The organism is Glutamicibacter uratoxydans (assembly GCF_050753455.1).
GTDB lineage: Bacteria > Actinomycetota > Actinomycetes > Actinomycetales > Micrococcaceae > Glutamicibacter > Glutamicibacter uratoxydans_A.
In genome coordinates, this window is record NZ_CP192736.1 from 455096 (window position 1) to 510796 (window position 55701).

A 55701-nucleotide genomic window follows, 5' to 3' on the forward strand; every position below is an offset into this window, starting at 1 on the left:
GGGGGCAACCTACCACGCCGAAACGAACTCCTACGCACTAGGTCTCTGGCTGTTGGTTCTTGTGGGAACCTTTGCGCTGGTAGTAGGCGGTATGCTGCGCAATACCAAGTCAAAGGCATAGTTCAAAGGTGGCAGTGTTCTCAGACCGTGGCGCTTGCGCGTCCTTGGCCGCCGTGGGTAGGGCATACTAGCCATAGCGGACGGAAGGTAGGCGATGGCATTAACACCCGAGGAACATCTTGCTTGGATCCTCACCCAAGTTCCCACCCTGCCGGCGCAACCCTTAGACCTCGTCACCGATTTCGCGCGGCTACACACCGCGGTATTGGCCGAAGATGTGCTGGCGGCCCACCCCCTGCCCTTGTGGGATAACTCGGCTATGGACGGTTACGCCGTACGCTGCGCAGATCTGACATCAACCAGTAAGCAGCAACCGGTGATACTTGATGTGCTGGGAGAAGTTGCCGCGGGAAGCTCGTGGGATCCAGTCCTCGCTCCCGGGCAGTGTGTGCGGATCATGACCGGTGCACCACTACCGACCGACGCTGATGCGGTGGTGCGAGTAGAAGATATCCGGGCCGTGGATACCCAAGAACCATGGAGCGCCCAACGCGTAGAATTTTTGACACCCGTGGCACCGGGGAAGGATATTCGCCGACGTGGAGAAGATAAAGAGGCCGCAGACCCAGTAGCTCGTGCCGGTCAGCGGCTCAGTGCGGCCGGGATTTCGAGCCTCGCCGCAGCAGGTGTAACACGGGTGCAGGCACGCCCCACCCCGAGCGTTGCGGTATTGATCACCGGCTCGGAATTACAACCCATCGGCACGAAACTGGAGCGCGGACAAATCCCCGAATCTAACTCCCTGCTGATTCGAGGACTGCTCGGCGAAGCAGGTATTTCACAGATCACCATGCACCGCTGCGGTGATGACCCCGACTCCGTGAGACAACAGCTCAGGACACTGGGGTCCACCCACGACGTGGTGATCTCTACCGGGGGAGTCGGGCCGGGGAACCATGATGTCATGCGGATGGTCTTGGCCGAGGAACCAGCTGTTCGTGCGGTGCGTGTTGCGGTACGCCCGGGGCAGCCACAATGTGCCGGACGCTTGGAATCCGGGGCGATGATGTTCGCGCTGCCCGGAAATCCGGTCAGCGCAGCGGTAAGTTTTGAACTCTTTGTGCGGCCGGCTTTGCGAGCGATGCAGGGTAGCTCCACAGTTCAACGCCCACGTTTCAAAGCCACAGCGGTCACTGGGTGGCGAGGTGCGAAAAATCGGCTTCAGGTGCTACCGATAACCTTCGATCCGGCGGACGGCACGCGATGTCTCCCGGCGGTTCAGGCAGCCAATATCTCGCATTCGGTAGGCGGATTCGGTGCGGCCGAAGGATACGCCCTAGTGGGTGCCGATCGTGGCGATGTGGCGGCCGGAGAACAAGTTGAGGTAATCCGTGTTATTGGGTGAGCAACTGAGTCAAGAATTTGAGGCGATCATCCTCGCTGGGGGTCGCGGCAGCCGCTTGGGCGGCCTCGACAAGGCTGCCCTTCAGCTACAGGGTCAGACGCTGGCGGAACGAGCCGTCGAAGCGGTCAGGGAAGCTGGCGCTCGCCGAATTACGGTGGTTGGCCCTGATTCTGCTCAAGGGTCGGCAGACCGGGTGCTGCGCGAAGAACCACCCTATGCGGGTCCGTTGGCCGGGATCGCGGCGGCAATCGAGCACATTGAGCAACCATGGGTGCTGGTCTTGGCCTGCGACCTGCAATCCCCGGGGGCAGTGGTACGAGCACTGGTTCAGTCCTGGCCGACAGCAGCGCAAGGCGACGGGGTGATCTTGGTGGACCAGACTGATCGCGATCAGTGGCTGGCCGGAATTTACCGGACGCAGGCCTTGGCTGAAAGCTGCCGAGTATTGGGTGAGAATGTGCTCAATGCCCCGGTGCGTAGAGTATTGGGCCAACTCAACCTGTCCCGGACCCCGATCAGCAACGACGACAGTCGAGATATTGATACCCCCGAAGCTTTGGCCCAAGCGCGTAAGATGCTTGGCAATACGAAGCATGAAAGCAGGAACTAAACATGGCAACTCATCTGCCGCCCGAAGCACTGGATAAGTGGCTGAGCGCCGCCGCAACGGAACTAGGCCTGGATGAAAACGAAGTCGACATCGCAGCGTTACTCGATGTGGCTAAAGACGTTGCACATAATGTGGCCCGTCCCGCGGCACCGTTGAGTACATTCTTGTTGGGACTGGCTCTAGGACGTGCCGGGGATAGTGCCACTCTGCATGGGCTGGCCGAGCAATTACGTGCGCTGGCGCTGTCTTGGGACGCAACTCCTTCAACCGAGTAGCTCCCGTGCCAGTACGGCCCCGCACCACTAACGTCAAAGGTTTCGACTAGTCACGGTAAACTCCTATCTCATGGCTATTGGCGCAACAATCCAAACTTTTGAAGTTCAGCTCTCTGATATGGATCGCGGGGTGTATGAGGAGCTTTCCCTACGGGTGGCGCAGCACCCTTCGGAAACGGACGCGTATCTTGTGACCCGTGTTTTGGCCTACTGCCTGGAATATGAGGAAGGCATTGCCTTTTCCGCCGGTGGTGTTTCCAGTGGTGAGGAACCGGCAGTTTTAGTTCGTGATCTGACCGGGCAGGTGACAGCCTGGATCGAAGTTGGTGCACCGGATGCTCAACGCTTGCACACTGGCAGCAAGCTTGCCGATCGTGCTGCGGTGTATACCCATCGTGACCCGATCCGGTTGATGTCTTCGTGGAAAGGCAAAACGATCCACCGGGCTCAGCAGCTGGTGGTTCGCTCCTTCGATCCACGGTTTATTGACGCTGCGGTGGAACAGCTGGGCCGGCGCAATACCTTGTCCGTCTCGGTCACTGAAGGTCAGCTGTATCTAGAAATTAATGGTGTAAATCTGGAGACCCAAATTCAATCGCACCAGATTGAGTAACTTGGCTTGATCCCGGTGGCTCCGGGCCGGGTTCTTATCCTCGGCAACTCTGGCCCGCAGACGTGGTTTCATATGATTCAAGAAATTGTTCAGCTCGCCAGCGATCGACTCAGCCAATATTGCCATCTAGGCGTCGCTCACAACGGGCTGCTCGCGGTCTCCGCAGAACCTAGCGTCGGTGGTGCCAACATGTGGGCCGCCGAGATCGATGTCTGAGCTGTGACACCAGCACGAGTTCAGTTATGGGGCGGGAAGAGTCCCCTCGTCTGGCCGTTGGCCGGTGAGAATGATGAAGGGCTCTGGTTCTGCGTAAACGCAGAACCAGAGCCCTTCATATCTGGCGGTGACGGTGGGATTTGAAACCTTTAGTTTGCCCCTAGGTTACGTGACTTCCCCGGATTCTAGGGACTTATGGCCACATGGGATGACGGCAAATCACCTTCTTTCACTGGAAGGTGTGCCCCTTTTGTGCCCCTAAAACAGAGATCCCCCAGGCTGACGATTGTTGCCAGCTGGGGGACCTAACGTTTCTTGCTACTGAGTGCGCTTCCGGTATCGGTGTAGCACCGCGAGTTCTGGGAGGGTGAACCCGTCCAGCACTGCCGGGGTGACTGAGAACGCGCCAGCAGACTGTCGCTTGGCCTGCGACGGGTTATCCACCAGACGGGCCGTGGCTGAGATGATGACCTTCTCCAGCGGCTTGTTAGGCTCACCATCGGTAAAGCCTCGGCCACGTGTGTATGCCTCTACGAACGCAGAAACCAGCTCCACATGCTCGATGATCAGGTTCAACGTGTTCTCATCTTCACCTCGGCCCATAAACCGGGCTACATGGAAGGCCAGTTCACCACTCATTAAACGATCCCGGTCACCTTGATCACGGCCTCGGCGTTAAGTGGCTGAGCGTCGTAGCGTGCCACCACGCGCAGGGCCTGCTGATCGTAGTCGGCGTAGCGTTCGGTGAGTACCTTCACGGTTGGGTTCATGTCGCGGGCAACAGCGATCTGGGACATGTCAGCCAGAGCGAGGTTCCCTGCTGGGACTCGGCTGGTGATGTTGACCTTCGATCCCCAAAGGCGGAACACACCGTCAGCGGTTGGGTCCGGCTGGAGTAGGTACTGTCCAGCGGTGTCCTTGACCTTGCGCAGCCCGGTGAACTGTTCAGGACGTAGGAACCACTGGAGGGAGCCGATATTCACGTTCGCGGCCAGCGCGAGACCCCAAGCGTCCAGCAGAACATCGAGATCCAGCGCCGCGTCATGTTCGATTTCTTGGGTGTCAGCCCATCCGAACATGCCTTGCGGGGTGGTTACCCCGTCGCCGCCAATGCCTAGGAAAGTCGTGTCAAACTTCGCGGCAACGTCGGTGACCAGTCGGTCACGTAGAGCGGCATCGAGGGAGACGATGGACTGACGCGCCAGCTCGTTAGAGTACCGGGTGATGGTCTTGATCGACTTAATGGTGTCTGGCAGTAGTAGCACCTCGTCGAAGTCGGCTTCTACCTCGGTGATGAGTTCGTTCTGGCCGTGCCATGCCGGGTCGGTTTCGCCGCCCATTTTGGGGACACGGACCGGGGAGCCGTTGGTATCAAAAATGCGGGGTCCAGCTGCGAGGAAGATGGACTTCTCGGCGAGTGGCTGGACAAGGATTTTCTGGACCTGTTCTGCGGTTAGTTCAGGTGCGGTGGAAGTTGAAAGTGCCATTGTTTTGGCTCCTAACGTGAAAGTGTTTACTGTTCGCGTTGCTGGGAGCCGGTCCCACATACAACAAGTGGTACAAAACCGCCGGGGCTTTGTACCACTTATCGTACCATTTATACCCTATGGGGGTATTTACTCAAGTTCGTTTCGGATATAGAAATCAATGTTTCCGTTGAGCTTTTCCAGCTCGGCCAGAATTGCTTCAAGTAGTCGCTTCTCGCTCATTTTTCCGCTTCCTCCTACATTGCTCCGGCGCGGAGGATTCCGGCCAGGCTCGCATCATTGCCCACGGTTCCGACACCTTGACCAATGCTCCCCGAAGGCCGCCGGGTTGCTAGGTGTGGCTTGTCCTCCAGAAGCCCGTCAATCGCCGCTGTGAGCGCCGCAGGGTCATCTAGGTGGGATTCCTCGAATGGTAGGTCACGGGAGTCTGCCAGCCGCCCTGTAGCCTCTACAAGGGCCGTGTGCAGACGTTGCGCGAGGTCATCGGCACGCTTAGCCCGGTCACGGTGACCAGCGGCCTCTTTGCGAAGCTTCTCCACGTACTCACGCGGGAAAGTGTCCTGTTCTTCCTCGGTCGATTCATCTGTGGAAATATCCTCGGATACTGCCTCGGTTTCCTGCTCGGTGACCTCAGCAGTGCTTAGGTCATCCTGAGTCTCAACGATTTCTTCTGACATGATTTGCCCTCCTAAAGGACTGGTTGGTTCTTCTGTTTACGGGGCTGAGTCTCTCCACTCATAGCCCTACTTTTTGCGGTGGACGCAATATCCTGAGCCAAAACCGGTTTCGGTGAACATGTGCAACCGGTATGAGTCGGCATCGGATGCTCTTTCGGCCAAATACGCCCTTCACGCCACCACCAGACACACATCTGACACGCGTCAGGCTCCAAATCACGGACCCAACCAGACACCAGCCGGGAACGGCTCACACCATCGCTGTACGCGTCAGCAGCAGCCTTATACGTGATCCCACGAACCGCCCGTTCTATCCGCTGGGTCAGATCCCCATCGAACGCCAGCGTCGTCTCCATGGCCCGGCGCACCGCCTCCGGTTGCGCCTGAAACCCCGTAGGGACAATCGGGACCGGGGACCGGGAAAGAACGGTCAGTTCCGCAGCCAGTGAAGCCTCAGCCAGCACAATCGCCTTCGCCTGAGACTTACCCACAATCGTGGTCAGCACTGCCACGGTTTCCGTGTGAGACAGCATCCCCTCGCGAAGCAACCCCAGCACGTCCAGCACCTTCTCCACCGTGGTGTCGCCAAGGTTCACCAGTAGATCCCGGTAACTCATTGGACCAACTCGGTCAGGTTAACCCCGGCAGTATCCAGCGCCTCAGCACGTAGCGCGGTACGTACCCGCTCCAACTGGGCCGGTGAGTAGCCCAGCGAGTCCTCCAAGACGATCGACAGCGGGACACCCATCGTCTTAAGTTTCACCGCAGCATCAGCAGCTTGGGCCGGGGTGCGAGTTTCTGGGCCTGCCCACACGGTCCCCAGTTCCACGTCCAACGGGTCCACGCCATCCTTGACTGCCAGTACCAGCGCGGCCACCTGTTCCCACGCGTTACCGAAGATCCTCTGTAACGTGTAAACCCGTGATACTAGTGAAGCCTCAGCGGACCGGATCGAGTCAGCCGATGGGGGTTGATCCCCATACAATCCGAGGTAGTGAGGTGGTAGCCCTGAGAGCGCCCCAATTTGCTGGGTGACGGTCTGCATTAGATCTGAGTACCCATCCAGCCGGGAGCCGTCGAACTGCCCGAACTTGGTTTCGGTGTCCTCCGAGATCCACAGTTTCCCGGCCTCATCCGAGAATGGTTGGATCACGTTCCCATCGTCATCCTCGGCCAGCTCCAGCCCGGTCGCCCATCTGCGGGGACGTGCATAAAATTCGCTGGACACCATCGCGTCAGCAGACAACTTATTCAGCGCATCAGACAACCCCATAATGTCGGTCATCTCTGATACCCCATCCAAGTCCATTAGCCGGCCCCGGTTCACGATAGGAACCACCGGGACAACACCGAACGGGTTCGCGATAGTTTCCACCAGATCCCAGTTCGTTGCCGGGAAAGCCCCATCAACAACATTCGAGGATGAACGGTAAGTGTGGATCTGATCAGCCAGATAAAGCACACCGTGAGCCTGCCCATTAACTGCCCACCGTTTGAACGCAGCAGTCACTTGGTGAGATACCGGGTCATGATGGACCGCGATCTGGTGCGGGGACTCCACGGTGATCTGAGGGCCGCGAGGTCCAGCCCAAACCATCACGAACGAACGCCCATACACCAGCGCATCAATATGAGCCTGAGCCGAACCGTCATCCATCCGGTTGCGGTTCCAAATTTTCCACAGATCAGGTGACGGCTCGGCGCCATCACCCTGCGCACGGAAACCGGTAATGTTCAGCCTCTCAGCAAGCGCGGTGACCGCCAGCTTGGGGAAGTTCACCGCCAACCCTGTCAGGGAGGTTCCTAGCGCCTCACGTGCGCCCTTGGACAAGTACGCCGCAGGCTGTTGACCACACCAGTAAGAATCCAGTTTCCGTAGCACCGGCTGAGACTGGTCCAACTTCTCAGACAAACTCTTGATCATCATCTCGTTCATAATTTGCTCCTTAAGCATCAAAACGCGGCCACTCGGCCACGTCGTTTTTTCTTCCCGTGATGCGCTGCCCGGTCAAACGCCACAATCGCGCAAACCGCCGCATCAATCTTGCGAGGGCTGTTCTTCCGGTCCTTCGCCACCAGATCCCCCAACGCGGTGGACTTCGCCACACAATGCGAGATATGCGAAGCGAGATCCTTGTTCCCGTCATGGGAGACAGCACCCTCTTTCACCGCTTGGAATAGCCGGTCAGTTGCCGGGGCCATACGCTGAGCGTGAGCGGTGTTCCACTCAATAACCCGACGTTCCCCATGCTTCTGCTGCCAAGACTCAATCTCGCTGCGCCAACCCCACGGGTCCGCGGCAAGTTCGGCCACATCGTATTTCTCGAACGCCTCGTCAACGGCACGGGACACCTCAGCGCGAGGGACACGCCACCGAGGATCCCCAGGGTTCTCCCACAGTCCAACGATGAACAAATGCGGGTCATGGATAGTGCAGCCAAGTAACACCGTCGAGTCACCAGAAGCGGAACCATCAAAAGCTAGTTGGATACGTTCGCCCGGTGGAACGTCCCGCCCGGTTTCCTTGATCGAGTCCCATAAGCCCCACGGCATCCAGCCCTCGACACCGGTCACCCATTGGCCAAGGCGTAGCTGCCGGAACACTGGTTCACGGATCGTCTTAAGAACCGATTCCAGTGCATCCTCGGCCAAGAATGGTTGTTCACACGATAAAGCCGGGTTCGCTATCTTCCAGGCTTCCCGGTCATCCACCGCGCAACCATCAGGGGCCGCAAATTCCTTGAAATAGAACTGCGGGTCCTCACCAGAACGCGCGTGCTCAACGAGTCTCCACATCACCGTGTCAGGACTATTCGCCGGGGTCGAGATAGCCAACGTCAACGACTCAGGCCGTTTACCAGCAGCAGACGTGACCGCCTCCCACACCTTCTCAGTCACCACGTGCAGCTCATCAATCAGCATCAGCGTTGGGTCCAAGCCCTGCAACGCGTCATAGTCCGCAGGGAGCGGGGTCATCGTCGCATCACCATGAGGCATATAAAGCCGGTCCTGAAAGATCTGGACCCGCTCATCCAATTCAGGATTCAGCTGGACCATACGCTTAGCCAGATTGAAAATGATCTTCGCCTGCCGCAGATCAGAAGCCACGATATAAACCTCGGGACTCATCGGACCGAGGAACATCTCAGCCAAACCGATCATCGCCGCCAAACCAGACTTACCGTTACCGCGAGGCATCGACACCAAACCAGAACGAATCCCCGGCGCATAAGCATCACGGATAATATCCTTCTGAAACTCCCGAAGTTTCACCTTTTTACCAGCGCCGTGTCCCTTGGAAACAACCAGAAATTCCTCGATGAACTTGATACGACGCTTCGCCGGATCACGCGGCCAACCCTTGAAACTCAACGGTTCAGCCGTGATAGCAGCCTTTGGACCTGCCATTCCATAAACCCCCTTTCAACGGGATTGTTGAAGCTTGAAGTAATTGTCATTGGGACTTGCCGGGAGGGTCGAGACGGTTTCCGTTTGACCCCAACCCCCCAGGTCTTTGTTGCCCGCGTCGTCTGTTGCATGGGCCGCAGACAACAGCTACGTGTTCTAGACGGATTTCGAGGCCTCTTTCGTGGCGTTCCCATGCTTCTGCACTGTGGTCTGTCTGGAGGTCGTCAGTGGCTCCGCAGTCGGTGCAGAACGGTTGTAGTCGTCGTGCACGCTCACTGAGTTTGCGCCACTGCCAGTCATACCCGCGCAGGTGTGCTGAGGTCTTAGGCTTCGGCATTGGTCTGTGCAGTTCACACTTGGCACGCTCTGAGAGTTCTCCACACTCAATGCACGGACGAAGCAGGCTCATGTTCAGCCTCCAATTCATCAGCCAGATCGTGAAGCTTGTCAGCGATAGCACGGGCCTGAGCCGGGGTCAGGTGACCAACAACCCGTCCATCGCCGCGCCGCAGTAGCCCGATACCATCGACACGCTCCTGAGTGGCCTTGTTGATCCACTCGTACCTGCGGACCTGAAATTTTGGTTTCATGGTGCCCCTTTCTCGTTCATCTCGATTACCCACGCTTCCCAATTAGCTGCCCTTGCAGACCAGCAGGCCGGGCAAGGACAGCCGCCCCGGTGAGGTTGAGGAAGTTCCATCTGAGTGATCGCCGCCGCCAAAATGTGTTCGCCATGTTTACCTGCCAGCAGTTCATCCGTGTACTTACATGCGCAGGGGTCGAAGGTGCATTGAGGGCAAGTCATGACGCGTTCCTCCGAGCAGCCTCAGCCCGGAATCGTTCCATCGGTGAAAGTTCCGACGACGATTGATTGTTTGATTGATCTGCCATTGGAATGTTCGCCCATGGGTTGTTAGAAGGAATCTTTGGAGGTGAGAACACTTCCCCGGTTTCCGTATCAACTTCATTTTCAGAATGAGGGGGTTCTATTGTCCTTGCCTCTGCCTCTGCCTCTGCCTTTCCTCTGCCTTCGGATGTCACGTGACCATCACGTGATGTCTGGATATCTGAGGGGGATTCCTCTTGTTCAGACTTCTTCCTAGCTCTGGCTTTGGCTTGTCGCTCACGGTCAGCTTTTCGGCGGTTCTCTAGAGCGGTCTCCATTTGTGCTGCGGAGGTCTGGGTCTTCATGAAGTCGATGACCTGCCACCCATCGGCGGCCTTGGCCCATAGGCCCAGCTTCACTAGCTCGGCGGCATCGTGAGGCTGGGCCAGTGGGATCAGGGGGAAGTCATCTTCTGGGATAACTCCGTCTGTCATGTTGGAGACTGACCACGCTGTTCCCACCACGTAGAGCCTGAACGCGGTTGGTGTGGCTTTCAGTACGCGCCGGTCTTGGAGGTAGTAGGTCGGAAAGCGTGAGTCCAATTTGCTACCTCCTTATGGGTAGATTGGTGCGCCGATTGCTGCGCAGAATGCTTGGATGGTTGCGCCTACGGTCACGAATGTTGCGGTGATCGCGAGGAATAGGATCGTGTCGTACACGAAGCGGGTGAGGTTACGCATTGGTGCCGCCCTTTGCGTAGTATTCTGCGGCGCAGGATTTGCAATGGTTTTGGAGTCCGTCGCGGTTGCTGATGTGCTTGGAGAACTCACTGAGCGCCTTTCCCTCGTTGCAGGTGGCGCAGATCTTGATACCGGCATTTTCTGCGGTGCTCACTTTGGTGGCGGCGACAACTTCTCGGAGCAACCGCCCCAGCTCGATCACTTCGTTGTCATTGAAGATGCCGTTGTCTGCGTGGCGGTCGTTAGTGATGTGGTACTCGATCCCGCCGGGGATGGACCAGAACGTTTCGACAGTGACTGTGCCGGATGATGCTTTCGGTCCGGTGCAGTACGAGAATTCCTCGCCGTCGTAGTTTTCTGCCCAGCCGGTGGTGAATCCTGCTGGGATTTTGATTCCTCGGCGGTCCAGTTCGGCAGCGAGTTCTTTGTCGGTGAAGTGGGTAAGATTGGTCATGACTGATTCCTCTTCCTGGAGGTTTTCGGTTGGGTGGGCCGCAGCGGATTCTTTGGCGAGAGTGCTGCGGTCCTTTTCTGTGCCCTCGGTGGTGTGGGCAAGTTCTAGCGGGTGGACCGGGGTTTCAAATCCGTCATCCCATTGCACGCGGATCACGTTCTTGGTGACCTTGGAGACGGTTCCGGCTCCGCCCCATCCGTCGCGGGTTTCCACGCGGTCACCTCTTCGGAAGTTGTTCATTATGTGCGGTCCCTAGTGTTTTCGTTGACCCACGCTTGAAGGCTGGATTCGGTGTATCGAATTGACTTGCCGAGCTTGAGAAACTTTGGGCCATTGCCCAGGTAGCGTTCCTGTGCGGCAGCCCCCTTGGAGATTCCGCGCCATGCACAGTACTCATCGACGGTGAGCAGTCTCCCTAAGCCTGATCCGGCTGTTTCGGTCATCTGATTTACTCCTAGTGGTTCAGTCTTGACAATAAAGACTCTATCTTGAGTGATCCAAGCTTGTCAACACTGAACCAGAGAGATTCAAGATTGTCACCGTTGAGCCAAGGTGCCAGACTGGGGATATGGAAGAAAAAGAAGTTATTTCCACGTATCGCACGGACGCAGCAGCCGACTCCCATTTCATGGGCTCAGTGTCTATCAAGTTGCCGGGAACACTGACAGTTGAAAACCAGCCTGCGCCGGGTCAATCTGTGTCTTTTCGCGTTGATTGGATACAAGGCGTTGGCGTTCGCCCTGTGGCAATCACGGTTGCATCCCTTAAGGGCGAAGAGATAACTTCAACCGACTTGCGAGCAGTAAAGGCCAAGAATCTATGGCGCGCTGCAATCGTCAATCACGCCACCTATCACCGGTTAGTGTTTTTCGAGAAAGAAGACGGGGATCTGGAACTTCCTGCCATGGGTCCAGTTCAGTTCCGTGACGAGTTGCTCGAAAAGCTGCGGCTCAAGGGGCCAGTCAAAGAAACCCTTGAGTACGTGACCGACCTGTACATGTTTGCAGACACCTTGGGGCTTGCTCCCGCGCTATATGTTCAGGAAGTGTTCGCTGGTGAAAACCTTGAACCCCTGCCAAGGACCACCGCCACAAAATGGATTAAGCGAGCTAGAGACATGGGCCTATTTGAAGGTTATTTCGATGGCGACGATTGAGTCTTACGAGACTAACGCCGGTGTCCGGTACATGGTTAGATACCGGAAGCCTGATCGGGTCCAAGCCAAGAAAAAGGGCTTCAAGACTAAGCGTGACGCGAACCTGTTCATGGCAACTGTCGAGGTCGATAAAGCCAATGGAACATATATTGATCCGTCTAAGTCGAACATCACTATTGGGGGACTCGGGCCAAGCTGGCTTGAGCGAAAGCAAGGGTTGAAACCTTCGTCTTATAGACCGTTAGAAATAGCTTGGCGGGTACACGTTGAACCTGCTTGGGGCAAGTATCCGATCACTAAGATCATGTTTTCGGACGTGCAAACCTGGGTGACTAAAATGTCGGTCGGTGATGCTAAGGTCAAGCCACCCGTGAAGCCCAAATCAGCGACAACAGTCATTCGTGCATACGGTGTGCTGGCCGCTATTTTGGATGACGCGGTGAAAGATCGACGGCTCCAAGCTAATCCGGTGCGAGGTGTTGACCTTCCGCGTAAGTCCAGGAAGGAACACGTGTTTCTGTCGCATGAGCAAATACGGGATTTGGCTGATACCTCCAAATACCCGGCGCTAATCCGTGTGCTGGCGTACTGCGGTCTGCGGTGGGGTGAAGCTACCGCGCTTCGAGTCCAAGACGTAGACATGATCCGTAGAAGGCTCAACGTCAATCAGAATGCTGTTGATGTTGGCGGGAAAATTGTGGTGGGCACGCCAAAAAGCCATGAGCGGCGTTCGGTTCCGTTCCCTGAGTTCCTAGCCCCTGCCATTGGTGAAGCGTGCAAAGACAAGCATCGCGAAGATTTGGTTTTCCCGAACGAGGAAGGAACTTACTTGCGGGCCATTAGCGGGGGCAGTGGTCGCGGTAGCTGGTTCCTGAAAGCTGTTCAACGCGCTGGGGTTCCACGGATCACACCACACGACTTACGCCACACGGCTGCAAGCTTCGCGGTCAGTGCCCGGGCCAACGTCAAAGCGGTTCAACGAATGCTAGGTCATAGCTCGGCGTCGATGACTTTGGACGTGTACGCGGAACTATTTGATGACGATTTGGACGGTGTAGCGGTGGCATTGAATGAGGCAGTATCTCGGATGAATGTGCCCTAAATGTGCCCTTTTGTCGGTTCGGAGAAAAGATAAAGGCCCCTACTTCCCTTTGTTTATAAGGGTGTAGGGGCCTTTCTTGTTGGCGGTGACGGTGGGATTTGAACCCACGGTACGGGGTTACCGTACACAACATTTCGAGTGTTGCACCTTCGGCCGCTCGGACACGTCACCAGACCTGATAACTCTACATCGAACAAAAGCCGAAACCAAAACGGAAGCCTGTACTGGGCGCAGAAGTGGTTAGAACCACATCTCTGCCTGCTTCTAGTCCCGTTTGGCGCGGAAAAAGTCCTTGAGTAGCTGCCCGCATTCCTTTTCAAGGACTTCCGGGTAAACCTCCACCCAATGATTCAGCCGAGGCTCGCGGACGATATCAAAGACTGAACCGCAGGCGCCGGCTTTTACATCCCAAGCACCAAAGACCAGACGAGGGATACGCGCCAGAACTATCGCCCCGGCACACATGGCGCACGGTTCAAGGGTGACCACTAGGGTGCAGTCTTCTAAACGCCAATTGTCATCGGTACCACGAGCCTGTAGTTCGGTCACGGCGTTGCGGATTGCGATCACTTCGGCATGACCGGTGGGGTCCGCGTGGGCTTCGCGTACATTGCGCCCGGTGGCGAGCACTTGACCGTCAGGGGCGATCACTAACGCACCAATCGGCACATCATCAGTTTCCAGCGCCGCACGAGCTTCGTCCAGCGCTAAGCGCATCCACTGAGTATGTTCTTCTAACATGGTGCTTCCACTTTACGGGGTGAAGATGAGCTGAATGAACGCTCAACGGCAAGACATTTGAACACCGAAGCGTGTCGAGCATGTTTCATTGCGCACATTGCGGACAGAAAGCCCACGAAATTGCGGGGGAGGGCTCGTCGTGGAATGTTTCTGGCTGGTAGATTCTTGCCTATGCGCGTACAGGTAGTCGACCACCCGCTGGTGGCACACAAGGTTTCCGTTCTTCGAGACAAGAACACTGCTTCTCCGACCTTCCGCCAGCTGACCGATGAACTGGTCACCTTGCTGGCCTACGAAGCGACTCGTGAAGTGAAGACCGAAGAGGTTGAGGTAATCACCCCGGTGGCTACCACCACTGGAATCGCCTTCGCTAAGCCAACCCCATTGGTCGTGCCTATTCTGCGCGCCGGACTGGGCATGCTCGAAGGGATGACCCGTCTGGTACCCACCGCTGAGGTGGGCTTCTTGGGGATGGCTCGAAATGACGAGACCCTGGACATCATCACCTACGCAGATCGCGTACCCAACGATCTAACCGACCGCCAGGTATTCGTACTTGATCCCATGCTTGCTACCGGCGGGACTTTGGCCGAAGCCATCAAATTCATTTTCGAACGCGGTGCCGCCTCGGTCACCTGCATCTGCCTGATCGCCGCCCCAGAGGGGATTGCGCGACTGCGCGAAATCCACGGTGAGGATCCGCGTGTTCATTTGGTGTTGGCATCGCTGGACGAGAAGCTTGATGAGAAGGCCTACATCATCCCGGGTCTGGGCGATGCCGGTGACCGCCTCTACGGTGTCACTCCACCCATTCACTAAACCTCATCATGGGGTTGCTGCCGCTGGTCAGAGTCGTTGGCCAGCGGCAAACGCACCTCAAAGATCGTATTCCCTGGCTCGGAACTGACCGTGATGGTGCCTTGATGCGCCTCAACGATGCTCTTGGCAATCGGTAGCCCTAAGCCTGTAGTCCCATCCGAACCGGAACGAGCCGCATCGGCGCGCGTAAAACGTTCAAAAACATGCGGTAAGAATTCTGGAGCGATTCCTTCGCCGCTATCTCGCACTTGTAGTACGGCTTGCCTATTGGCGGCATCGCTACTCACGCTGACCGACACGGAGTTCCCGACGCTAGTGTGCTTGCGTGCATTACCCAGCAGGTTGGTGATTACCCGGCGTAACGATGGTGAATCTCCATTGATCTTGACTTCTGGCTCCGGAGCATTAAAAGACCAGCTATGTTCGGTTGAGGTTAGCTCGAAGTCTTCGGTGATCTCCTGAGCCAAGGACACCAAATTGGCCGGTTTCATCCGGTAAGAATTGGATTCTTCCAAGCGCGCCAAAAGCAGGAGCTGTTCTACCAAGGTGCTCATGCGCGAGCTTTGTTCGAGTACCCGGTTAACACTGCGACGTCCATCATCCGAAAAGTGTTCGGTGGCAGCCAAGAGCTCGGTGTATCCGCGGATCGCTGAGAGCGGGGTGCGTAGCTCGTGGGAGGCATCGGCGACGAACTGGCGCATTTGCGCTTGCGAGCGGTCGCGAACCTTCAACGCGCTGTCAACGTTGTCAATCAGGGCGTTTAGCGCTCGGCCAACATTGCCTACTTCGGTTCCCGGAATTGCATCGTGCGGGGCGACCCGTTGATTCAATTCAACCTGATCGGTTTCCAGATCGGTGCGTGCCACCGAGGAAGCCACCGCCGCAACACGTTTCAGCGGGGCGAAAGAACGACCAATTGCCCAGGTTCCGGCCAGACCGGTACTGATGACCGTTAAGACTCCGATCATGAGAGTCAGCCACGCCATTTCCCGCAACGCGTTTTCGGTGGGCTCCGTTGGTAGGCCGGTGATCAGAATTCCGCCGGAACCCTGATCGGGGCGAGCGACCAAGAGATAACTCCCTACCGAGAGGGTGCGGGTCGTTGGTCTGACATTCATGTCCAAAGACAACAGGGGTTGGACGTCGGCTTCGGTGATGGTAGTGATTTCACCGGTGCGCTCATCGAGCCAGGCACCAGCGGTTAATTTCCCGTCCACAAAGCGGGCATTCAGGGTGCCGGAAGCCTGCCCGGGAGCGAAGAGCTCGTGTGAAGCATTTTGCGGTGTTGAATAGGTGGCGGCGCGATTCGCTGCTTGGTTGAGTTGTTCATTGAGCTGGGACATGAGGGTTTGACGCATCCCGGCGTTGTACAGTAACCCGAGCAAAATACAGACTAAGGTCAGTGACCCCAGCAAGATAACCAACAGCCGACGTTGCAGGCTGTATTGATTCGCCGGACGTGTTGGGCGCGGGGACAAACTCATGCAGCTGGCTTTAGCACATATCCCACACCGCGTACCGTGTGAATCATCGGTTCGGCATCCACGTCGATCTTTTTGCGTAGGTAGGAGATGTACAGCTCGACGATATTGGCCTGACCATCAAAGTCGTAGTGCCACACGTTGTCCAGAATCTGAGATTTGGAGACCACCCGACGCGCGTTATTCATCAGGTAGGACAGCAGATCGAATTCCGTGGCGGTGAGCGAAATTTGACGCCCGGCACGCGAAACATCGTGCGAGTCCAGATTCAGCACCAGGTCTCCCACCACCAGTTCCGCGCTGTCCGCGCTGGTGGCACCGGAGCGTTCCACCAGACGGTGTAGTCGAATTAGGACTTCTTCCAAGCTGAAAGGCTTGGCTACATAATCGTCGGCTCCCGCACCGAGACCTTCGATACGGTCTTCAACCGCATCTTTCGCGGTGAGGAAGAGGACAGGAACGTCGGGGAAATAGCTACGAACCTTGCGCAGTACTTCTGGACCGTCAAAGCCTGGCAACATCCAGTCCAGCACGAGCACATCGGGGGAGAAGTTGCGGGCTGTGGCTACTGCCTCGGGGCCGTCGTGAGCAATTGCCGATTCCCAACCCAGCATGCGTGTGCCCATCGAGACCAATTCGGCTAGCGATGGCTCATCATCGACGACCAACACTTTGATGGGAGTTCCATCCGGATGGGTCAGGCGTGGCAACTGTGAGGGTGAGAAACGGGAATCATTCATGTAATTTACTTTCCCCTATTGCATTGGGCTGACTTTGTGTTTTAGCTGTGCATTGTCTGTGTCGCCAAGCAAGAGTTTATTTCAGCCTAGGCCTTTACAGATAGCGGAATATTTGGTCAAGGGCGGTGAACGGCGAATGTTTGCGCGGTGAACATTGTGGAACAATGTATAAATATTCGAAACTATGAATGGGGTAGTCATATTGACTACTTTGGGGCGAAAGAGTGAGCAATGCGTAGTTAGTCAAGCGTTTAACGGTTCTATATGCCCAAAGTGTTTAGCGTCACAAATAGACACTTTTGTCTCAGATAGTGGACTGGGGTCATCTTTGTTACTTGCAAGTTCCGAATGTTACGGGGAAACTGTAAGTGTGAGTCAGGCGCAGAGCAGCGAAATCGAACGGGATCAGTACCACTGGTCGCACCGATGGAACTGCAGTCGAATGCTCGGAGTTAGTGGGAAGAACCTAGGAAAGCACCAACCGGTGTTCGCTGAGGCGCAACCCTGCTAACCGGAAACCAACTGTTGCAGATGTAGAGAAGGACGTCTGCAGCGCAAGCAACCGAGGCACGAGCGCCAAGTCACTTGGCCTTCGCAAAGTTAGAGGAAAAACATGACGGCTGGATCCGGATACGTACACGTCTCTATTCGCAATGCGCAGAACCGCGCCGCAGCAGCGCAGCGTTCGGCTGCCGGGGCCTATGCCCCAGCTGGTTATCGTCCGCTTCGAGCCGTGTCCACCAACCATGAGCCGCGCGAAGCCATGAAGCAGCAGGCCAATGGCCCGGTTCAGGATACTGGCAGTTCCGCAGCTGCTAGCGACACCGCCGCCCGCGGATTTGTGCTGTACGTCGGTCTGGATGAGAGTACCGCACAGGCCAATGGCACTTCGCTAGGTAAGCTGGCCACTCAGGTCCGCGCCTTCTTGGCCACCCTTTCGCCGCAGGCACAGACTCACGCCGCCGTCGCGCTTGCTCCGGCCAGCGCTCAGGGCGAAGCCATTGACGTGGTTCGTCAGGCGTTGGGAGATCCGACGGTCAACCGCCGTGCACGTTCCGAGGCTCGTCCGTCGACCCCGCGTCCCTCCGGTGTGCTGATCGACCTGTCCCGCCGCGAAGTGTACCTGGACGGTGAGACCCTGAATCTGACCTTCAAGGAGTTCGAATTGCTGAACTTCCTGGTCGAAAACGGTACCCGCACCGTGGGCCGCGAAGAACTGCTGGAAAACCTCTGGCGCAACGCCGAAGAAGTGCCTAACGAGCGAACCATCGACGTACATATCCGACGCTTGCGTTCCAAGCTGGGCCGTCTGGCCAACACCGTACGCACGGTGCGCGGTCAAGGCTACCGCTTCTACGAGCATCCAGAAGTGGTCGTCTGGGCCGCTCCGGAATACTCCATCTAAACGTTGACACCACACTGACGGGTGGTCGGATCCCTTCATCGGGGTTCGGCCACCCGTGAGTTCGTTAAGCTGGACTCATGAATACTTCGCATCTTCGCCGGTTGATCCTGCTGCGCCACGCTAAGTCGGACTACCCGTTGGTGGTGAGCGATCACCAACGCCCCTTGGCCGGACGTGGAAACCGTGAAGCCCCGGCCGCTGGCCGCTGGTTGGTGGATCATGAGCTGATTCCGGATTACATCCTGTGCTCCGACGCGATGCGAGCCAAGGCCACCTGCGCGTGGGTGATTTCGGAATTGGGTGAGAAGGCTCCGACCCCGTACCTGGATTCAAGAATCTACTCCGCAGGGGTGTCACAACTGTGTTCGATTATCAACGAAACCCCGGACACAGTGTCCAATTTGCTGGTTATCGGACATCAGCCGGTGTTACAGGAGCTGGCACTACGCCTCGCTTCGGCTCAGTCCGATCAGGAAGCTGTTTACGAGCTGGCGATGAACTACCCCACGCTCGGATTGACTGTGCTGGAAACTGAACACTCTTACTCGCACTTGGATGCGCGCGATGCGAAGGTAACGCACTTTGCCGTACCCCGTGACTGACTTGGAATGTTACCTTCATTCTCAAGGCGGGAAAGCATTCACGAACTGCTCCTGCCCGCTCAGCGCGCTCGACACATTCGGCGTACTTCGCGGCGATTGACTCTAAGTGGTCGAGCTGACGACTAATGCTCCGGGGGTCGAACTTTCGGCCAAGAGGGAATCGGGATCTTCCTACCCCTGAGCAACGCATCGCCCACTAGGGGTGGCAGCGATTCTCTTGATCGCACTAATCGGCGCTCTGGGTAAGTTCTTACGCTGGGCGGAATGGTTCTCAGTACCGGCTTCGCGGTGATTTTCCGGGCAGGTGAGCTCGTTGATCGAATCCTTGTTGGGCAATTGGCGAGTCCTTATGCCGGGGGCGCCGAGCCGCAGCCTGAGCTTTGGAACGGGGCCAGTTACCGCAACTGGGAATATACGGTGCTCATGCGTGGCAAGAATCTGGGGGTGTAACGCACTAAGTTGGGGCATCCTCGCGCTGAACCGATCGCCGCACCCTTATCGATATGAGATGTCTGTAATGCGTAGTTTGCTCGCGGATCAGTGGAAGTGAACAACAGCTGGATATAGCGAACCGGGGCAGCAGCGGCCATCCTTGAGGTTGCTGTTTCGTTTTCCGGGGGTTGACAAATGACGTGAGCGGGGGAGAATTGACCACACAACATTCGTGAGAGCGCTCACATTTTGCAAAAGTGGAGACCTTTCGGATGTTGACCGACAAAAATGCCGGATGGGGCGGTTCTTCTTTTTGATATGAGAGCGCTCTCATAGGGTTCATGGGGATTCGAACCGGCCAGCGAAAACTGCGCATCACATCTGAGGAGACCGACGTGTTAAGAACAAAAGGAGCAAGGATTTCGGCCGCAGTAGCCTCTGCGGCCGCCCTCGCATTGACAGTTACCAGTTGCTCCGGGGGCACTACTGCTAGCGATGAACCAGCATCGACGGACAATCCGGTGACCCTGACGGTCACCACTTTCGGCTCTATGGGTCTGGACGCCCTCTATGAACAGTACGAGGATGAAAACCCCGGTGTCACCATTGATGCCACCAACATTGACACCGGTGGAAATGCCTTGACTGACTGGAAGACCAAGCAAGCTGCCGGCTCTGGGCTGCCCGATGTGCAGGCCGTTGAGGAAGGCTGGCTAGGTCAAGTGATGTCGGTTTCCGACACCTTCGTTGACCTGCGGGATCATGGAGCCAGCGATATCCAAGATGATTGGGTGCCATGGAAGAGCGCACAAGCTACCGACCCTGACGGACGGATCATCGGTTACGGTACCGACATTGGGCCGCAGGGAATTTGCTATAACGGAGTACTCTTGGAAGAAGCAGGACTCCCTAGCGACCGTGCCGAGGTGGCCGAATTGCTTGGTGGGGCCGATGCCACGTGGGAAGACTTTTTCAGTGCGGGTAAGGACTACGAATCCGCAACTGGTAAAGCTTGGTACGACCAGTCGGGCTTCGTCTGGAACGCGATGGTCAATCAGCTTCCGGAAGGCTACTACAAGGCTGATGGCAGCCTCAATATTGAGGGCAACACCGAATTACGTCAACGCTGGGATCTGCTCGCTGACGCCGCGGCTTCGGGATTGTCCGCCGCGCAAACGCAATGGGACTGGGGTAAGGGACAGGCCTTTGTGGATGGTTCCTTCGCCACCTTCATTTGCCCCGGCTGGATGCTGGGTGTTGTCAAAGGACAGGTTGAGGCCGCCGGTGGGGTTGCCGAATCTGGGTGGGACTTCGCCGACGTCTTCCCAGGGGGACCAGCAAACTGGGGCGGAACCTTCCTGACTGTTCCTGAACAATCCGAACATCCTGCCGAGGCTGCTAAGTTGGCGCAATGGCTAACTAACGCGCAGTCACAGGCCGCCGCATTTGAAGCCGCCGGTACCTTCCCGAGCAATATTGAGGCTCAGTCGGATCCGATGGTGACCGGACAGAACGAACTGACCGCGTTCTTCAATGATGCTCCGATCGGCGAAATTCTGGGCAACCGTGCCCAGGGTGTCGAAGCACAGTTCAAGGGTGCTGATGACTCGGTGATTCAGGAGCAAGTTTTCGGCCCGGCGACCATTGCACTTGATCGGGGAACCGATGGGGCCAGCGCCTGGGATTCTGCGCTGGAAACCCTGACGAACCTAGACATTAAGTAGCATCTAGCCACCTACAGGTCCGCGCAAGATCGCGGCGCGGACCTGTGTGGTGCACCGAGGAAGAGCCAACATTATGAGTACACTTGCCAACCGGGCCGAAAGCGCCACCGGGCAGCAACCGAAGGGCGCTGCCCCTGCTGGCAGCGAGCCGCCGGCTCAGCGCGACCGCGAAGCTCGGAAGCTGCAGCGACGCCACGCCCGCAGTCGCTTCGACACCAAGGCCTCACCCTATCTCTATGTGGCTCCCTTCTTTCTGCTTTTTGGGCTGGTGGGGCTATTTCCGCTGATCTACACCTTTGTCGTTTCGCTCAACGATTGGGATTTGCTTTCCGGAGCCGGTGAATGGGTAGGTTTAGAGAACTATCGGGTTGAACTGGCTGATCCATACTTTTGGAACTCGCTGTTCAACACCTTCAGTATCTTCTTGCTCTCGGCTATCCCTCAGCTAGTTGTTGCCACCTTCATTGCGGCGATGCTGGATCGGAACATCCGCGCCAAGACTTTCTGGCGGATGAGCGTGCTCTTGCCATATGTGGTCACACCGGTGGCCGTGACCTTGATCTTTTCCGGTGCTTTTGATGAGAAGTACGGGCTGATCAACAACTTCCTAGGCTTGCTAAATATCCAGGAAGTGGGGTGGAAGTCCGAGGTTTTTCCTTCGCACCTGGCAATTGCGACCATGGTGAACTGGCGGTGGACGGGATATAACGCGTTGATCTTGTTGGCGGCCATGCAAGCGGTGCCACGTGAAATCCATGAGTCCGCGGCCATCGATGGAGCCGGCGCGATCCGCCGCTTCTTCTCGATCACGCTACCCTCAATTCGTCCGACCATGATTTTCGTGATCATTACCGCCACTATCGGTGGGCTACAAATCTTCACCGAACCCAAGTTGTTCAACCCCAGCAGCTCAGCCCTCGGGGGACCAAACCGGGAATACCAGACCACGGTGCTGTACCTGTGGGACCTGGCGTTCAACCGTGGCGACTTTGGCAAGGCTTCGGCGGTGGCCTGGATGCTGTTTTTGATCATCATCTGCATCGGCGTACTGAACTTCTTGCTCTCCAGCAGGATTGCCTCGGCCGATAGCCGAAGTCAACGTACCGGTCGGAAGCATCGACGCCGATCCAAAACGAAGACTTTAGCCAGTACGGAAAATATCCAGGTGCAATTACCCGGCACTCAAATTACTTCAGCTCAGGAGCGAAGAAGATGACTGTCCTGACACGGACTAAGCCGACCAACGGCATCAGTCCACGACCGCGGCGTAAGCGCTCCTTCGGGATGGACGCCCGTCCTGGCTTTCTCACTTACGGGATTCTGCTGGCCTTCTTCCTCGGTGGGGCGTTCCCGCTGTGGTATTCGATGGTTATCGCCTCCAGCACTGGGGCGGTCTTCGCATCCAGCTGGCCGCCACTGCTGCCGGGCGGACAGTTCTGGATCAACGTGGCCGAGGTTTTCGCCACCGTAGATTTCTGGGGTGCCTTGCTCAACAGCCTGATCGTCTCGGGAATCATTACCTTTTCGGTGGTGAGCTTCTCCACTCTGGCAGGCTATGCCTTTGCGAAACTGCGTTTCCGGGGCCGCTCCGGATTGTTGGTCTTCGTGATCGCCACCTTGGCGGTGCCCACGCAGCTAGGCATCATTCCCCTGTTCATGATGATGAAAGAATTCGGCTGGACCGGATCATTGGGAGCAATTATTGTGCCCACGTTGGTCACCGCCTTCGGCGTCTTTTTCATGCGGCAGTACCTCATCGATGTCATCCCAGATGAACTGATTGAGGCGGCCCGCATCGATGGGGCCAGCATGATCGGCACGTTCTGGCATGTGGGGGTACCCGCGGCCCGTCCGGCCATGGCGATTCTGGGGTTGTTCACTTTTATGACCGCGTGGACAGACTACCTGTGGCCACTGCTGATCGCACCCCAAAATCCCACCTTGCAGGTGGCTTTGAGCCAACTTCAATCGGCCAAGTACGTGGACTACACCATTGTGATGTCCGGTGCGGTGCTGGCCACTATCCCGCTGCTTCTACTCTTTGTGCTGGCGGGTCGACAACTTGTTTCCGGAATCATGGCAGGAGCTGTGAAGGGCTAATGACTGAGCAACTAGTATCAACGTACCGCTGGCCAAAAGGTTTCATCTGGGGTTCGGCAACCGCAGCAGCACAGGTGGAAGGAGCCGCGCACCTTGCCGGGAAGGAAGATTCCATCTGGGATGCCTTCTCCCGTAAGAAGGGAGCGATTGCCGGGGGAGACACCCCGGAACAAGCGGTGGATCATTATCACCGCTACCGCGAAGACGTCGGGCTGATGCGTGAGCTAGGCCTTGATTCCTACCGATTCTCCACCAGCTGGGCTCGTGTGATTCCAGGAGGGCGGGAGATCAACCAGCAGGGGCTGGATTTCTATTCGCGGCTGGTTGACGAATTATTAGAGGCTGAGATTCTGCCTTGGTTGACCTTGTACCACTGGGATTTACCGCAGGCGCTGGAAGAACGCGGCGGGTGGACAAACCGTGAGACCGCGTACCGCTTTGTCGAGTATGCGCAGACCGTCTATGGGGTACTGGGAGACCGGGTCACCCACTGGACCACCTTTAACGAGCCCCTGTGCTCATCGCTGATTGGATATGCTGCAGGTGAGCACGCCCCGGGACGCCAAGAGCCCCGGGCGGCACTCGCTGCGGTACACCATCAACATTTGGCGCACGGGCTGGCCACCGCCCGGTTACGTGATCTAGGTGCCCAACACGTGGGCATTACCCTGAACCTGACTAACGCAGTACCCAACGACCCGACCGACCCGGTGGACCTAGAGGCTGCCCGACGGATCGATGCTCTGTGGAACCGCATGTTCTTAGACCCACTGTTGCGTGGCTCGTACCCGGCCGATCTGTTACGCGATGTCGCAGACTACGGATTTACCGAACTCATTCACGACACAGATCTGGCGCTGATCAATCAACCGATAGATTTTCTTGGCGTCAATCACTATCACGATGACAATGTTTCGGGTCACCCGCTGCACGAAGACGAACCGGCCGCGGTGCTCCCCACCGACTCGCCGAAGTCCTCCCCGTTTGTCGGCAGTGAATACGTCACCTTTCCGACGAGGAATCTGCCGCGGACCGCCATGGGCTGGGAAGTGAACCCGGAAGGATTGAAAACTCTGTTGCTGCGGCTGGGGCAGGAGTACCCGAACTTACCGCCCCTGTATATCACCGAAAATGGTGCGGCCTATGCGGAGCAGGTCACCGACCAAGGCACGGTCAGTGACCCGGAACGCGAAGAGTACATTATGCGACATATTGAGCAGGTGGGCTTGGCCATTGAACAAGGCGCGGATGTGCGCGGCTACTTTCTCTGGTCGCTGCTGGATAACTTCGAATGGGCTTGGGGATACGCCAAACGCTTTGGCATCATCCACGTCAACTATCAGACACAAGAACGAATTATTAAGGACAGCGGGAGGGCCTATGCCAAGCTGATTTCTGCAACTCGTACAATGGCCTGAACCGTTCCGGTGACCAGCGCCCCAAATTTAGCCACGAAATGAAGAAGTAGGTATGACGGAAACACGTAGTCAGCAACCGACACTGGAACTGGTTGCGGCGCGGGCAGGAGTCTCCCGGGCTACCGTCTCGCGAGTTGTCAACGGCTCAGAGAAGGTCAAGCCGGCGGTCGTTGCCGCCGTGGAAGCAGCGATTAGGGAATTGAATTATGTGCCCAACCGTGCTGCCCGTTCACTGGCGCAGGGACGCACCAACTCGATAGCGTTGGTCGTTCCGGAAAACACCGCCAAATTTTTTGCCGACCCCTACTTCGCCACGGTGGTTCAGGGTGCTGCTCGTTACCTCGCAGATACCGAGTTTATGCTGACACTCTTGTTGGCTACCGAGGCAGATCCGGGCAAAACCACCAGATATTTGCAAGGCGGGAATGTGGATGGTGCCTTGGTGCTTTCCCACCATGCGGCGGATCGCTCCTATGCCGACCTCGGCGGTAATCTGCCGATGGTCTTTGGCGGACGCACCATGAGCACTGATTTGAGTGAGATATACACGGTCGATATCGACAATGTGGCCGCTGCACGGCAAGCCACCGAGGTGATTATCGGGCGCGGGCGCACACAATTAGCCAGTATCACCGGTCCACAGGACATGGGTGCAGGATTGGATCGCTTGACGGGTTTCGAACAAGCTGTGCATTCTGCCGGGCTAACGCCACTGGCCACCCTCGAAGCGGACTTCACCCCGGATGGCGGGTACCGGGCGATGAACGAATTACTCGCTCAGGGGTATCGTCCCGATGGGCTTTTTGCCGCTAGCGCGCAAATGGCCTTCGGTGCGCTCAAGGCTCTGTCTGAAGCCGAGATCCGGGTCCCGGCGGATATATCGGTCACCTGTATCGATGACGATTCTTTCGCGCGGAATGCTACCCCGCCACTGACCACCGTGGCCCAGCACCCCGAACGGCAAGGAGCCATCATGGCCGAGGTGCTGGTCAAACGGATTCAAGGTGAGCAGGTGCCGGTGTGGTCGATCATGGATACCGAGCTGATCCTGCGCGAGTCACATTAGGCTCCCGCTACTGAGTCGTCTGCCGAGAGACCGGCCAGCACTTCGGTCACCGGTGTGAACTGGTAATCGAATTCCTTGGCCACCGAGGCGAGCGTGAGCACTCCGGCATGGGTGTTCAAACCAGCTGCTAGTCCCTCGTCAGCGCGCATCGCTTGCGCCCAGCCCTGATCGGCGATGCGTAGCGCGTAAGGCAAAGTTGCGTTGGTGAGTGCCGCGGTCGAGGTCTGCGGAACAGCGCCGGGCATATTTCCGACACAGTAGTACAGTGCGTCATGGACTTTAAAGGTCGGGTCATCATGAGTGGTGGGGTGCGAACCTTCGAAGCAACCGCCCTGATCGATGGCGATATCCACCAGTACCGAGCCCGGCCGCATCTTTTCGACCATGTCCAAGGTGACGAGCTTGGGTGCTGCCGCACCAGGGATCAGCACCGACCCGATGACCAGATCTGCGTCGGCCACCTGCTGAGCAATGACCAGAGCGGAAGAAGCCAAGGTTTTAATTCGACCGTGATGCGCGCTGTCGATTTCCTTTAGCCGCGCGAGGTTCAGGTCGATTACGGTCACGTCGGCACCGAGCGCGGCGCTGGCCACGGCTGCGTTCTCTCCGGCGACGCCGCCACCAATCACTACGACCTTGGCGGGCCGGGTTCCCGGGACACCGCCCATCAAAATTCCGGAGCCACCCGAGGGATGAAGTAAGGCCACTGAACCGATCTGGGCGGCCAAACGCCCGGCAACCTCGCTCATCGGGGCCAAAAGGGGCAGGGTCCGGCCACGGGTCACGGTTTCGTATGCGATGGCAGTGGTGCCGGCAGCGAGTAACGCATCGGTGCATCCGCGTGAAGCAGCCAAGTGCAGATAGGTGAATAGCACCTGATTGGAGCGAAGCAAAGGGTATTCGACCGCGGTGGGCTCCTTGACCTTGAGAATTAAATCCCCGGCGGCGAAGACGCGCGCGGCATCGGCAACAATTTCGGCCCCAGCCGCACTGTAGGCCTCATCGGTAATCCCAGATCCGATTCCGGCGTTGGTTTCGATCAGCACCCGGTGGCCGTGGGCGACGAATTCGGAGACACCGGCTGGAGTGATGGCCACACGTTCTTCGTTATTCTTCGATTCCTTCGGCACGGCAATGATCATGTGGCCAGCTCCTTGATAGCGGACGAATCCGTTGGGCGTGATTTGTTGTAAACCAACGATACGTTCGATACCCGGAAGGGTGAGAGTCTATGACGCGTAATAAGCGTGAAAAAGATTCCGAATAGCTCCGGAAGGTAGGTAGACGAAAACCCGCGAAAGGTGTGGACCAATCGCGGGTTTCCGTTAGTGCGCCCAAAGGGATTCGAACCCCTGACCTTCTGTTCCGTAGACAGACGCTCTATCCAGCTGAGCTATGGGCGCATATTTATTTTTGTTTCGCCGTGGCGACTTGAATAACTATACACAAGCATTTGAGCTGGAGCGAACCAAAGCCGGTGAAAGTGCCACGTTTCACAGCGGTATTTTTCAAAGGCTGCCCGGGCCTTGGCATCTTGCTGGGCGCCACTTCCCGCGATGCCGGGCTGGGGTTGTCCCGGGATACACAAAACCCGTGATCGGTGTGGACCGATCACGGGTTTTCGTTGGTGCGCCCAAAGGGATTCGAACCCCTGACCTTCTGTTCCGTAGACAGACGCTCTATCCAGCTGAGCTATGGGCGCATATAGTGTTATCGGTGCGCTTGCGCGAACCTCGAATAACTATACAGAGGTTTTCGGGTTCGTCAAAATCCCTCCGGGTAGCGGTGGAGGTTTCGTGTGATCGGCGCTTTTTTACGCGACTTCAAGTATACCGGTATACGTGACCTTCGTCACAAAAGTGTTAGTGTTGGGTTTGATAAACCCGCGAATTCATAGGGTTTTTGCTTGGTGAGGGGTGCAATTCCTAATTTTGTGCGGTTCTCGTCACAGCAAAGAGAAATCGTCGACCCCCTAGCCTTGTAACTATTGCAAGTTCAGCCCAATGGAGGGAATGGATAATGAGCTCAAGCTCCGATCAGAACGTACTTAACTCAGCGCCAACTACGCACGCAAAGCTGGCAGCATGGGTTGGGGAAGTCGCCGCGCTGACCAAGCCTGATCGTGTCTATTGGGTGGACGGTTCCCTTGAGGAGAACGATCGTCTCACTGCTGAACTGGTTGAAGGCGGAACTCTGGTCAAGCTGACCGACCCGAACTTCCCTAATTCCTACGCTGCTTTCTCCGACCCGGCCGATGTGGCCCGCGTCGAGGAACGTACCTTCATCTGCTCCGAAAAGAAAGAGGATGCGGGCTTCACCAATAACTGGGAAGACCCTCAGGTGATGAAGGAACGTCTCACCGGCCTCTTCGATGGTGCCATGCGTGGCCGCACCATGTACGTGATTCCATTCGTGATGGGCCCACTGGACGCCGAGCACCCCGCCTACGGCGTGGAAATCACCGATTCAGCCTACGTGGTTGCCTCGATGCGCATTATGGCCAAGATCGGTAATGAGGTACTGCGCAAGATGGAAGCCGAAGATGCCTTCTTCGTTCCTGCCTTGCACTCGGTTGGTGCGCCATTGGAGCCGGGCCAGCAGGATGTCTCCTGGCCGTGCAACGAGGACAAGTGGATCGTGCACTTCCCGGAAGACCGCGAGATCTGGTCCTACGGCTCGGGCTACGGTGGCAATGCGCTACTGGGTAAGAAGTGCTACTCGCTGCGTATTGCTTCGGTCATCGCCCGTGATGAGGGTTGGTTGGCCGAGCACATGCTGATCCTGAAGCTCACCAGCCCACAGAATCGTTCGTACCACATTGCCGCAGCCTTCCCTTCGGCCTGCGGTAAGACCAACCTTGCGCTCCTTGACCCAACCATCGAAGGCTGGAAGGCCGAGACCCTGGGCGATGACATCAACTGGATGCGCATCGGCAAGGACGGTGAACTACGCGGTGTGAACCCCGAGTACGGTTTGTTCGGCGTGGCTCCGGGCACCGGCTGGTCCACCAACCCGAACGCCATGCGTGCGATCACCAAGGGTAACTCGATCTTCACCAACGTTGCGCTGACCGATGACGGCGGCGTCTGGTGGGAAGGCATGACCGATGAAGCCCCGGCACACCTAACCGACTGGTTGGGCAACGACTGGACCCCTGAATCTGGGACCAAAGCCGCGCATCCGAACTCGCGTTTCTGCACCCCGATCGATCAGGTCGATATGCTGTCCGAGGATTACTACTCGCCAAACGGTGTGAAGATCGACGCGATCCTCTTCGGCGGTCGCCGCAAGACCACCATCCCGCTGGTGACCGAGGCCCGCAGCTGGACCAACGGGATCTTCATGGGTTCGACCCTGTCTTCGGAGACCACCGCAGCTGCTGCTGGTGCCACCGGTCAGGTTCGCCGCGACCCGATGGCGATGCTGCCGTTCATCGGCTACAACGCCGGTGACTACCTGAACCACTGGGACAAGATCTCCGAGAAGCTAAACCCAGAGCAGATGCCAAAGATCTTCTTGGTCAACTGGTTCCGTCGCACCGCTGACGGTGGCTTTGCCTGGCCGGGCTTCGGGGATAACTCACGCGTGCTGAAGTGGGCTATCGAGCGCATCGAAGGCACCGCAGATGCCACCGAAACCGCCATCGGTTACGTGCCAACCGGTGAGTCCTTGGACATCAGCGGCCTAGAGAACTACACCTCGGCAGATGTCGAAACCGCGGTTGTCGTCGACCACGATGAGTGGGCCGCCGAAGTCGAAGGAATCGAGGAATGGTACGCAAACTTCGGTGACGCGCTGCCAGCTACGCTGCGTGCCGAACTGGACGGACTGAAGGCTCGCCTGAACGCCTAAAACTCTAACTATCGCTAGAACGTCTCGCGCCAAGACATGGAACATTTGTCTGGGCGCGAGACGTTTTTATTTGGGTCGCGAAAAAATTTTTGTCTCGAAACTTCGCTCAAGATTCCCGCGGGAGCACCAGAAGAATCACGTGATGCTCTCAGCGTGCTTCCGGAGTTGATCATGGACAAGTCGCGAAAGATAAAAATGATAGCCACATCACTTTGTGACGTGTAACGATTAAGGCCTAACCGACCTCTCAGGTGGTGGAACCGTATGTATTTGCCAGCAATACGGAACTCTGCGGAGGCCCCGAAGGGAAGATCGATGTTTGAAGCCGATGTCCAAAACGTCACACAACAGGCAGCCACCGGAGCCGTTCCTGCCGGCAATCGAGTACGGGAAGTCATTAGTGAAGCGCATCAACGGTACGCCGAGCACACCGATGGGCAGGTAGCTGACTACATTCCCATCCTCGCCCATGCGGACCCGAACTGGTATGGCATCTCTTTGGTCGATGTCAGTGGGAAAAGTTTCTCGGTGGGGGACAGCCAGATCGAATTTTCCATTCAGTCAATCTCCAAGGCTTTCATCTTTGCGCTGGTGTGCCAGGAGCTGGGTCATGAGGTGATGCACCAACGGATTGGGGTCAACAACACCGGGCTGCCGTTTAATTCGGTAATGGCCATGGAACTCAATGACGGCAGTCCGATGAACTCGATGGTTAATGCCGGGGCATTAGCCACTAGCGCGCTGATACCCGGGCGTACCACCGCGGAACAGTGGGAAAACATTCGGATCGGCCTTTCCCGCTTTGCCGGACGTTCTCTGGAGTTGGATGGCGAGGTCTACCAGAGCGAAATGAAAACGAACTTCCGCAATAAAGCCATCGCTCGTTTGCTGGAAAGTTATGCACGGATCGATATTGATCCGCTGGAAGTAGTCGACATCTACACCCGCCAGTGTTCCCTGCGGGTGACCTCCACGGACCTTGCAGTGATGGGTGCGACCCTTGCCGACGGCGGGGTTAACCCGTTGACCGGTGAACAGGTTGTTGGGTCCGAGGTAGCCCGAGACACGCTGGCGCTATTGGCCTCCTGTGGACTTTATGAACGGTCTGGTGAATGGCTGTTTGAAATCGGCCTTCCCGCCAAATCCGGCGTCTCTGGCGGAATGGTGGCGATTGCGCCGGGCAAGGGTGCGCTCGGGCTGTATTCCCCGCCCTTAGATTCGGCCGGGAACTCGGTGCGAAGCCAACGCGCCTGCGCCTATCTCTCCCGCGCCCTAGGCTTGAACCTCTTTGCTTCTTCTGCCTATCAGTCTGCGAAAGGCTAGGACCTAATGATGAATAAGACGGAAATTCGCCAGTCTTGGGTACCGATGATCGGACTCTTCCTCGCACAGGTACTGATGTCCTTCAACGTTGCTGCCCTACCGATATCACTGGGCGGAATGGTTGAAGACTTCGGGGTTCCACCCACGGTGGCCAGCTCGACCATTGTGGTCTATGGGCTCGCGGTAGCCGCGTTGGTGATGACCGGCGCCAAAGTTGGTGCTCGTATCGGTTGGGTCATGATCTTTAGAATCGTCGTGTTGCTCTTTGCGATCTCGAGTCTGATGATGATTTTCTCGCCCACGGTGCAGTGGGCTATTGGCGGTCAGGTGCTGGCCGGAGCCTGTGCGGCGATTATCGTTCCCGCCTTAGTCGCGCTGATTGCGGAAAACTACCGGGGGGGATCAGCAGGCCACCGCGGTTGGTTCGCTGGGTTCGGCACGTGCTTTTTCCGGGATGAGCGCGTTTTTGCTCGGTGGAGCGCTGGGTACCTTGGTTGGTTGGCGCCCAATATTTCTCGTTACCCTGGGACTTGCCGTCCTCGTCTTTATTTTCAGTTTCAAACTGCGATCAGATCGTGGCAATAAACAAGTCAAGGTCGATCTGCTGGCCTCAGTGCTGATCGGTGTGGCGATCGTTCTGCTGACCATGGGATTCAACAACCTAAACGCGTGGGGTGTCTTCCGGGCTACCGCCGATGCCCCGTTCAGCATCGGCACGCTCTCCCCAGCCCTGCTGTTTGTAGTGGTGGGCGTGATCTGTGGACAACTATTCTTTATGCGCACCCGCTCGCGGATGCGTCAGGGACTGGAACCGCTGGTGGATTTGAGTGTGTTCGCAAACCCCACCGAGCGTTCGGCCGTCTACGCTATGTTCATCATCGTGGCCATGGAAGCGGCGGTGAACTTCACGGTCCCAACTTATATTCAGGTGGTTCAGGGGCGTACGCCGTTTGACACCTCGCTGGCCATGATGCCTTTTAACCTCACGGTCTTCATCACCGCCACCCTGATTGTGCGTTTCTATAAGCGGTATTCACCACGTACCATTGTCTTGTTCTCCTTCGGACTGACTACCACGGCGCTCATCTGGCTGTCGCTGGTAGTCACCAATAACTGGGAAACCTTACCGACGATTATCGGACTGATCGTTTTTGGTATCGGGCAGGGCGCGTTGGTGACCTTGGTGTTCAACGTGCTGGTCACCGCGGTACCCAAGAGCCTGGCCGGGGACGTGGGGTCGTTGCGCGGTACCACGCAGAACCTTGCCTCAGCGGTGGGTGCCGCCGTGATGGGCGCGGTGCTGGTGACCACTTTGAGCTTTGGGATCACCAGTACGGTGAATAATCATCCAGACCTGCCCGAGGAGTTAGTCGCCCAAGTCGATCTGGATAATGTGAACTTTGTGAGTAACGACGATCTGCGCGCTGTGCTGGATGGGACAACGGCCACCGAGCAACAGATTGAACTGGCGGTAGAGCTCAACGAACAGCAGCGTCTGCAAACCCTGAAAATCGGGTTCCTCATCTTGGCGGGGCTTAGTGCGGTAGCCGCGATTCCTTCCTCGCGCCTGCCACGATACCGTCCAAGTGAAATCCCCGAGCCGGATAACGTCAAGGACTAGTGTTCAGCCCGTGACAGTGCGTGCTCGACCCTTCGCAGAAGCCACGTCGCAGGTGTGGTTGACTAGGCCACGGGTGTACTCCTGAGCCCACCTAAGAGTGGCTATTCTGTGCGCACTGAACTGCAGAAGCCTTGGGTCTGGAGGCACTATGGTTGCGTCCCTCGACGACCGTACCGCAGGCCCCTCGGCAGATTAACCGCGCTGCGAACGGGGTGGAGAAGTAAAAGCTAATGCGCCCAAGGCCATGAGAATGGCAATAAATGCGGTGACAGCGAAGGCGATGGCCGAATGCGCGCCACCGAGACCCACCAACGGGCTTACCAAGGCGCCGGCTAAGAATTGGGCACAGCCCAAGGCGGCAGAACCGCTGCCGGAACTCGCTCGGACTTCACTCAACGCTAGCCCCGTGGTGTTTCCCATAATCAAACCGATGGGAGCAACCATGAAGAAAATAACCCCGGCCAAAACTAGCGAATCTACACCGATGAAAGCCAGCAGTAACATCACCACGCTGGCGCAAAAAACTATTGCCAGACCCACGCTAATCGTGCGCCGCGGGTTCACACGAGTGGCCAAGCGAGCCGAAATCAACCCGGTAATAATCAAGCCCAGAGAGTTCGCTCCAAAGCCTAAACTGTATCCCGTGGGGCTAAGTCCCATGATGTCTTGGTAAAGAAACGGAGACGCCGCAACATAGGCCATCATGCTGGCGAAAGCTGCGGCAAAGAGCAGCAAATATCCCATGAACACACGCTGCCCTAGGACTCGACCTAAAGGGGCGAAGAGCGGGCCGGTACTCCGAGCCGGAAGCGGGTGGGTTTCGCGAACTACGAAGAAAGCGCCCAAAGCCATGAGTGTGGCGGCGAATGCCAGAACCCACAAGACGGCTCGCCAGCCGCCAAATTCGCTTACCACTGCACCCAACAGTGGGGCAACAGCCGGCGCGATGCCAGAAACAGTCATCAGGATCGAGAAGACACGCGCACTTTGGGACCCGCTGGTCACATCCGCAACGATGGCCTTCGAAATAACCAACCCGGCAGCGGCTCCTAAACCCTGCACGCCTCGCGCTAGAACCAGCAACTCCAAAGTTGGTGCGATGGCCGCCGCGACGGAAGCTAAGACGAAAAGTACGGTTCCGTAACGTAAAGGATGAGTGCGCCCCCAGCGATCCGAAAAGGCTCCCCAAGCCAGCTGCCCCAGCGCCAGCCCCAACAGGAAGGTAGTCAGGGTTATCTGGATCGCCGAAGTGCTACTGGCGAACTCCTGCTGCATGGCGGGAAACGATGGTAGGTACATGTCCGAAGCCAGCGGCCCGGTGGTACCAAAGAGCACTAGCACCGCAAAGAGGGCTATACCCAACCGGGCCGAGGGCTTGGAAGAAGACATGGCATTCATTCTAGAGTTCAGCCACGCCCGGTGCGTATTACGCACGTGGCTCGCCGGGGTGCGGAAGACGAAGTTTGTTCCGATTCGGCGCGCACATGGGTGAAATCTCGACTACTTATGAAATTATGGCTGTATGGTTTTGGCGCGATTGATCCTTGGACTGCTGTGTTTATCACCGATGACCGGTTATGAGCTGAAAAAACACTTCGATTCCTCTATCAACCATTTTTGGAACGCCGACAAGGCGCAGATCTACCGGACCTTGGCACAGCTGGTGGAACAGGGCTACGCCACGGTGCACACCGTGCGACAGAGCAACTATCCGGATCGCCAAGAACACCACATCACCCCGGAAGGTCGTGAAGCCCTGCAACAGTGGCTGGGATCCGGGGTGGCGCACGGCACCGAGCGAGATCCATTTATGGGGCAAGTGTTCTTCGCCGCCGAACTGCAACGCGATAATATCGAAGAGTTGTTGGCCACTCGCCGCGAACAGACGCAACAGACCCTGGACGATTACCTTTCCCAACGTGAAGGGATTGACATGCGTGCCGCCGCCGATCGACGCAGCTTCTTGATGGCCGCGACCCTTGATCATGCCATTCGGCAGCAGGTAGCCGAATTGGAATGGCTCGATGCAGTGATGGAGTACTTACCATGAACCCCGCAAAATCGAATTCAAACTCCCCGCTGCAACCCGCTGAACCGTGGGACTACCCAGAAGTCCATCCGGCACGTCGCGTCGAGCCGGGCAAGCCGGTGCAAACTATCGTATTTCTGCACGGCGGAAATGTGGGTAACTGGTCCTGGGACCCGCAGGTGCTGGGGCTGGCAGATTTCCACATTCTGACCTTGCACCTGCCCGCCTTTGGGGCACGCGCCGAGGAGAGCTGGGAAGGCTTGGAATCTGCTGCAGATGACGTGGCCGCACTTATTGCCGATGAGGTTTCCGAAGGTGGGGTGCACCTCGTTGGCATGTCCTTGGGCGGAGTGATCGCCTTGCACGTGGCCGCACGTCATCCAGAGTTGGTGGAATCGCTACTAATTACCGGTACCCCGGTGGCTGGGGTACCTAGTGCCGCGCGGGCCTTAAGTCGAGTCCAGCTCAAGCTGCTGGGTAGCGAATGGTATTGGCGCTTCCAAGCCGGAGCGCACGGCATGGTTGATGACGAACGCGAACTATTCGCCTCCCATGGGTTGAAACTCAACGCAAAGAACATGCGCGCCATCCGCCATGAACTTGATCCCGGTGGACTTCCATCGAACCTGGCTGCTTTTAAGGCTCCGGTGCTGGTGTTGGCTGGGGCTAAGGAACCTAAGGTGGCGCAGCGTTCCTTCGAGCCGTTACGCATTTTGTTGCCACAAGCCCACACCCGGCTGGTTCCGCAGATGCACCATCAGTGGAATATTCAGGATCCGGTGTTTTTTAATGCCGTGGTGCGCCGTTGGGTTACCGAGGAGAAGATTCACGCTCGGTTACTTGACCCGGGGGAGACTAAGCCCAAAACGCGGGTCAAGAAGAAATCCGCGCAGTCGTCGACTAAAGCTTAGCCGCGGGCTCATCGGCGGTGGTTTAACCACGAAGGTCGCATTCGCGTAGCGCGGATGCGACCTTCATGACCCGGAGGTGGTTGGAAGCCCCACGCGCTTCCAACATTTTTGCGAGGGCTAGACAGCCAACCACACGTCCGGTCCGAAGACCTCGTAGTGGATGTGTTCGGCTGGGATACCGGCAGCCAGTGCCTGACCGCGGACAGCGTGCATAAAGGGCAGCGGGCCGCACAGGTAAACATGGGAGTTCGGGGCAAAGTCTACGTGCGCCAGATCCATCAGACCCTCGGCGCTCTTCACATCCGATGGCAGGTCACCGCGCTCAAACCAGGTGGTCAAGGTGGCGTTAGGTAGCTGTTCGATAGCTTCGACCATCTGCGCACGCAAGGCCCAAGAGGAGACTTCCTGATCAGCGTGCAGCACGGTGATTTCACGTTGCGAGTTCTTCTGAGCCAGCGTGGACAGTGCCGCAGCACTAGGGGTGCAACCGATGCCAGCGGTAGCGATCACCAACGGGGCGCCGGACTCATCGATGACTAGATCACCGTAAGGATTGGAAATTTCGAGGGTGTCGCCTACCTTGACGCTGCCGTGGAGTACCGGGCTGAATTCGCCCTTATCATCAAGCTTCACGGTGATCACGCGCTGCGAGCTATCGGATACGTTGCCCGATAGGGTGTACTGACGAACCTGACGGATTCCATCGGCCATTGGCATTCTTACCGAAACGAACTGACCCGGCTGTGCTTGGGTGGCCGGGGTCTCATCGGCTGGTTCGAAGGTGAAAGTCACCGAATTGGTGGCGGTCTCATCGCGCGAAACCAGCTTCCAAGGTGCGTAAATCTTGGCATTGGCCTGCTTGGCGTACAGTCCCTTTTCGATCTTGATCAGCGCATGGGCCATCAACCAGTAAACCTCGGACCAAGCGTTGGCGATTTCCTCGGTCAGCGCATCGCCTAGATCGGCCGCGATGGCGGCAAAGAGGTGTTCGTAGACGATTGGGTACTGATCCTCAACGACACCTAGCGAAGCGTGCTTGTGTGCGATGCGAGCCAACAGGGTTTCTGGCAGCGTCTCGGGGTGGTTTAGCAAGTGGGAGGCGAAGACCGCAATGGAGCCAGCAAGCGCTTGCTGCTGCTTACCGTTCTTCTGATTCGAACGGGAGAAGATGCCATCAAGAAGTTCTGGATGGGCGGCAAACATGCGCTTGTAGAACTCTGGGGTGATGCTGGAGATGCGCTCGCCAATGATTGGCAGCGTGGCTTCGATGACGGGACGGGACTGTGTGGAAAGCATCGGGTCTCCTTGATGGATGTTTACTTGCATTTGATATGCAAGATTTACACCTTAAGTTCTACGCCTCGTAGAACTTAAATGCAAGTCGCGTAATTCAGCGGCTAAAAAATGCTCAGTGTACGGAACGAATCCGCGGGAAGGGTAGGCGAGTTAAACTAGGGGAACTTTCGACCACTTCGGAGATGCTAAGCGAGTCTAACGAGCTGTAAAAAGCGTCTCTGGCTTGGCGTAAAGCTGAGCGTAGTCGGCAACCGCCGGACATTGGGCAGTCGCGTTGCCCATCGTGGGTGGTGCAATCCACCACATCATCGCGCCAGTCAAGAGTTCGTAATAATTGACCCAGACTCATGTGCAGGCCGGTTTCGGTAATGCTCGCGCCGCCATAGCGGCCGCGGGTGACATCTAATGCCCCGAGATTCCCCAATTCCAGTACGGCCTTGGTCACGTGGTTATAGGGCACATCGATCAACTCAGAAATTTCGCGACTGGTCAGCCGCTGCCCACCGCGTGCGCCTAGAACCATCAAGGTTCGTAGGCACACGTCGGTATAGGCGCTAAGTCTCATAGCACCTAGTTTAGGGTGCTTAGCTGTACAACAGCTGTCTTAGCCAAAGAGGGACTGCTCGGCCGGCTCGGCTGCTGGATCTGCGAAGTTCCATTCTCCACCGGGCTCGGCGGGCATTTGGTAGGCCTGCACAATCGCGACGGCAGCCCCGTCCTTGTGCTCGGCCACTACATGGATCGCATCCTGGTTATCATCGGTGAGCAGCACGTCTGAGGCGATTGCCACCGCAACAAAATTGGCGCCCTCGTGATTCAACACCTGAACTAGGTCTGCGGCCATGGCTTCGGTGTCAATGTCGGCTTCGGGATCCTCGGGGGTCTCGGCTGGTGGGACAGCCAGCAGCCGTAGCTCCGGCTCTTCGTTCCCGGTGCGTGGCTCCAAACCAATAGCGAAGGGGAGGAACACGCCCTGCTCTTCGAGTTGTTCGCGAGCTACACCCAGCGCCGTGCCCAGAACCTTGTTGAGGGCATCCTTGACCGATTCGTCGAGTTCCTCGTAGTTCATGATTATCCTCTACTTCGTTTCGGTGTTCTGTCGTACGATGTTCAGCACGGTGTCGCGGATCGGCGCGATCACCGCTTCCTGCTCTCCTTCGCCGTTGAACCGCAAGAACGGTTCGGTGTTCGAAGGACGCAAATTGAACCACCAGCTACCATCCTGCGCGCTTACGGTAGTGCCATCAAGTTCGGTAACCGTCACCGACTGGTCGGCAAAGTGCTCCAATACCCGGGCGATGGCCGCATCCTTGTCCTGAACCTGCGAGTTGATTTCTCCGGTGGCGAAATAAGGTTCGAACTCTGCACCAAGTTCGGATAGTGGTAGCTGCTGGGATCCCAGGGCTGCCAGCACATGCATGGCGGCCAACATGCCGGTATCCGCATTGTAAAAGTCGCGGAAGTAGTAATGCGCGGAGTGTTCCCCACCAAAGACCGCGCCTTGAGCGGCCATTTCCGCCTTGATGAAGGAGTGCCCCACCCGGGTGACTACCGGAGTGCCGCCGGTGCGTTTGACGAATTCCGGGACCGCCCTCGAGGTGATCAGATTGTGAATGATCACTGGTTCAGTTTCGCCAGCTTGCTGGGCGCGGATGATTTCGCGCACCGCAACCAAGGCGGTGATTGCCGAAGGTGAGAGAGGGTCGCCCTTTTCGTCGATGACGAAGCAACGGTCCGCGTCCCCGTCAAACGCCAAGCCGATGTCTGCACCGTGTTCGAGCACTGCAGCCTGAAGGTCCTTCAAATTTTCTGGTTCCAGCGGGTTCGCCGGATGATTGGGGAAAGTGCCATCCAGCTCAAAGTAGAGCTCGACAATTTCCAAGGGAAGTTCAGCCAACGCCGAGCTACCCAACACCGCCGGGGTGGTGAGCCCAGCCATGCCGTTACCCGCATCCACCACAATCTTCAACGGTCGGATGGAGCTAAGATCCACGAGCGAGCGCAGGTAAGCCGCGTAATCACGCAAGACGTCAAGCTCGCTCGTGCTGCCCTGAACAATATCCCCGGATACCGGCAGACCCTCATTCAAGTACTGCTGCGCCAGATCGCGAATTTCAAAGAGTCCAGATTCCGAAGAAATAGGCACCGCGGCAGCCTTGGACATTTTCATCCCGTTATATTCGGCGGGGTTGTGGCTAGCGGTGAAGACCACGCCGGCAGAATTATATTTACCCGAGGCGAAGTACAGTTCATCGGTAGAGATGGCACCCAGCATTCGTACCTGGGCACCACGATAGGTGGCACCGCGGGCAAATGCTGCACAGAACTCCGGACTCGAAGGACGCATGTCCCCACCGACCAGCACGTCCTGACCGGCAAGATGTAATACGTCGACGAAGGCCGCGCCGATGGCTTCTACGGCTTCCGCATTGATGCTTTGGCCCACGATTCCGCGAACGTCGTAGGCTTTGAAGCACTGTTTTAGGTCAATTTCTTCACTCACGCATTTCAGACTACCGGCAGCCGCCGCGGAATTCTGAGCGAAGCAGGGGATCCCGCATAGGAGTTCGCTAACAATTCCTTGCGTACTAGGTCTCTCTATGATGATTGAGCACGGCACGATCTGTCGGGTGGAACTGGAATACTGGGGTCATGGTCGAATTACAGGACAGCGAACTGCACCGACTAGCGCTGGCAAAGCTCCGGGATCTGGTGCAGCACCCGGAGGCGGAATTCCATCCGGGCCAGTATGAAGCGATCTCGGCGCTGGTGGCCCAGCGGCGTCGCGCCCTCGTGGTGCAGCGTACCGGCTGGGGTAAATCCGCTGTGTACTTCATCTCGGCGTTGCTGCTGCGAGCAATGGGCCGCGGACCAACGCTGATTGTTTCGCCGCTGTTGGCGCTGATGCGTGATCAGGTTGCGGCTGCGGAGCGGGCTGGGGTGCGGGCCGCAGCTATCAACTCCGCTAACGTCTTGGAGTGGCGTGAGATTCTGGAAAAACTCAGCCGGAATGAACTCGATGTCCTGCTGGTCTCACCCGAACGGCTAAACAACCCCAGCTTCCGAGAAGAACAACTGCCGGTGCTGATTCAGCGCATGGGGTTACTGGTGATCGATGAGGCCCACTGTATTTCCGATTGGGGCCACGATTTTAGGCCCGACTATCGGCGGATCCGTGACTTGATTTCTCGACTGCCGCAAGGCCTACCGGTATTGGCCACCACCGCGACGGCGAACACGCGAGTTGTGCAGGATGTGTCCGAACAATTGGCCGTGGGCGGTCAGCAGGTCTTTACCCTGCGCGGCTCGCTGGGCCGTGATTCTTTGCGGTTAGGCGTGCTGAAACTCGCATCTCCGCGGATGCGATTGGCGTGGCTATTGAGCCATATGGAGGACTTTCACGGTTCAGGGATTATTTACACGCTGACCGTCTCCGCGGCTGAAGACATCGCCCGGATGTTGCGCGAGGCAGGACATGAGGTGGCCGCCTATACCGGTCGGACAGACTTAGAACAGCGCGAGCGGCTGGAAGTAGCGTTGAAAGCCAATGAGGTTAAGGCCTTGGTAGCTACCAGTGCTTTAGGGATGGGCTTTGACAAACCAGACCTAGGCTTCGTCATCCATATCGGGGCGCCAAGTTCCCCCGTGGCTTACTATCAGCAGGTGGGACGTGCCGGCCGTGGCAGCAGTAACGCCGATGTGCTGTTGCTGCCGGGTGCGGAAGACGCCGAGATTTGGGAATACTTCGCCACCAGCTCAATGCCTGATGAGGTCCGCGCCAATCAGGTGCTAGAAACTCTGGCACAAGCCAACGGTGCCATGAGTGTTCCGGCCTTGGAAAGTGCGGTCAACTTGCGACGCACTCCGTTAGAGCTCTTGCTCAAAGTGTTAGCGGTAGATGGGGCGGTCGAACGCGTGGCAGGCGGGTGGATGCGCACCGATATGCCGTGGGTATATGACGCGGATCGGTATCGCCGAGTGGCACAAAATCGGATCCATGAGCAAAACCTGATGAAGGATTACGAAAATACCACCGGCTGCCGGATGGAATTCTTGACCCGCACGCTCGATGATCCACAGGCCGTAGCCTGTGGACGCTGCGACCGCTGCGCCGGCCCTTGGTATGACGACCATATCCCCGAAGAAGCTAAGGACTCGGCGCAAACCGCCCTTGGTCGGGTGGGTGTGCCGATCGAAACCCGCAAAGCCTACCCCAGTGGGATGGACCGATTGGGGCACTCCTTGAAGGGGAAGATCCCGGTTGATGAGCAGCTCGGCGAGGGGCGTGCCTTAGCCCGCCTGACCGATTTAGGTTGGGGCAACCGGCTACGTCGGCTCTTCTCCGAGCCCACCGATGCCCCGGTGGACCACGCGCTAATCGGCGCCTGCGTGACGGTCTTAGCCGAGTGGGACTGGGAGCAGCGTCCGGTGGGGGTCGTGGCCATGCCATCACGTGCACGTCCGAAGCTGGTTGGGTCATTGGCTTGGAAGTTGGCTGAAGTTGGTCGGCTGCGTTATCTCGGGCAGCTCGGCTACCGAACCCCGCCTCCAGAAGGGGGAGCCGGCGGCAACTCGGCATTCCGGGTGGCGGCCGTGGCGGATGCCTTTGATATCCCCGCCGAGATGGAACAGCTGCTGCGCGATGCGCCGGGCCCAATTTTATTGGTCGATGATGTTTGTGACTCGCGATGGTCGCTAGCCATGGCCGGACGTGCCTTACGCATCGCCGGAGCTCCGGGTGTCTTACCTTTCACTTTAGGCATTGCGGGATGAAGCTTCACGGAAAGGAAGTACGCTGGAGGTATGGATTTCCTCATCTGGCTCGTTATCATCGCCGTCGCTCTAACCGCGGGGTTTTTCTGGATCCAGTCCGTGCGCAAGCGCAACATGGCGCAAATCTCGCAGGCGATCAGTCGCGAAGCTGCGCAGGAAGCTGCCGCTAACCTGGATGAGGAATCACGTAAAGCGATTTATCGTAACCTCGCTAAGGGCGATGTGATGGGTGCGGTGCAAAATTACCGAGCACTGACCGGGGCCAGCGTTAAGGATTGCGTCATCGCAGTGCGTAGCTTAGAAGCCTACCCCCAAACCGGTTCTGCGACCGAAGAACGCAATGTGGACGAGGACTTTGACGCGTTACGCGAGAAGCTCGACGCACAGTCGGTGGAGACTGAAACTCCGCAGAGCCAGCCCGAGCCTGCACAGCCAGAAGAAAAACCCGAGGTCTCGCCCGGTGAGAACCGTGTAGATACCGGTCAGATTGAATCGTTGCTTCCAGCAGATGACTCTTGGGTAGTGCCGACCGAATGGAAAGACAAGTTCGGTTCTGACAACCAGCCCAGCGCCACCCACTTCAAACTGGCTTATGAACTTGAAGGCGAGCAGCACGAATTCTCGAGCGAAAATTTGCCACCCAACGAGTATGACCAGCTGTTTTCGATGCTTCGTGACGGTGATACCGAGGGCGCGGCTCAGGTGTTGCATAAGCACACCAAGCTACCCGTCGAAGATCTGGAGCGCATGATCGCTACCTCCCCAATGGCCGGTGGTGAGGGCTCCGGAAATGTGGCCGATTTCCGATTCGAAGGTCAAGGACCGGACGGACCGGTGTATTTTGACGCCGCGGACCTGCCGGAGGCCGAACGCGAAGAGTTGTTTGAGGCCATCGCCAAGACTGACCTGGAAACTATGAGCGCGATTATTGTGCGGCACACGTCTCTGCCGCAGGATATTGTGCAGAACATGCTGCGTTCGTTCGTCAAGCGTGAAGACTAAAAACTGAGCTTAAGCTTGGAACCCCGTGTGAGTCCGGCGGTAGCGGTTGAAGTTGGTTCTTCGGCTCAATAGCGTCGAAGATATCAGCGCATCACCGATGTGCCACGCGAAAACTTTGCGTGACCGCTAGCGAAAGGTGACAACATGGGACTCGGAGACAAAATCAAGAATCAGGCCCAAGACCTCTCCGGTAAGGCCAAAGAGAAGGCCGGTGACCTCACCGACAATCAGAAGCTGGAAGCGGAAGGTCTAAAGGATCAGGCGGCCGCGAAGGCCAAAAAGGCCGGCGAAGACGTTAAAGACGCTGCCCGAGATCTGCGAGATGACCTGAAATAGGATTAGGCATTAAGCCACTGGAGCCAGAACCCCTCAAGGTTCTGGCTCCAGTTTTTTAAACCGTCGACTGGCCACTGGATTATTTCAGAGCCCGGGTCGGTAGCGATGAACATGGGTGGGGTGAAATACCCGAGAGAAACGAAAAACCCCCTAGATAACTAGGGGGTTTTTGGCGGACACGGGGGGATTTGAACCCCCGGTCGAGTTTAACCCCGACCCTTCATTAGCAGTGAAGTCCATTCGGCCGCTCTGGCACGTGTCCATCCGCTGTTTCCAGCAAAATAAAGCTTATCTAACTTGCTGGCTGGAAACAAAACGAGGATGACTCACTGTAATGCACGCCATAGGAATTCATAACTCGTGGCCAGCATCCGAGCGGTGGACAGATTATCGGTGGACCCTGCATGACCACCATCTTCCGGTTCGTGATAGCGCGTGTTCTCAATCCCTAGATCCAGCATTTTGGCCGCCATTTTCCGTGCTTGGACGGGTCCAACTCGGTCATCCGTCGTGGTGCTCCAAATCAGCGACTTAGGGTAGTCGCCAATCGGTCGTGGTTCGTCGCTTAACCGGTGTAACGGGGAGAACGTGCGGATAAACTCCCACTCTTCGGGAATGTCAGGATCCCCGTACTCTGCGATCCACGAATGCCCCGCCGAAAGCCGGGTGTAGCGTTGCATATCCAGGAGCGGAACACCGCAAGAAATCGCGCCAAATAGCTGCGGATAGCCGGTGATCATATTGCCCATCAGTAGACCTCCGTTCGAACGACCGGTGGCCCCCAATCGTTCGCGAGTGGTGACCTTACGGGCCACGAGGTCTTCGGCGATTGCGGCAAAGTCTTCGTAGGCACGGTGACGATTATGCTTCAGTGCAGCCTGATGCCAGGCCGGGCCGTATTCACCGCCTCCACGAATATTTGCCAAGACGTAGACGGCCCGTCGCCCTGCGACGGTACGCCTGCTAAGCCAACCGGTACCCAACGCCGCAGAATAAGCTGGCGTCAGGCTGGCTTGGAATCCACCATAGCCATCCATTAGCACCGGATTTTGCCCGTCGAGCGCTAGACCCTTCTCGGCCACCTGAAAATAAGGGACTCGGGTGCCATCCGTCGAGGTGGCGAAGTGTTGTGTGACTTCTAAACCGCTGGCATCGAAACGTTCCGGTGAGGATTTGATGACCTCAAGCTCCGCACCGACGGTACCGCGTAGGAGGGTGGTGGGGCGGGTGAATCCGGTGATCGTCATCCAATAGTCGTCACCAGCCTGAGGATCTTCATCATCTACCGCGCCGACCGAGATACTAAGTAGTTCATCCGCCGCAGGTAGTTCCACACTTGGGAACCCCGGCGCCAAGTCAAGGACACGTACCTGACTAACAACGTCCTGCAACACTGTCAACAGCAGATGACCGGCGGTGAACGTAAAGGATTCTAAGGAGGTTCGGGCATCGGGTACGAAAACCAGCTGCTCGATAGTTCCATCCGCGAGGAAACTGGCGAGCTCGGCAATGGCTAACGAGCCTGCTGGTATCACCTGCTCTTGATGCAGCCAATCGGTTTGTGGGGCAAACAGTACATACTGCCGGTGCAGATGAACGCGCACATCGGTTGGAGCCTCGATGGGCGAATGCACGCCATCAACAATCACCCCGGTACGTGAATTATAAAAGTCAATGGCATCTAAGGTCACCACCCGTTCAAATCCGGGGGTTGAGTCAAAGTGTGCCCATCCGCCGACATGTTCGGCATCCACTTCGAAGATCACCTCGGCCTGGTCCAACGTCTGTCCGCGCTTGAGCCGTCTGGTGCAGCGCGCATAGGTCGACCGAGTGGTGTCCTGTTCATTGGTCGCAATCGCCACCAATAAGTTGTCTTCGTTCTCCCAGGACACCACGGTTTTTCCTACCGGTAGCTCAAACCCCGATGACACAAATTCTAAAGTTTGCAGATCAAATTCGCGCACGGCGACCTGATCGCCACCGTCGGGGCTGAGTCGAATGAGTGCACGGCGGTAGTCCTCGCCGGCGGCCGGACGCAAAAGCCGCGCCCCGGCGAAATGCCAGTCGTTGCCGTGCACGACGGCGTACTGATCAAAATCTATGAGTACTTCCCAGTTGGGGGTGTCACTGCAATAAGAGTCCCAGTCGGTGCGACGCCAGAGACCTAGACGATGATCGGCATCGCGCCAAAAATTGTAGTAGTACTCCCCGCGTTTGGTAACCATCGGGATTTTATCCTGGGCATCAAGAACCTCGCGGATATCTTGCACGGTCTGTTCAAACCCTTGATCATGCAGCTCCGCTTCGGTGCGCGTATTCTGCTCACGCACCCAAGCCAAGGCTTCGGGATCATGGATACCCTCCAACCACTCATAAGGATCGACGGTGACCGCGGGCTGGGGATGCTTCGAAGTAACGTCCATGTGCCCCAGTCTAGGGTGGATCAGGAATAATCTAGAAGGTGAGTAAACCTACGTCTTCTACACCCGAGCGCTTCCATCTAGCCATTGTTGGGGCTGGGCCGCGCGGTACCAGCACAATTGAGCGACTAGCCAGCTTGGTGCACAAAACTCAGAGACTCAACACCACCTTGGTGATCAGCGTCTTCGATACTTACCGACCAGGGTCGGGGCATGTATGGGACTCCGAGCAATCAACAAATTTTTGGATGAACACGCCCGCCTCCTTCCCCACGGTGGCTCCCGAACGTGTAACCGACGAACCCGGGCTGAGTTTTATGCAATTTGCGCAACTGTCAGGAGATGGTGCCACGCTCAGCAGTTCACAACGTGAAGAACTTGAAGCAGTACGTCCCGGGTCGTTCCCCAGCAGGGCACTCTACGGACGCTATCTAGAACACGTCTATGACCGGTGTGCAGCCGTCTTGGAAGCTCACCAGGACGTCCAATACACTTTCTATCCCGCGCTTGTTCAGGCAATCAGACCAGAGTCCACCGGATACACGCTCAGTTATCAGCTGCACGGTGAAGTACCCGAAGAGACCCTGCACGTTGATGCCGTGGTGCTAGCGCTAGGACACCAAGAATCCGAGCTGAACCCGCAACAGCGGATTCTCGACGAACAAGCCGAACAGGCGGCAGCAACTTACATCCGCCCAAGTATTCCGCTGGATGTGGACTACACCCGGTTCAAAGCCGGGAAACCAGCCCTGTTCCGTGGAATGGGTCTCAACTTCTTTGATGCGATGGCTGAACTGACCCTTGGGCGCGGCGGGGAGTTCCGGGAAGTGAATGACGAGCCTGGGCACCGCTACGAGTATGTTCCTTCGGGTCGAGAACCCGAACTTGTTGCGGCCTCTCGTCGCGGCACCCCGTACTGGGGCAAACCGGTAAGCGAGAGCTTTATCGCGCCGGACATCACCCTGTCGTATCTGGAATCCGAACAACTGATGCAGCAAGTTGCCGAGGCCCGCACCCGCAACCCTCTGGCGGCGCTGAATTTCAGCCGCGATATTTGGCCACAACTGCATCGCGACATCCTCTGGGCCTACTACCAGCAGTGTGCTATCGACATTGCCGAGCAGCTTCCCATATCAGCTACCGAGTTCACCGGCCGTGTTGCGGAAATCCTCGACGCCGAGCACCACGAAGGGGTGCAAGTTTGGTTGGCGACTCTGCGCGACTTCATTAGCGGATTCCCCATGATTCAATGGTTGGACGTTCCGGCCCTAGCTCACCCGTTCGCTGAAATCGGATTTGTATCCCACGAGAAATATCAGCAAGCGGTGCGGGACTACTTGGTGCATAACGCGCAGAGCAGTGCCCGCGGCAGTGCCGACCCGCTTGGACGGGCGATCATGACCATGAACGCCGGGCGAATGCTGGTGAAGGATTTGATAGCCAGAGGGCTGGTGGAACAACAATCTCGCATCGAAGAGATTCAAGGCCGCTTCGAACCGCTCGTGGAAGGACTGTCCTCCGGTCCCCCATTGGAACGCATCGAACAGTTACTAGCCCTGTCGCGAGCCGGGATTATGAATTTCATCGGACCCGATCCAGTGTTCGATTTTGACGCGCTCGCCGGTACCTTCAGTGTCTCCTCACCGTGGGTCGACACTGAGAGTTACACGGCTACGGTGCTTTGTGAAGCCATGATGCCCGCAAACCGTGTATTGCAGAATAGTAGCGTGCTGATCCACCAGCTCTTGGAAGAGAAAGTGGCGCGAGTCTTTCACTGGCGCAATGCGGAAGGGGAAGAAATCCCTGGATCGGGCTTCGATGTCTTGGGCGAGCCGTACCGTTTAGTGGATGGAGACGGCCTTGCTCACCGAGGGATCTTCGTATTGGGTTTGCAATTGTCCTCTGTTCAATGGGGGACCGCGATCGCTGCGCAGGCCGGTGATGTGGAAGCACCCGCAGCGCGCACACTATTCGACGCACACTTAATCGTCAACGAGATCGCCCGGCTCAGCGGGCTGGGGCTTTCCCCGCTCACTTTGTCCCAGTCGCAACAGGGCGTCATACCGGGAGCCGGTGCCGGGCCAGATTACGGCTAAATCAAAAAAACTAGGGCAGGAGCCATAAAGCTCCTGCCCTAGTCAAACGCGGATGGTAAGGGATTTGAACCCTTGAGACGGGGTTACCGCCTACTGGTTTTCAAGACCAGCTCCTTCGGCCGCTCGGACAACCATCCAACCCGAACGAGTATACGCTATCGGTAGCATCGGAAAGGAATCGAGAACTGTGAAACACAACATGGAAGCCTATGTTTATTCGGAAGCCGGGGGACCGGAGGTTTTAGAGAAAGTTCAACGCGAACGGCCTGAACCCGCGGCCAATGAAGTGCTCATCAAAGTGGCGGCCTTTGGTTTGAACCGTGCTGACGTCCAGCAACGCAATGGTGTGTACCCGCCGCCTCCTGGAGCTAGTGACATACCCGGACTCGAAGTTGCCGGAACCATTGAGGCCCTTGGTGCCGATGTGACCGATTGGCAGATGGGGGAGCCGGTTGCGGCGTTACTTGCTTCCGGGGGATACGCCCAGTATGTGGCGGTACCCGCGTCGTTGTTGTTTCCTGTGCCGAAGAGTCTTAGCTTGACGCAAGCCGCTGGTCTTCCAGAAGTCAGCGCAACAGTGGTTTCGAATATCTTTGATCAAGGTGAACTGGTCGAGGGACAAACCATTCTGATTCATGGCGGTGCCGGAGGCATCGGTTCCATGGCCATCCAGCTAGCGAAGGCCGCTGGGGCCCGGGTGCTGGTTACGGCATCGAGCCAAGAAAAACTTGAGTATTGTCGGAGCTTGGGAGCCGATGCCGGGATCAACTACCGCGAGACCGATGTGCTGGAAGAAGTCCGTAAACTGACTGAAAATCAGGGCGTGGACCTGATTCTTGACGTAGTTGGGGCAAAATACTTGAGCCTGAATCTCAAAGCATTGCGTACCGGCGGAAAACTGGTCATTATCGGATTGCAGGGTGGACGCAAGGCTGAGGCCGATCTGGGGTTGATGCTGACTAAGCGGTTACGGATTATTGCCACCACTTTGCGGGCGCGGCCGCTAGAGGAGAAAGCGGGAATCGTCGCTCGGACGGTACAACGAGTTATCCCGCTCTTGGAAGGGAACGCGTTGGAGCTGAATGTTGAGAAAGTTTTCGACTTTGAATCTGTGCGCGAGGCCCACGAATACTTTGACTCGGGAAGCCACAAGGGAAAAATCGTGGTTGAAATTGGCTAAGCGCACTCAATCTACTGATGCTCGCATCAGCTCATCATCCGGCTGTTGAAATGAAGTGTTGCTTCCACCGGATGCCAGCGCGTGGAAACGTTAGCTTAAGTTTCCTCGGGTTGGCGCTTTGTCGTGTGCTACGAGTTCGCGCAGGTAGTGTTAATGACGCACGATACGTCAGGAAAGCGAAACAGAATTCATGGCATTCTTCTCTCGGCTGCGAAAATCTCATGCAGCGAATCGTCTCCTTGGCCAAGGGGTTTGGCGGCGAGCCCATGATCGCTTCAATCGATCCCTAGACCGGGTATTCCAAGTCTTAGAGGGGATCGCTGACGATCAGTTGCACAACCGTCTCATGGCCTACGCAAACGACCTGGCTGATCTCATGCCCCGGGTACAACAGATTTGTGCGGAAGCGCAGAAGCTGACCCCGAGTAGTGAAGAGTTCATTCCCGAACTGACCTTTAATGTCCACCGGGCGCTGACAAAAGCAGCCAATGACTTGGCAACTACAGCCCAGGTTTTCGCCATGACCCGAATGCAAGCCGAGGCGGGGCAGGACGTCAGTAACTTTGCGGTGGATTCACGGGTTCGTATCGTCGTTGAAGGAATTGAAAATGCTGAGCGGGCACTGAAAGAGAGCACGATTTAGACCCCCGCATTTTTCCTAAGCAAGTGTTTCAGACTAAATTGTGGTTATGACTAAAACTGTCCCTCAAGTAACTTTTCACGACGGAAACACCATCGATCAGCTGGGCTTAGGAGTCTGGCGTGTGCCGAACGAACAGGTCGAATCAGTAGTTGCCAGCGCGTTAAAAGCCGGGTACCGGCATATTGATACCGCAGCGATCTATGGCAACGAAGAAGGCGTTGGCCGGGCCGTGGCCGCCTCCGGCCTACAGCGCTCGGACATCTTTATCACGACCAAGGTGTGGAATTCGGAACAAGGCTACGAAAAGACTTTAGCCGCGTTCGAGGACTCACTGCAGAAGCTTGGTACCGATTATGTTGATTTGTACCTGATCCATTGGTTGCAGCCGTTGCGTAAGCAGTACGTGGACACCTGGAAAGCCCTGATCGAGTTACAGAAGTCCGGTCGTGCACGTTCGATTGGGGTCGCTAACTTCACCGTTGAAGCACTTGAAGAACTCTACGAAGCTACCGGAGTGCGCCCGGTATTGAACCAAGTTGAAACCCACCCCTACTTCCCACAGCATGAGCTGCGTGAGTATGAACGCGAACGTGGCATCTTGCACCAGTCGTGGTCCCCGCTGGGCCAAGGTGGCGAACTACTGCAAGATCCAGTGCTGTTGGATATCGCTAAGAAGCACCAAGCGAGCGTCGCACAGGTGACCATCGCGTGGCACCTGGCCTTGGGCAATATCGTTATCCCCAAATCGGTCACCGAGTCGCGGATCGCCGAAAACCTTGCATCCGTGGAGCTGAAGCTCGACGAGGAGGACTTAATGCGTATTGCCGGTCTCGACCGTGGTGAAGCAGGACGTATCTCTGCGGATCCAGCAACCGCGGATTTCGCCTAAAACCGTGGCGTAAGCCCCCAGATTCAGTCCGTTTGAATGGCAGAACCTGGGGGTTTTACTGTCTCTGCTGGCCTATTGAACTTGTCGGCTACTGACAATCTCATGATTAGCACCGGTTCGGAAATTAGGTGCCGGTTGGAAACCTTTCAGCAGTTGTCTAAAAATGCTGAACAAGTTGGGTACCCTGTCGCTATGAAAACATTGCCAATAAGCGAGATATCCGAGGTTGGACAGGCTCCGGTTGGTTGGGAAGAAGCCAGCGAAAACGGGTGGGGCTACCTGACTTTGATTGCTTTGCAGGAGTCTGGGTATCTCTCGAAGATCGTTCGGATTAGGCGAGTTGCTCCCCATAGTGAATATCGGGATGTAATCGATGAAGCTCTCCAGTCCTATGTGGAAGATACCCACGGGGTGAGCTATGCAAAAAATTTCTTAGAGTTGCAATGGCACTTTCAGCCGCAACAAAATTCCAAGAATTTTTGGGCTGAACTCAGTACCGAAGTGTATGCGCGAATAAATAGTAAAGCACCCTCCGCTGAAGAAAACTATCAAGGAATTCTCGCAGCTGTGGCAGTCCTGTACGGGCCGAACACTGAAGGGGCGTACCCCACTCCATCCCGGTGACTCATCGCATTGTGCAGCTTCACATGCAGATGCATGCTGTATTGCGTGTCCCTGAACACGGAAGAACCCCGGGATCGTGAGAAAACACGATACCGGGGTTCTTCGTCCCAGAGCCCCCTGGCGGATTTGAACCGCCGACCTGCTCTTTACGAGGGAGCTGCTCTACCCCTGAGCTAAGGAGGCCTGATACCACTAGGGCACCAAGTTACTTTATCCGAGTCGTTCGATCCACGTCAAAACGCACGGTCATAAGATCTCAGAAAATCAACAGCGGGTGTCTTCGGCCGGCATTTCGCCATCAATCAAATAACCGTCCACGGCCGCAGTGATGCATTCATTTGACCGTCCATAGGCAGTGTGACCGTGGCCTTCGTAGGTGAGCAATACTCCACCTTCGAGCTGTTCAGCCAAGGACTCAGACCACTGATAAGGGGTGGCAGGATCTCCGGTGGTTCCGATGACCAAAATGTCGCCAGCACCATCAGCGTTCAACTCACCCGGGCGTCCAGTGGCGTCAAACGCCCAGTTTTCGCAACCCAACGCACCGTAGGACAGGTACTTGCCCAAAGTTGGTGCCACTCGTTGAAGCTCTTGAGCCTCGGCATCCATCCGGGCTTGAGCTGCATCCATGGGGCGGTCCAAACAGTTAATCGCGCCGAAAGCTTCGGAAGAGTTTGAACCATAGCTACCATCGGCCTGACGATCGGCGGTGAGATCCGCAAACATCAGAATCATGTCGACGTTCCCATCCATAGCGTCGGCCATGGCACTACTGAGCAAGGGCCAAGACGCATTGTCATAGAGCGGGACAATGAATCCGTTGATGAAATCGATGATCGGGACCATCCGGCCATCGCTGGATTCCAACGGCTGCTCTTCGAGCGATCCGAGGAACTCGTGCAATTGATCGCGTGCGTCCTCAACGGTCCCGGTAAAGGGGCAGCCCTCGGTGGCGAGGCAATCCGTTAGCCATGCAGTGATTTCGCCCTCGAAACCGATGGCTTGGGCTTGATCAATCTGACTGGCGGTGCTCTTCGGATCCAGTGCGCCATCAAGGACGAAGCGTCCGGTTTTGCTCGGGAAGAGATCGGCATAGGTGGCCCCGAGATAAGTTCCGTAGGAATATCCCAAGTAGTTTAGCTGCTGATCACCTAATACCGCCCGGATAATGTCCATGTCCTTCGCGGCTGACACGGTGTCGACATGGCCGAGTAATTCACCAGTATTTTCCAGACAGGATTGCGCGTACTTGGTGCTTTCCTCACGGATCTGCTCGCGGTCTTCCTCGACCCAGGAACGCAGATTCTCTTGACGGCTGGCATCGCGTTCGGCATCGCTCAGGCAGTTGATGGGGGAACTTTGTCCCACACCGCGTGGATCAAACCCAATGACGTTGTACTCGTCTTGAAGCTCTTCGCTAAACATTAGTGGGACTGAGGATGCGACCAGATCAATTCCCGAACCACCTGGCCCGCCCGGGTTGACCAGCAGGTTCTTCTCGCTACTGGCTGCTGCCCGACGGTTTAACGCCAATTCAATGCTTTGAGACTCAGGTTGTGAGTAGTCTAAGGGCACGGTGAGCGTCGCGCACTCAACGATGCTGCCGCATGAGTCCCAAACAAGTTCCTGCTCATAGTAGGGTTCCAGACCGGTGCTGAGCGTCGAGCTTTCGGTGGGTTCCGGCGTGGGCTCGGTGGAGCAACCGGTGAGCATCAACCCAAGGATCGCAACGCTAGCAGTGGCGGGAAGCCACCGGCGGTGGCTAGGACGAAGTGTCACGTGTGACTCCTTAGAAAATGAGTAGGCGCTGGGGCACGGTAATTTATCGTCTGCCTGGCTGCTGCAGCAACGTGGACATCAGTGCTTCCATGGCTAGCAATGGGGTGACATTGGATGCGAGTCGACGACGGGTTGAATTAATGGCATCGATCTGATGCAGGCTCTTCTCGCTGCTCTGCGATTGCGCATATTGCTCGATCTCATGCCGGCGATGCTCGTTGATCAGCTCGGAACCGGCACCTAACTGAATGGTCAGCACATCACGGAAAAATGTCGCCAGGTCGATGAGCGTGCGATCCAAGGAGTCGAAAGTGGCACGCCGGGCAAAGCGTTTGGCATCTTCTTCGATGGCCTTGAACGCACCGCGCAGACCGGCGGGGATATTCTCCTCCTCCGTCAATCCGTTGGCATGGCGTAGTGCGGAGGTGCGCTCGGCTTGCGTCGCCCCGGTGGTGGACTCAGCGTGTTCGTTAGCCAGCGTGACGATTTCTGCTGCGGCAGCCATCGCCTGGGGCAGGGTACTGAGTCGTAAAGGCAGGGTGACGATCTTCTCGCGACGGGTCCGGGCCTGTTCGTCGCGGGCCAGCATGCGTGCCACACCGATGTGTGACTGTGAAACCCGGGCCGCGAAATGTGCCTGCTCTTCAGTCAGCCCGTCACGGCGCATCAATAATTCGGCGACTTCGCTGACCGCAGGGATGGCCAAATTGACCGAACGGCACCGCGAGCGAATCGTGACCAAAACATCAGCTGGAGAGGGCGCGCAAAGAAACCATAGGGTTCGTTCGGGTGGTTCCTCAATGGCTTTGAGTAGGACGTTCGTGGTGCGTTCGGTCATCCGGTCGGCATCCTCAATAATGATGATGCGCCACTGGCCGGATCCTGCGCGTTCCTGCGCACGGGTAATCAGCTGACGAACATCTTCGATTTGATATGCGACTTTATTGGTGGAGACAAAAGCGACGTCCGGATGTGCGCCAGAGAGAACTTGTAAACAGGGCTTACATTCACCGCAACCAGCGGGATTCTCCCGGCATTGCAAGGCCGCGGCAAAAGCGCGGGCTGCGGTGGTTCGCCCGGAACCCGGCGGTCCGGTAAACAACCAGGCGTGAGTGGGGTTGCCGTGGGAAAGCTCGCGTTCTAATGCTTGGATGACGCGGTGTTGACCGGCCAATTGGTCGAATACCGGGCGCATCACAACACCGCCTGGAGCCGGTCCATGATCTGCGAGTGTAGCTCCTGGGCCGGCTGATTAGCGTCGAGGACCAGGTAACGTTCTGGCTCGGCCTTGGCTAGGGTGAGGAAGGCTTGACGGATACGCTCGTGAAACTCATCCGGTTCGGATTCCAGCCGATCCGACACTTCAATACCACCACTTCCGGCGATGCGGCGGGACCGGCCATCTGCGGCCGAGATATCTAACAAAATAGTCAGATCCGGGCGGAGTGAGTCGGTAGCGAAGTTATTGATGGCAGCGACCTGATCAATACCCAGCGCTCGCCCAACTCCCTGATAGGCCAGCGAAGAATCGACGAAACGATCAGAAACCACGTGAGTACCTTGAGTCAGCTGTGGGCTAATGAACTGGGCTACGTGAGCGGCGCGAGCCGCGGCATACATCAGCGCTTCCGTGCGGGCATCGATCTGGCCGTGGCCGTGCTCGAGTACTAGCGCGCGCAACTTCTCACCAATTTCAGTACCACCGGGCTCCCGCGTGGTGACGACTCGATCGCCATGACCCTGTAAAGCCTCACGCAACAGCCGCAATTGGGTTGACTTACCAGCCCCGTCACCGCCTTCGAAGGCAATGAACAGGCCACGGGGGAGGGAAGAGGACTGCATACTCACTCGACTAGCCTAACGAAGTTCTGTGTCCGTTCCTGACGGCACGACCAGAGTGTGAACAAACCGTGACCTGTGCGATGGGCCGATCTCTTGGCGAAATATGCAGAAACGCGGATACCGAATGCTTTAGCGCCGGGCGTAATGTTGAAACTATGAGCCATGAAGGACAGCACAGCCAGCCCGACCGTCAGTTCAGCGCCCATACGCTCGCGGTGGCCGGAGCCCGTCCCCACGGGCAACCAAACGCCCCGGTCAACCATCCGGTCACCTTCACTTCAACTTTCCATTCACAGGCCGTTGCCACGTCCGATGATCGGGTGTACGCACGGTTCTCCAACCCCAGCTGGGATGGGTTCGAAGGGCTGCTCGGGCAACTGGAGAAGGCTGCTCTTCCAGCCTTGGTGTTCTCCTCCGGGATGGCGGCCATTGCTGCGGCGCTCAGCTTAGTTCCCCGTGGTGGCACCTTAGTCTTACCCCGCCACTCCTACAACGGGTCGTTGTCGCTAGTAGCGGAACTGGAGAACGCGGGGGTGCTTCGTGCCCGTCCGGTTGATATCGCCGATACCGCGGCAACGCTCGAGGCCTTAGCGAGCGCTGACGCGTTGTGGCTGGAATCCCCGACCAACCCGATGCTGGAGGTCGCCGATCTTCGGGCCATTCTGCGGGCCACTGCGCAGCGCGGGGTGCTGAGTTTGGTAGACAATACTTTCGCCACCCCGTTGTTGCAACAACCGCTTGAGTACGGAGCGGACGTGGTGGTTCATTCGGTGACTAAGACGTTGTCCGGCCACTCGGATGTGATTCTTGGAGCCGTAGTAACTTCAGACACCGCCTTGCATGAACAGCTACACGGCTACCGGACCCTGCACGGAGCCATCGCTTCACCGATGGATGTCTTTCTAGCTTTGCGAGGCATGCGCACCCTCTCCGTACGTCTGGAGCGGGCCCAAAACAATGCTGGCCAGCTGGCTCGCAAACTGGCTGCGCATCCGGCTGTTGCTGACGTGCGCTATCCGGGACTGCCAGAAGACCCTGGTCATGAGCGCGCGGCGGCTCAAATGAGCGGCTTTGGTTCAGTCATTGCCTTTGCGGCTGGCCAAAGTGCTAGCGATGCCGATCGGGTGATTGCCGCCCTGGAACTGATCACCCCGGCTACCTCGTTGGGCGGGGTGGAAACTTTAGCCGAACGTCGCGCCCGGCACGCCTCGGAACCACCAAGCGTTCCACAGAATCTAATTCGGCTAGCGGTGGGGATCGAGGATGTCGAAGACCTTTGGTGGGACCTAGCCCAAGCGTTGGCGGTACTTGAAGGGTAATGCCCGGTCATCAAATAGCGTTGCTTATGAGGTAAAGCAACGCGCGAGCAGTCCGTGCAGGTAGGCTGGAAATATGCAACTTGCGTTCACCATCGAATTCTTTCTGATGTATGCACTGTCAGTGGTTATCGCCGTCTTAGCGGTGTGGGCAGTGATTGATGCGGTGCGGCATCCCGCCGACCGATACTTCGCCGAAGGCAAGCGCACCA

56 protein-coding genes, 6 tRNA genes and 1 pseudogene (2 of these 63 only partly in view) are annotated in these 55701 nt (G+C 57.0%); 33 read left to right on the forward strand and 30 right to left on the reverse strand.

What is annotated here, in order from left to right; genetic code table 11:
• From ACQQZ8_RS02200 to ACQQZ8_RS02225, 6 genes are all read left to right on the forward strand, one after another.
• Positions 1-121: the final stretch of an MFS transporter gene (locus ACQQZ8_RS02200; protein ID WP_431711097.1), read on the forward strand. The gene continues 1106 nt to the left of window position 1, outside the view; 121 of the gene's 1227 nt are visible here — the last part of the coding sequence; its start codon lies beyond the left edge, outside the window; it ends in the stop codon at positions 119-121.
• Positions 122-214: 93 nt separating this feature from the next.
• Positions 215-1465 (forward strand): molybdopterin molybdotransferase MoeA, encoded by a 1251-nt coding sequence (locus ACQQZ8_RS02205; protein WP_431711098.1) that lies wholly within the window; start codon positions 215-217, stop codon positions 1463-1465.
• A complete protein-coding gene (mobA, locus tag ACQQZ8_RS02210) occupies positions 1458-2075 on the forward strand; it encodes a molybdenum cofactor guanylyltransferase (protein WP_431711099.1) in 618 nt (205 codons plus the stop codon). Before ACQQZ8_RS02205 ends, mobA begins: the two co-directional genes overlap by 8 nt.
• A 2-nt stretch (positions 2076-2077) precedes the next feature.
• Positions 2078-2350, forward strand: a complete 273-nt coding sequence (locus ACQQZ8_RS02215) for a DUF6457 domain-containing protein (RefSeq protein ID WP_431711100.1) — start codon at positions 2078-2080, stop codon at positions 2348-2350.
• Between the two features lie 70 nt (positions 2351-2420).
• Positions 2421-2963, forward strand: coding sequence for a YaeQ family protein (locus ACQQZ8_RS02220; RefSeq protein WP_431711101.1), 543 nt, complete (start codon positions 2421-2423; stop codon positions 2961-2963).
• A gap of 72 nt (positions 2964-3035) precedes the next feature.
• Positions 3036-3179 (forward strand): hypothetical protein, encoded by a 144-nt coding sequence (locus tag ACQQZ8_RS02225; RefSeq protein WP_431711102.1) that lies wholly within the window; start codon positions 3036-3038, stop codon positions 3177-3179.
• A 318-nt stretch (positions 3180-3497) separates the two neighbouring features.
• On the opposite strand, the gene ACQQZ8_RS02230 is transcribed toward ACQQZ8_RS02225, so the two are convergent.
• The 11 genes from ACQQZ8_RS02230 to ACQQZ8_RS02280 all read right to left on the reverse strand — a co-directional run bounded on the left by ACQQZ8_RS02230 (position 3498) and on the right by ACQQZ8_RS02280 (position 11214).
• Positions 3498-3818 (reverse strand): hypothetical protein, encoded by a 321-nt coding sequence (locus ACQQZ8_RS02230; protein ID WP_431711103.1) that lies wholly within the window; start codon positions 3816-3818, stop codon positions 3498-3500.
• Positions 3818-4666, reverse strand: coding sequence for a phage major capsid protein (locus ACQQZ8_RS02235; RefSeq protein ID WP_431711104.1), 849 nt, complete (start codon positions 4664-4666; stop codon positions 3818-3820). The genes ACQQZ8_RS02230 and ACQQZ8_RS02235 overlap by 1 nt, the downstream gene beginning before the upstream one ends.
• 236 nt (positions 4667-4902) lie before the next feature.
• Entirely contained in the window at positions 4903-5343 is a 441-nt protein-coding gene (locus ACQQZ8_RS02240; protein ID WP_431711105.1) for a hypothetical protein, read from the reverse strand.
• Positions 5344-5354: 11 nt separating this feature from the next.
• On the reverse strand, positions 5355-5960 hold the full coding sequence (locus ACQQZ8_RS02245; protein WP_431711106.1) for a hypothetical protein: 606 nt from the start codon (positions 5958-5960) through the stop codon (positions 5355-5357).
• Positions 5957-7279, reverse strand: coding sequence for a phage portal protein (locus ACQQZ8_RS02250; RefSeq protein ID WP_431711107.1), 1323 nt, complete (start codon positions 7277-7279; stop codon positions 5957-5959). Before ACQQZ8_RS02250 ends, ACQQZ8_RS02245 begins: the two co-directional genes overlap by 4 nt.
• Before the next feature lie 17 nt (positions 7280-7296).
• Positions 7297-8751 (reverse strand): terminase large subunit domain-containing protein, encoded by a 1455-nt coding sequence (locus ACQQZ8_RS02255; protein WP_431711108.1) that lies wholly within the window; start codon positions 8749-8751, stop codon positions 7297-7299.
• A 383-nt stretch (positions 8752-9134) separates the two neighbouring features.
• Positions 9135-9341 (reverse strand): hypothetical protein, encoded by a 207-nt coding sequence (locus ACQQZ8_RS02260; protein ID WP_431711109.1) that lies wholly within the window; start codon positions 9339-9341, stop codon positions 9135-9137.
• Positions 9342-9552: 211 nt separating this feature from the next.
• Positions 9553-10179, reverse strand: a complete 627-nt coding sequence (locus ACQQZ8_RS02265) for a hypothetical protein (RefSeq protein ID WP_431711110.1) — start codon at positions 10177-10179, stop codon at positions 9553-9555.
• 12 nt (positions 10180-10191) lie between these two features.
• The gene (locus ACQQZ8_RS02270) at positions 10192-10317 is read right to left on the reverse strand and encodes a hypothetical protein (protein ID WP_431711111.1); all 126 of its coding nucleotides are present in this window, start codon (positions 10315-10317) and stop codon (positions 10192-10194) included.
• Positions 10310-10984, reverse strand: coding sequence for a hypothetical protein (locus tag ACQQZ8_RS02275; protein WP_431711112.1), 675 nt, complete (start codon positions 10982-10984; stop codon positions 10310-10312). Before ACQQZ8_RS02275 ends, ACQQZ8_RS02270 begins: the two co-directional genes overlap by 8 nt.
• A gap of 26 nt (positions 10985-11010) precedes the next feature.
• Positions 11011-11214, reverse strand: coding sequence for a helix-turn-helix transcriptional regulator (locus ACQQZ8_RS02280; protein ID WP_431711113.1), 204 nt, complete (start codon positions 11212-11214; stop codon positions 11011-11013).
• A gap of 125 nt (positions 11215-11339) precedes the next feature.
• Here ACQQZ8_RS02280 and ACQQZ8_RS02285 point away from each other — a divergent pair, with 125 nt between their 5' ends.
• A complete protein-coding gene (locus ACQQZ8_RS02285) occupies positions 11340-11927 on the forward strand; it encodes a hypothetical protein (protein ID WP_431711114.1) in 588 nt (195 codons plus the stop codon).
• Positions 11914-13029, forward strand: coding sequence for a tyrosine-type recombinase/integrase (locus ACQQZ8_RS02290; protein WP_431711115.1), 1116 nt, complete (start codon positions 11914-11916; stop codon positions 13027-13029). The genes ACQQZ8_RS02285 and ACQQZ8_RS02290 overlap by 14 nt, the downstream gene beginning before the upstream one ends.
• 80 nt (positions 13030-13109) lie before the next feature.
• Here the strand turns inward: ACQQZ8_RS02290 and ACQQZ8_RS02295 are convergent.
• Together ACQQZ8_RS02295 and tadA are read right to left on the reverse strand one after the other, a co-directional pair.
• A tRNA-Ser gene (locus tag ACQQZ8_RS02295) sits at positions 13110-13200 on the reverse strand.
• A 93-nt stretch (positions 13201-13293) separates the two neighbouring features.
• Positions 13294-13770, reverse strand: a complete 477-nt coding sequence (gene tadA, locus ACQQZ8_RS02300) for a tRNA adenosine(34) deaminase TadA (RefSeq protein ID WP_431711116.1) — start codon at positions 13768-13770, stop codon at positions 13294-13296.
• Between the two features lie 171 nt (positions 13771-13941).
• On the opposite strand from tadA, the gene upp reads away from it, so the two are divergent.
• Positions 13942-14589 carry a uracil phosphoribosyltransferase gene (gene upp / locus ACQQZ8_RS02305; RefSeq protein WP_431711117.1) on the forward strand — a complete coding sequence of 216 codons (648 nt, stop codon included), beginning with the start codon at positions 13942-13944 and terminating at the stop codon, positions 14587-14589.
• Here the strand turns inward: upp and ACQQZ8_RS02310 are convergent.
• Entirely contained in the window at positions 14586-16073 is a 1488-nt protein-coding gene (locus tag ACQQZ8_RS02310; protein ID WP_431711118.1) for an ATP-binding protein, read from the reverse strand. The two genes, upp and ACQQZ8_RS02310, sit on opposite strands and share 4 nt — an antisense overlap.
• A complete protein-coding gene (locus ACQQZ8_RS02315) occupies positions 16070-16810 on the reverse strand; it encodes a response regulator transcription factor (RefSeq protein WP_431711119.1) in 741 nt (246 codons plus the stop codon). Before ACQQZ8_RS02315 ends, ACQQZ8_RS02310 begins: the two co-directional genes overlap by 4 nt.
• 613 nt (positions 16811-17423) lie before the next feature.
• Between ACQQZ8_RS02315 and ACQQZ8_RS02320 the strand changes: the two genes are divergently transcribed.
• From ACQQZ8_RS02320 to ACQQZ8_RS02355, 8 genes are all read left to right on the forward strand, one after another.
• Positions 17424-18215 carry a winged helix-turn-helix domain-containing protein gene (locus ACQQZ8_RS02320; RefSeq protein ID WP_431711120.1) on the forward strand — a complete coding sequence of 264 codons (792 nt, stop codon included), beginning with the start codon at positions 17424-17426 and terminating at the stop codon, positions 18213-18215.
• A 77-nt stretch (positions 18216-18292) separates the two neighbouring features.
• On the forward strand, positions 18293-18817 hold the full coding sequence (locus ACQQZ8_RS02325) for a SixA phosphatase family protein (RefSeq protein WP_431711121.1): 525 nt from the start codon (positions 18293-18295) through the stop codon (positions 18815-18817).
• A gap of 264 nt (positions 18818-19081) precedes the next feature.
• Complete coding sequence (locus ACQQZ8_RS02330; RefSeq protein ID WP_431711122.1) at positions 19082-19267, forward strand: hypothetical protein; 186 nt, start codon at positions 19082-19084, stop codon at positions 19265-19267.
• Between the two features lie 377 nt (positions 19268-19644).
• Entirely contained in the window at positions 19645-20973 is a 1329-nt protein-coding gene (locus tag ACQQZ8_RS02335; protein WP_431711123.1) for an extracellular solute-binding protein, read from the forward strand.
• Positions 20974-21046: 73 nt separating this feature from the next.
• Positions 21047-22189 carry a carbohydrate ABC transporter permease gene (locus tag ACQQZ8_RS02340; RefSeq protein WP_431711124.1) on the forward strand — a complete coding sequence of 381 codons (1143 nt, stop codon included), beginning with the start codon at positions 21047-21049 and terminating at the stop codon, positions 22187-22189.
• Positions 22186-23073: a carbohydrate ABC transporter permease gene (locus ACQQZ8_RS02345; RefSeq protein ID WP_431711125.1), complete on the forward strand. Its 888-nt coding sequence runs from the start codon at positions 22186-22188 to the stop codon at positions 23071-23073. The genes ACQQZ8_RS02340 and ACQQZ8_RS02345 overlap by 4 nt, the downstream gene beginning before the upstream one ends.
• Positions 23073-24491, forward strand: coding sequence for a GH1 family beta-glucosidase (locus ACQQZ8_RS02350; protein ID WP_431711126.1), 1419 nt, complete (start codon positions 23073-23075; stop codon positions 24489-24491). Before ACQQZ8_RS02345 ends, ACQQZ8_RS02350 begins: the two co-directional genes overlap by 1 nt.
• A gap of 52 nt (positions 24492-24543) precedes the next feature.
• Positions 24544-25557 carry a LacI family DNA-binding transcriptional regulator gene (locus ACQQZ8_RS02355; RefSeq protein ID WP_431711127.1) on the forward strand — a complete coding sequence of 338 codons (1014 nt, stop codon included), beginning with the start codon at positions 24544-24546 and terminating at the stop codon, positions 25555-25557.
• Here ACQQZ8_RS02355 and ald read toward each other — a convergent pair.
• From ald to ACQQZ8_RS02370, 3 genes are all read right to left on the reverse strand, one after another.
• Positions 25554-26699: an alanine dehydrogenase gene (ald, locus tag ACQQZ8_RS02360; protein WP_431711128.1), complete on the reverse strand. Its 1146-nt coding sequence runs from the start codon at positions 26697-26699 to the stop codon at positions 25554-25556. The genes ACQQZ8_RS02355 and ald overlap by 4 nt on opposite strands.
• A 187-nt stretch (positions 26700-26886) precedes the next feature.
• A tRNA-Arg gene (locus ACQQZ8_RS02365) sits at positions 26887-26960 on the reverse strand.
• A 222-nt stretch (positions 26961-27182) separates the two neighbouring features.
• Positions 27183-27259, reverse strand: a tRNA-Arg gene (locus ACQQZ8_RS02370).
• 317 nt (positions 27260-27576) lie between these two features.
• Between ACQQZ8_RS02370 and ACQQZ8_RS02375 the strand changes: the two genes are divergently transcribed.
• The 4 genes and pseudogenes from ACQQZ8_RS02375 to ACQQZ8_RS02390 all read left to right on the forward strand — a co-directional run bounded on the left by ACQQZ8_RS02375 (position 27577) and on the right by ACQQZ8_RS02390 (position 32353).
• On the forward strand, positions 27577-29409 hold the full coding sequence (locus ACQQZ8_RS02375) for a phosphoenolpyruvate carboxykinase (GTP) (protein ID WP_431711129.1): 1833 nt from the start codon (positions 27577-27579) through the stop codon (positions 29407-29409).
• Between the two features lie 315 nt (positions 29410-29724).
• Positions 29725-30732 carry a glutaminase A gene (glsA, locus tag ACQQZ8_RS02380; protein ID WP_431711130.1) on the forward strand — a complete coding sequence of 336 codons (1008 nt, stop codon included), beginning with the start codon at positions 29725-29727 and terminating at the stop codon, positions 30730-30732.
• A gap of 75 nt (positions 30733-30807) precedes the next feature.
• Positions 30808-31059: pseudogene (locus tag ACQQZ8_RS02385) on the forward strand (MFS transporter); the annotation flags it as partial.
• 52 nt (positions 31060-31111) lie between these two features.
• Positions 31112-32353, forward strand: coding sequence for an MFS transporter (locus tag ACQQZ8_RS02390; protein WP_431711131.1), 1242 nt, complete (start codon positions 31112-31114; stop codon positions 32351-32353).
• 192 nt (positions 32354-32545) lie between these two features.
• On the opposite strand, the gene ACQQZ8_RS02395 is transcribed toward ACQQZ8_RS02390, so the two are convergent.
• Positions 32546-33742: a multidrug effflux MFS transporter gene (locus ACQQZ8_RS02395; protein WP_431711132.1), complete on the reverse strand. Its 1197-nt coding sequence runs from the start codon at positions 33740-33742 to the stop codon at positions 32546-32548.
• A 133-nt stretch (positions 33743-33875) separates the two neighbouring features.
• On the opposite strand from ACQQZ8_RS02395, the gene ACQQZ8_RS02400 reads away from it, so the two are divergent.
• On the forward strand, positions 33876-34403 hold the full coding sequence (locus ACQQZ8_RS02400; RefSeq protein ID WP_431711133.1) for a PadR family transcriptional regulator: 528 nt from the start codon (positions 33876-33878) through the stop codon (positions 34401-34403).
• A complete protein-coding gene (locus ACQQZ8_RS02405; RefSeq protein ID WP_431711134.1) occupies positions 34400-35293 on the forward strand; it encodes an alpha/beta fold hydrolase in 894 nt (297 codons plus the stop codon). Before ACQQZ8_RS02400 ends, ACQQZ8_RS02405 begins: the two co-directional genes overlap by 4 nt.
• A 117-nt stretch (positions 35294-35410) precedes the next feature.
• On the opposite strand, the gene ACQQZ8_RS02410 is transcribed toward ACQQZ8_RS02405, so the two are convergent.
• From ACQQZ8_RS02410 to ACQQZ8_RS02425, 4 genes are all read right to left on the reverse strand, one after another.
• Positions 35411-36589: a globin domain-containing protein gene (locus tag ACQQZ8_RS02410; RefSeq protein ID WP_431711135.1), complete on the reverse strand. Its 1179-nt coding sequence runs from the start codon at positions 36587-36589 to the stop codon at positions 35411-35413.
• Positions 36590-36701: 112 nt separating this feature from the next.
• The gene (locus tag ACQQZ8_RS02415) at positions 36702-37154 is read right to left on the reverse strand and encodes an RrF2 family transcriptional regulator (RefSeq protein ID WP_431711136.1); all 453 of its coding nucleotides are present in this window, start codon (positions 37152-37154) and stop codon (positions 36702-36704) included.
• A gap of 39 nt (positions 37155-37193) precedes the next feature.
• The gene (locus tag ACQQZ8_RS02420) at positions 37194-37658 is read right to left on the reverse strand and encodes a hypothetical protein (RefSeq protein ID WP_431711137.1); all 465 of its coding nucleotides are present in this window, start codon (positions 37656-37658) and stop codon (positions 37194-37196) included.
• A 9-nt stretch (positions 37659-37667) separates the two neighbouring features.
• A complete protein-coding gene (locus tag ACQQZ8_RS02425; RefSeq protein ID WP_431711138.1) occupies positions 37668-39092 on the reverse strand; it encodes a phosphomannomutase/phosphoglucomutase in 1425 nt (474 codons plus the stop codon).
• A gap of 149 nt (positions 39093-39241) precedes the next feature.
• Between ACQQZ8_RS02425 and ACQQZ8_RS02430 the strand changes: the two genes are divergently transcribed.
• The 3 genes from ACQQZ8_RS02430 to ACQQZ8_RS02440 all read left to right on the forward strand — a co-directional run bounded on the left by ACQQZ8_RS02430 (position 39242) and on the right by ACQQZ8_RS02440 (position 42700).
• A complete protein-coding gene (locus ACQQZ8_RS02430; RefSeq protein ID WP_431711139.1) occupies positions 39242-41362 on the forward strand; it encodes a RecQ family ATP-dependent DNA helicase in 2121 nt (706 codons plus the stop codon).
• 30 nt (positions 41363-41392) lie between these two features.
• Positions 41393-42364: a hypothetical protein gene (locus ACQQZ8_RS02435; RefSeq protein ID WP_431711140.1), complete on the forward strand. Its 972-nt coding sequence runs from the start codon at positions 41393-41395 to the stop codon at positions 42362-42364.
• 144 nt (positions 42365-42508) lie between these two features.
• Positions 42509-42700: a CsbD family protein gene (locus ACQQZ8_RS02440; protein ID WP_431711141.1), complete on the forward strand. Its 192-nt coding sequence runs from the start codon at positions 42509-42511 to the stop codon at positions 42698-42700.
• Between the two features lie 170 nt (positions 42701-42870).
• Here ACQQZ8_RS02440 and ACQQZ8_RS02445 read toward each other — a convergent pair.
• Positions 42871-42962: transfer RNA gene (locus ACQQZ8_RS02445), tRNA-Ser, on the reverse strand.
• Between the two features lie 64 nt (positions 42963-43026).
• Positions 43027-45123: a prolyl oligopeptidase family serine peptidase gene (locus ACQQZ8_RS02450; protein ID WP_431711142.1), complete on the reverse strand. Its 2097-nt coding sequence runs from the start codon at positions 45121-45123 to the stop codon at positions 43027-43029.
• A gap of 38 nt (positions 45124-45161) precedes the next feature.
• Here ACQQZ8_RS02450 and ACQQZ8_RS02455 point away from each other — a divergent pair, with 38 nt between their 5' ends.
• Complete coding sequence (locus ACQQZ8_RS02455; RefSeq protein WP_431711143.1) at positions 45162-47216, forward strand: FAD/NAD(P)-binding protein; 2055 nt, start codon at positions 45162-45164, stop codon at positions 47214-47216.
• Between the two features lie 49 nt (positions 47217-47265).
• Here ACQQZ8_RS02455 and ACQQZ8_RS02460 read toward each other — a convergent pair.
• Positions 47266-47353: transfer RNA gene (locus ACQQZ8_RS02460), tRNA-Ser, on the reverse strand.
• 62 nt (positions 47354-47415) lie between these two features.
• On the opposite strand from ACQQZ8_RS02460, the gene ACQQZ8_RS02465 reads away from it, so the two are divergent.
• The 4 genes from ACQQZ8_RS02465 to ACQQZ8_RS02480 all read left to right on the forward strand — a co-directional run bounded on the left by ACQQZ8_RS02465 (position 47416) and on the right by ACQQZ8_RS02480 (position 50552).
• Positions 47416-48396 carry an NAD(P)H-quinone oxidoreductase gene (locus tag ACQQZ8_RS02465; protein WP_431712113.1) on the forward strand — a complete coding sequence of 327 codons (981 nt, stop codon included), beginning with the start codon at positions 47416-47418 and terminating at the stop codon, positions 48394-48396.
• 190 nt (positions 48397-48586) lie between these two features.
• Complete coding sequence (locus ACQQZ8_RS02470; protein WP_431711144.1) at positions 48587-49039, forward strand: hypothetical protein; 453 nt, start codon at positions 48587-48589, stop codon at positions 49037-49039.
• A 46-nt stretch (positions 49040-49085) separates the two neighbouring features.
• A complete protein-coding gene (locus ACQQZ8_RS02475; RefSeq protein WP_431711145.1) occupies positions 49086-49928 on the forward strand; it encodes an aldo/keto reductase in 843 nt (280 codons plus the stop codon).
• 135 nt (positions 49929-50063) lie between these two features.
• Positions 50064-50552: a hypothetical protein gene (locus ACQQZ8_RS02480; RefSeq protein WP_431711146.1), complete on the forward strand. Its 489-nt coding sequence runs from the start codon at positions 50064-50066 to the stop codon at positions 50550-50552.
• 111 nt (positions 50553-50663) lie between these two features.
• Here the strand turns inward: ACQQZ8_RS02480 and ACQQZ8_RS02485 are convergent.
• The 4 genes from ACQQZ8_RS02485 to tmk form a co-directional block, all read right to left on the reverse strand.
• A tRNA-Thr gene (locus tag ACQQZ8_RS02485) sits at positions 50664-50735 on the reverse strand.
• An 81-nt stretch (positions 50736-50816) separates the two neighbouring features.
• Positions 50817-52331, reverse strand: coding sequence for an alpha/beta hydrolase (locus tag ACQQZ8_RS02490; protein ID WP_431711147.1), 1515 nt, complete (start codon positions 52329-52331; stop codon positions 50817-50819).
• A 43-nt stretch (positions 52332-52374) separates the two neighbouring features.
• A complete protein-coding gene (locus ACQQZ8_RS02495) occupies positions 52375-53526 on the reverse strand; it encodes a DNA polymerase III subunit delta' (RefSeq protein WP_431711148.1) in 1152 nt (383 codons plus the stop codon).
• Positions 53526-54173, reverse strand: a complete 648-nt coding sequence (gene tmk, locus ACQQZ8_RS02500; protein WP_431712114.1) for a dTMP kinase — start codon at positions 54171-54173, stop codon at positions 53526-53528. Before tmk ends, ACQQZ8_RS02495 begins: the two co-directional genes overlap by 1 nt.
• A 155-nt stretch (positions 54174-54328) precedes the next feature.
• Here tmk and ACQQZ8_RS02505 point away from each other — a divergent pair, with 155 nt between their 5' ends.
• Both ACQQZ8_RS02505 and ACQQZ8_RS02510 read left to right on the forward strand, forming a co-directional pair.
• Positions 54329-55492, forward strand: coding sequence for a trans-sulfuration enzyme family protein (locus ACQQZ8_RS02505; RefSeq protein ID WP_431711149.1), 1164 nt, complete (start codon positions 54329-54331; stop codon positions 55490-55492).
• A 73-nt stretch (positions 55493-55565) separates the two neighbouring features.
• Positions 55566-55701 carry the start of a DUF2516 family protein gene (locus ACQQZ8_RS02510; protein ID WP_431711150.1) on the forward strand. Its footprint extends 182 nt past the window's final position, so only the first 136 of its 318 coding nucleotides appear in the window; it begins with the start codon at positions 55566-55568; its stop codon lies off the right edge, out of view.

Coding starts and splice junctions, on each gene's coding strand:
- ACQQZ8_RS02270 (WP_431711111.1), bottom strand. CDS start 10,317: ATGCGTAACCTCACCCGCTTCGTGTACGACACGATCCTATTCCTCGCG.
- ACQQZ8_RS02285 (WP_431711114.1), top strand. CDS start 11,340: ATGGAAGAAAAAGAAGTTATTTCCACGTATCGCACGGACGCAGCAGCC.
- ACQQZ8_RS02475 (WP_431711145.1), top strand. CDS start 49,086: ATGACTAAAACTGTCCCTCAAGTAACTTTTCACGACGGAAACACCATC.
- ACQQZ8_RS02250 (WP_431711107.1), bottom strand. CDS start 7,279: ATGAACGAGATGATGATCAAGAGTTTGTCTGAGAAGTTGGACCAGTCT.
- ACQQZ8_RS02220 (WP_431711101.1), top strand. CDS start 2,421: ATGGCTATTGGCGCAACAATCCAAACTTTTGAAGTTCAGCTCTCTGAT.
- ACQQZ8_RS02420 (WP_431711137.1), bottom strand. CDS start 37,658: ATGAACTACGAGGAACTCGACGAATCGGTCAAGGATGCCCTCAACAAG.
- ACQQZ8_RS02330 (WP_431711122.1), top strand. CDS start 19,082: ATGGTTCTCAGTACCGGCTTCGCGGTGATTTTCCGGGCAGGTGAGCTC.
- ACQQZ8_RS02290 (WP_431711115.1), top strand. CDS start 11,914: ATGGCGACGATTGAGTCTTACGAGACTAACGCCGGTGTCCGGTACATG.
- glsA (WP_431711130.1), top strand. CDS start 29,725: ATGTTTGAAGCCGATGTCCAAAACGTCACACAACAGGCAGCCACCGGA.
- ACQQZ8_RS02355 (WP_431711127.1), top strand. CDS start 24,544: ATGACGGAAACACGTAGTCAGCAACCGACACTGGAACTGGTTGCGGCG.
- ACQQZ8_RS02435 (WP_431711140.1), top strand. CDS start 41,393: ATGGATTTCCTCATCTGGCTCGTTATCATCGCCGTCGCTCTAACCGCG.
- ACQQZ8_RS02375 (WP_431711129.1), top strand. CDS start 27,577: ATGAGCTCAAGCTCCGATCAGAACGTACTTAACTCAGCGCCAACTACG.
- ACQQZ8_RS02470 (WP_431711144.1), top strand. CDS start 48,587: ATGGCATTCTTCTCTCGGCTGCGAAAATCTCATGCAGCGAATCGTCTC.
- ACQQZ8_RS02495 (WP_431711148.1), bottom strand. CDS start 53,526: ATGCGCCCGGTATTCGACCAATTGGCCGGTCAACACCGCGTCATCCAA.
- ACQQZ8_RS02430 (WP_431711139.1), top strand. CDS start 39,242: ATGGTCGAATTACAGGACAGCGAACTGCACCGACTAGCGCTGGCAAAG.
- ACQQZ8_RS02325 (WP_431711121.1), top strand. CDS start 18,293: ATGAATACTTCGCATCTTCGCCGGTTGATCCTGCTGCGCCACGCTAAG.
- ACQQZ8_RS02245 (WP_431711106.1), bottom strand. CDS start 5,960: ATGAGTTACCGGGATCTACTGGTGAACCTTGGCGACACCACGGTGGAG.
- ACQQZ8_RS02215 (WP_431711100.1), top strand. CDS start 2,078: ATGGCAACTCATCTGCCGCCCGAAGCACTGGATAAGTGGCTGAGCGCC.
- ACQQZ8_RS02315 (WP_431711119.1), bottom strand. CDS start 16,810: ATGAATGATTCCCGTTTCTCACCCTCACAGTTGCCACGCCTGACCCAT.
- ACQQZ8_RS02225 (WP_431711102.1), top strand. CDS start 3,036: ATGATTCAAGAAATTGTTCAGCTCGCCAGCGATCGACTCAGCCAATAT.
- ACQQZ8_RS02400 (WP_431711133.1), top strand. CDS start 33,876: ATGGTTTTGGCGCGATTGATCCTTGGACTGCTGTGTTTATCACCGATG.
- ACQQZ8_RS02280 (WP_431711113.1), bottom strand. CDS start 11,214: ATGACCGAAACAGCCGGATCAGGCTTAGGGAGACTGCTCACCGTCGAT.
- ACQQZ8_RS02505 (WP_431711149.1), top strand. CDS start 54,329: ATGAGCCATGAAGGACAGCACAGCCAGCCCGACCGTCAGTTCAGCGCC.
- ACQQZ8_RS02240 (WP_431711105.1), bottom strand. CDS start 5,343: ATGTCAGAAGAAATCGTTGAGACTCAGGATGACCTAAGCACTGCTGAG.
- ACQQZ8_RS02320 (WP_431711120.1), top strand. CDS start 17,424: ATGACGGCTGGATCCGGATACGTACACGTCTCTATTCGCAATGCGCAG.
- ACQQZ8_RS02450 (WP_431711142.1), bottom strand. CDS start 45,123: ATGGACGTTACTTCGAAGCATCCCCAGCCCGCGGTCACCGTCGATCCT.
- ACQQZ8_RS02410 (WP_431711135.1), bottom strand. CDS start 36,589: ATGCTTTCCACACAGTCCCGTCCCGTCATCGAAGCCACGCTGCCAATC.
- ACQQZ8_RS02205 (WP_431711098.1), top strand. CDS start 215: ATGGCATTAACACCCGAGGAACATCTTGCTTGGATCCTCACCCAAGTT.
- upp (WP_431711117.1), top strand. CDS start 13,942: ATGCGCGTACAGGTAGTCGACCACCCGCTGGTGGCACACAAGGTTTCC.
- ACQQZ8_RS02465 (WP_431712113.1), top strand. CDS start 47,416: ATGGAAGCCTATGTTTATTCGGAAGCCGGGGGACCGGAGGTTTTAGAG.
- ACQQZ8_RS02260 (WP_431711109.1), bottom strand. CDS start 9,341: ATGAAACCAAAATTTCAGGTCCGCAGGTACGAGTGGATCAACAAGGCC.
- ACQQZ8_RS02230 (WP_431711103.1), bottom strand. CDS start 3,818: ATGAGTGGTGAACTGGCCTTCCATGTAGCCCGGTTTATGGGCCGAGGT.
- ACQQZ8_RS02350 (WP_431711126.1), top strand. CDS start 23,073: ATGACTGAGCAACTAGTATCAACGTACCGCTGGCCAAAAGGTTTCATC.
- ACQQZ8_RS02235 (WP_431711104.1), bottom strand. CDS start 4,666: ATGGCACTTTCAACTTCCACCGCACCTGAACTAACCGCAGAACAGGTC.
- ACQQZ8_RS02255 (WP_431711108.1), bottom strand. CDS start 8,751: ATGGCAGGTCCAAAGGCTGCTATCACGGCTGAACCGTTGAGTTTCAAG.
- ACQQZ8_RS02415 (WP_431711136.1), bottom strand. CDS start 37,154: ATGAGACTTAGCGCCTATACCGACGTGTGCCTACGAACCTTGATGGTT.
- ACQQZ8_RS02310 (WP_431711118.1), bottom strand. CDS start 16,073: ATGAGTTTGTCCCCGCGCCCAACACGTCCGGCGAATCAATACAGCCTG.
- ald (WP_431711128.1), bottom strand. CDS start 26,699: ATGATCATTGCCGTGCCGAAGGAATCGAAGAATAACGAAGAACGTGTG.
- ACQQZ8_RS02395 (WP_431711132.1), bottom strand. CDS start 33,742: ATGTCTTCTTCCAAGCCCTCGGCCCGGTTGGGTATAGCCCTCTTTGCG.
- tadA (WP_431711116.1), bottom strand. CDS start 13,770: ATGTTAGAAGAACATACTCAGTGGATGCGCTTAGCGCTGGACGAAGCT.
- tmk (WP_431712114.1), bottom strand. CDS start 54,173: ATGCAGTCCTCTTCCCTCCCCCGTGGCCTGTTCATTGCCTTCGAAGGC.
- ACQQZ8_RS02340 (WP_431711124.1), top strand. CDS start 21,047: ATGAGTACACTTGCCAACCGGGCCGAAAGCGCCACCGGGCAGCAACCG.
- ACQQZ8_RS02345 (WP_431711125.1), top strand. CDS start 22,186: ATGACTGTCCTGACACGGACTAAGCCGACCAACGGCATCAGTCCACGA.
- ACQQZ8_RS02440 (WP_431711141.1), top strand. CDS start 42,509: ATGGGACTCGGAGACAAAATCAAGAATCAGGCCCAAGACCTCTCCGGT.
- ACQQZ8_RS02405 (WP_431711134.1), top strand. CDS start 34,400: ATGAACCCCGCAAAATCGAATTCAAACTCCCCGCTGCAACCCGCTGAA.